Genomic DNA, 57,671 nt, shown 5'->3' on the forward strand with positions numbered 1-57,671 from the left:
TAAAGTCTTACGTTTCCAGAACAAAGACAAGATAATCAAGGGGTCGAAAGCAGCACCGAAACCAGTCCATGCATAAGCCACCAAAGCTAAAACTTTACTGCCCGGGTTGTCAGTAAGTGCATTGGCAAGAACCGCAATTAATGAATCGATTGAATGGCTGACACAAGCCATTTCGAGTTTGGATTACAAAATGTATTCAGGGCATTCAAGCCAATGAGCAGGTGTGTTATGATGCAGTAATGCGAAGTGTAGCTATTGTGACTTTACTCGATCCAATTTTAGGACATGTCAAATGTGATGAAATTGGCAAGCCATGTATTGCGTAAAACAAAATCATTCAACAGATTGTATTGGAGCAGGCATTACTGACCCAAGAACAGTGAGATGAAATTTTACCTTTAGTCATCTGGTTTCAGAAGTGATTGCACAACTTTTATGAAAAATAATGCTGAATATAAAGCAGCGCAGGTTTAAAATAGTTAGGATTTTTAATCATTGTAATGCTTATGTTGAATAAACTCGCTGGACTATTTACAGGTTCAAGACTGTTTAAAAGTTCCAAGCCATCTGCTGAACAACTTTTTCTAGAAGAAAATAATATCCTGTTCCATCCAGAACAGGGCTATATCGTCGATGGTGTTGTGGTTAATGAACTGTCAGAACGGCTGTCGTATTTCTCCAATCGAAAATTAGCCCAGTTTGACGATTTAAAAGCCTTATATTTCGCTGCCATGATTATCAATGAAAAAATTGATCTGGAAATTGCCAGTCAACGCTTCGTGGCGCGTTTAGGCAACACCGAAGAAAACCTGTTGCAGTTAAAGCAAATCATTCAAAAGCTGAATGACTATTACCGCAATTTCTTACGCGAAAAATGATTGGGAAATAGGCATTGAAGACATGCTATCTCAAAGGATTTAGATAGAAAAAGGACTTGCATATAAAAATAACTCAACCGAGAAAAAACCCATGCTAATATACTGCTCATGTCATTTAGACCAAAAGCTATATACATGTTCCAACAAGAAATTTCCCAATTAAATCTGCAGCAATTAAAAGCAGGTGAAAAACGCTGGGTCGGTAATTTACAAGGCTCATCTGCAGCTTTACTGTTTAAAGAAATTGCCGCGCAAAATAAGCAATTGTTCATTATTGTTGCCAAAAATAATCAGCACCTGGGTCAGTTGGAAAGTGAATTAGAGTTTTATGGCATAAAACCGACCATTTTCCCGGATTGGGAAATTTTGCCTTATGACCGTTTATCTCCGCATCAGGATATCGTATCAGAGCGTCTTTCCATTTTATCGAATATGCCAAAGCAGGGCGTATTGCTTCTATCTGCCTCTACGCTTGTACAACGAGTTGCGCCAACCTCTTGGGTGTTGGGTGAGCATTTTGATATTAAAGTGGGTCAAAAGTTTGAACTGGAACAACAAAAACTGCGCTTGATTCAAGCGGGTTATCATCTGGTGGATACCGTTTATGATCATGGGGAATTTGCGGTACGTGGCAGCATTATGGACATTTATGCATCCGGGCAAAATTCGCCGATCCGCATTGATTTGTTTGACGATGAAATTGAAAGCTTAAAGTTCTTTGATCCTGAAACGCAAAGAACTACGCAAAATTTACAACAGTTTTCGGTATTGCCTGCCAAAGAATTTCCCCTTAAAGAAGGGCGTGCGACTTTCCGTGACCGTTATGCAGAAAGTTTTCCGAATGCAAATCCGAAGAAAAATCCAGTTTATCAGGATGTCCTGGAAGGCATTGCTTCTCCAGGCTTGGAATTTTATTTTCCTTTATTCTTTAACAAAGAAGCGATGCAAACCCAAAGCACTCTGATGGCGTACTTACCAAGGAATGGCATTGTCATTACAGACAAGCATATTGATGAAAGTTTAACCAGTTTTTGGAAAGATGTGGTTCGACGCTATGAAGACCGTCGCCATAATGTTGATCATCCTATTTTGCCGCCAGAAGAAATATTCCTGCAACCGAATCAGGTTTTGGAACAACTGAATCACTTTGCCAGAATCATTGCATCTTCAGAAGAGTTTGTAGATAAAACCGGGGTACTTAATCTTAATACCGAATTGCCGCCACGTTTACCGGTCGATCCGAAACAGGAAAAGCCTTTCTCGGCGGTTAAAAAATATATTGATGCTGCCAATCATCCGGTACTTTTAGTTGCTGAAAGTGCAGGTCGCCGTGAAACCTTAAAAGATGCTCTGCGGGCAGCTTTGGGTGATATTCCTAATGTAGAAAATTTTGCAGAGTTTAGAAAATCACTTCATGCTATCGCCATTACCAGTGCGCCACTTGATCGTGGTTTGGTAATTCCTGATCACCTTACCGTGATTTCTGAAAATCAGCTCTATGAACATCGGGTAGTCCAGCGCCGTCGTAAACGCCAGCAAGAAGTTTCGGAAGAGTTTTTAATCCGCAGTTTAACGGAGCTGAGTATTGGTGCACCGGTGGTGCATATCGATTATGGCGTGGGGCGTTATGCGGGTTTGGTCAAGTTAAGTATTGATGAGCAAGATCATGAATTTTTACAGCTGGATTATGCCGATGCTGCCAAAGTATATGTTCCAGTCACTAACTTACATTTAATCAGCCGTTATAGTGGCGGTGATCCCGATTTAGCGCCATTACATAAATTAGGGACCGATGCCTGGAACAAGGCAAAACGTAAGGCTTTGGAACAGATTCATGATGTCGCCGCTGAACTGTTGCATATTCAGGCGCGTCGTCAGGCAAAACCTGGGTTTAGTTTTGAACTTGAGCAAAGCCCGTATATGCAATTTGCCAGTGGCTTTGCTTATGAGGAAACTCTAGATCAAGCCAATGCAATTGAAGCAACCCTGCATGATATGCAACTGGCCAAACCGATGGATCGTCTGGTCTGTGGTGATGTTGGTTTCGGTAAGACCGAAGTCGCGATGCGAGCCGCATTTTTAGCGGTGCAAAACAATAAACAAGTCGCTGTTTTAGTGCCGACGACCTTGTTGGCGCAGCAGCATTATGAATCCTTTAGAGACCGTTTTGCCGATTGGCCGATTCAGATTGAAGTAATGTCCCGTTTTGGTTCTAATAAAACGCATGTTAAAACGGCTGAAGATTTGGCCAATGGTAAAGTAGATATTGTGATTGGAACACATAAAATCTTGCAGGAAAGTATCCAGTTTAAAAACTTGGGCTTGATGATTGTCGATGAAGAGCATCGCTTTGGGGTCCGCGATAAAGAACGCATTAAAGCCATGCGCGCCGATGTCGATATGCTAACCCTGACTGCGACACCAATTCCGCGTACCTTAAATATGGCCTTTAGCGGTATGCGTGATTTATCTATTATTGCCACGCCACCAGCACGCCGTTTAGCAGTCAAAACCTTTGTGCAAGAACACACCACTGAATCGATTAAAGAAGCGATTCTGCGTGAATTACTTCGTGGTGGTCAGGTTTATTTTTTACATAATGAAGTCGATAGCATTGAACGCGCAGCACAAAGTATTCGTGAATTGGTGCCTGAGGCACGAGTGGCGGTTGCGCACGGTCAAATGCGTGAGCGTGAACTGGAGCAGGTGATGCAGCAGTTCTATCATAAAGAATACAATGTCTTGGTGTGCTCAACGATTATTGAAACGGGTATTGATGTTCCAAATGCCAACACCATTTTGATTGAACGTGCAGACAAGTTGGGTCTCGCGCAGTTACATCAATTGCGAGGACGTGTCGGGCGTTCGCACCATCAAGCCTATGCCTATTTATTGGTACCTTCAATTAAAGGCTTGAAAGGTGATGCAGAAAAACGTCTGGATGCCATCCAGCGTGCATCGAATTTAGGTGCAGGTTTTATGCTTGCCACGGAGGACTTAGAAATTCGTGGTGCAGGTGAATTACTCGGTGAACAACAAAGTGGTTCAATGCATGCGATCGGTTATAGCCTGTATATGGAAATGCTGGAAAAGGCGACCAAAGCTATTCAAAAAGGCAAAACCCCCAATTTTGATGCACCGTTATCATTAACGGCTGAAATTAATCTGCATATGCCTGCATTGATTCCAGACGAGTATTTAGGTGATGTACACCAGCGTCTGATGTTTTATAAACGTATCAGTAATACCGATAGTCAGGAAAAACTCGATAATATCCGGATGGAATTGATTGATCGTTTTGGAGTGCCACCCGAACCTGTGAAGCAATTATTTGCCGTGCATCAACTTCGCTTAAAAGCCGAGCAGTTGGGAATTACCAAGGTTGATATCAGTTCAAAAGGCGGTCATATCGAGTTTTCACCCGATACTCCGGTTCAAGCTATGAGCATTATTCAAATGATGCAAAAACATCCGACTTTTTTCCGTATGGATGGTGGTCAACGGTTAAAAATCATGGTGATGCTAGAAGATTATCAAAAAAGAATTCAGTTTATTTCTGATTTGCTGGCAAGTTTGTTAAAAGAAATTCACTGATCAGAAAGTAAGTGTTTAAATAATGTGCATTCACAGCTTCATTTTCTCATGATTTAAGTTTTATCGCAAAGAAACACTTGAATTTTTAAAGAAATTTATTAAATTTATGAGCCTATAAATGTTCTATGCAAATAGTGAGTTATTTGTAATGAAACACATTGCATAGAATATTCACGTCTCATTGGATGTGATAGTATTAGCCATCATTCTAATTTTGCATAATTTATAAAGATATGTTTAGTTTGCATCCACAACTTGCTCAAGACACTTTTTTTGTAGGCGACTTTCCACTGTCAACATGTCGTTTAATGAATGATATGCAATTTCCGTGGCTCATATTAATTCCGCGTGTACCGGGTATTAGCGAATTATATGAATTAAGTCAGGCCGACCAAGAACAATTCCTACGCGAATCTAGCTGGTTATCAAGCCAATTGGCGCGTGTATTCCGTGCAGACAAAATGAATGTTGCTGCTTTAGGAAATATGGTTCCACAATTACATTTTCACCATGTCGTGCGTTACCAAAATGACGTGGCTTGGCCAAAACCAGTTTGGGGCACACCTGCTGTTCCGTATAGCAACGAAGTCCTTGCACATATGCGTCAAACTTTAATGCTTGCACTTCGCGGTCAGGGTGATATGCCATTTGACTGGCGTATGGACTAATTCAAAGCAATTTAAAAAACTAGACAGGGAGTGTTTAGTGGGAATACTGGGACCAGGAGCGATTGAGTGCCATTAGACGACTGGGTTAGAAAAGAGCCGAGACAATTTGAATATTTTCATCGTTTGATGGGATATATCATGTTGGCTTTACTCATCATTGTCTATCATTACACATCTTCTGATACGCAATATCAGATCTATGTTCCTGTATTCTTGATTTTTATCTTGTTGATAACCCCGAAGTTATCCAATGGGTTACTGTACCGTTATAATTCAAAAATAAAACGCAGTCTGTTCTTTCTAATTGATGTTGTTGTTATTTCAGTTATTTTATCTGCCATTCATTTAAACCTTGTACTGACTTTTCTTTCACTTTTTGCACTTCTGTATACTGCAATCAGTAATAAAATTTCATTTCTCATGGTGTCATTGGCGAGCTTGATTGGAGTCGCAATTTTTTATCTGTGCAATATTTTTATTTTTGGTTTTGGTGAGTATTTTGAACAGACTACAGGTGAATTAACTGTTCTGGGTTTCATTTGTCTCATTACTTATTTTGGTGTAGGAAGTTTTTACCAACGTAGTCAAATCCAGCATATTACAGATCGTAAAGCTTATTATTATGAGCAAATGAATCGGTATATGGAGTTTGCCAATCAACTCAGCCGTTATGCACCGGTACAATTGTGGCAATCGATTATGAAAGGTGAGTCGGAAGCCAAAATTGAATATAAACGAAAAAAAATGACCATTTTCTTTTCAGATATTCAAGGTTTTACTGAGCTCTCTGAAACCCTTATCCCGGATGACTTGGCATTCTTGCTAAATGACTATTTAAGTCATATGACAGAAATTGCGAAACAGTATGAAGCCACTGTTGATAAGTTTATGGGGGATGCGATTTTAATTTTCTTTGGTGATCCTATTTCTCAAGGTGTTGAGCAAGATGCAAAAACTTGTTTAGACATGGCAATTGAGATGCGTCAGCAAATGAAACTGTTAAGAGAGCGATGGATTAAAATGGGCTATCCAGCGTTACATATTCGTATGGGGATCAGTACCGGATACTGTCACGTTGGGAATTATGGCGCAGCTCATCGCATGGCATATACCATTGTTGGACGTGATGCAAATTTAGCTGCACGGTTACAAAGTGCGGCAGCAGTGGATGAAATTTTAGTTTCCGATGATACCTATAATTTGATTAAAAATGATTATTTGTGTGCGCCTAAAGCACCGATTGAGCTTAAAGGTATTCAAGGACCAGTGAACACTTGGCAAGTGATGGAAAAATATACGTCGCGTAAATCGGATTATCAGCGCTGGTTTGATTATGAGTATAAGGGCTTTCATTTATTGCTGAATCTGGATGAAGTTCAAAATTATGAATATCCAGAATTACTCAATGTTCTTGAAAAAATGATCAAGCGTATACAAAAACAGCAAAAAATGACCAATTCTCAAGGTATTGTCAAACTGAATCTAGAAGATGAAATCATCGAAGATCAGAAAGATGAACAATATCACTAGACATTATTGCTCTAGAATAAAATATTAAAAAACCACGCTTAGCGTGGTTTTTTAATTCTGCATCAATTAATGATTTTCAGAAGCATGGTTGATTGTGTATTTAGGGATTTCAACTTCCAAATCTTCATCCACAATTTTAACCTGGCATGAAAGACGCGAGTCAGGTTCAAGCCCCCAAGCGCGATCAAGTAAGTCGGCTTCGACATCGGTCATTTCTTCCAGGCTGTCAAAACCTTTGCGAACAACAATATGACAAGTGGTACATGCACAAGACATGTCACATGCATGCTCGATCTTGATGCCATTTTTTAATAGGCTTTCACAAAGATTTGCATTTGGTTCGACTTCAAACTCAGCACCAGTTGGGCAAATTTGCGCATGTGGAAGAACTTTAATACGTGGCATAATTTTTACCTATTTATTCGGGTGAGTTTGACCAGTCATCAAGTTGAGTACCTTTAAGCGCAGCATCGATATGTTGATTCATACGTGCGGCAGCAAAGGCATCGCTATGTATTTTAAGCTGTTCTACAGCCTGTTCAATCGCTTTGATATCAGTCGTCGATAATTGATTTTCAAGTTGAGCTTTGGCTTGCTCTAAAGCAACAAGTTGTTCAGTGTTAAGTAGGTTGGAATCTACTTTTAATGCTTGGGTCAGGGCTTCAAGTTCACGTTGTGCTTCAACTTTGGTTTCTTGCAAATGACGAAGATTTTTATCTTCTTCAGCAAATTTAAAACCTTCAATCAATAAGCGCTCAGTATCGGAATCGGATAAGCCATAAGAAGGCTTAATATCAATCTGCGCATGTACGCCAGAGGTGGTCTCTGTTGCTGAAACGGTCAGCAAGCCATCTGCATCGACTTGGAAAGTGACTTCAATACGTGCCTGACCTGCAGTCATCGGTGGAATGCCATGTAAGACAAAACGACCTAAACTACGGCAGTGTTCAACCAGATCACGTTCGCCTTGTACCACATGGATCAACATTGCAGTTTGACCATCTTGATAAGTGGTGAACTCTTGGCGACGTGCAACTGGGATAGCAGTATTGCGTGAAATCAGGCGTTCAACCAAGCCACCCATGGTCTCTAAACCTAAAGAGAGTGGGGTCACATCCAGCAGTAACGAGCCATCTGTATTGTTACCAATCAACTGATCTGCAGTAATAGCAGCACCAATTGCAACCACTTCATCGGGATTAATTGTACATAACGGTTCTTGATTGAACACATCGCGAACTGCTTTTTGTACTGCATATGAACGGGTTGAACCACCGACAAGAACGACGTTTTGTATATCATCCAGTTCAAGCTTGGCATCACGCATCACGCGTTTACATACGCTAATTGTTTTATCTAAAGCAATTTTGATGATGTCTTCAAAGCTTGCACGATCTAAAGTTAAAACTTGATCTAGCGCTTGGAGCTCAACAGATTCTAACTCTGTTAATGCTTCTTTGGCCTTACGTGCAGCGACAATCAGATGAGCATGTTCTGAATTATTTAAAGCTTCAATATTGAGCTTTTTCTTCACCCACTTGACGATTAAACGGTCTAAATCGTCACCACCGAGGGCAGTATGACCACCCGTCGCTAAAACTTCGAATACACCTTGGCTAAAACGCAAGATTGAAACGTCAAACGTACCGCCACCCAGGTCATAAATCACATAGTTGCGATCAGACGCTAAATTGCTTTCTTGATCTAGACCATAAGCCACCGCAGCAGCAGTCGGTTCATTCAGCAAACGTAGAACATTTAAACCGGCCAATTGGGCTGCATCACGAGTGGCTTGACGTTGAGCTTCATCAAAATAGGCTGGAACAGTAATCACTGCACCATTAATTGGATTTTGTAAGCTAGATTCAGCACGTTCTTTAAGTTGTTTTAAAATTTCAGCTGAAATTTCAACTGGGGTTTTACGCCCTTGGCTGGTTTCAAAAGCTGGCATTTGGTGATCTTCACCCACCAATGTATATGGGTGTTGAAATTTAATGTCCGCTTTTGAGCGACCCATAAAGCGCTTAACAGAAACAATGGTATTTTTAGGATCGCTGGTCATGAAGGCTTTTGCTTCATCACCATATTGGGTTGCGTCATCTGCATAATGCACAATCGACGGAAGTAACACGCGACCTTGTTCATCGTTAAGAACTTTGGCTTTGCCTGATAAAACCGTAGCCACTAAAGAATGCGTTGTACCTAAATCGATACCAATGGCAATACGGTGTTCGTGGGGCGCACTTGATTGACCAGGTTCTGCAATTTGCAAGAGAGCCATTGTGTTACATCCTTTGAACGTCTAAAAGTAAAAATAAATTAAAAATCATCGTCAAGATCGAAAGAATCATCATCTAAAAAGCGATCTTCAGCTTTGTCGATATCCGCCATGACTTTTTGGAAGAAACGTAACTTACGCACTGTATCGCGCGCTTCAGTCCAGTCTTCTTCAGTGTAGTCAATTTTAAATTCACGAACCAAGCTGTCCATCCATTGTTGAACTTCTTGTTTAAGTGAAATCAAATCTTCGGCAGCGTGGGCTTCATCCAGCTGTTCACGAATTTCCAGCGCAGATTGTAAAAAATCAAAATCGCTGATGGACTGATCAAGCAGATGATCTTGTTTTTTTAACGAAAGCAGATATCCCGCACGACTATCAACTTGAGATAAAACTTTAAACGCCTGATTAATTTCACTTGACTTGATCAATGCCTGATCTTTGTCTTCAGCTTTATCGGGGTGATATTGTTGCTGCAATTTTAAAAATTCATTTTTTAAAACTGCTAAATCAATATCGAGTGCTACAGGAAGATTGAACAACTCAAAATGATTCATGGGAGATTTGATCCGCGAAAGTTCTATAAAAATAACTGCAAATATAAATGTAATTAAAACAGTGTATTTTACACTGTTTTAATTTTTAAAAAGAATGGAAAGGGTTGATTAAACCGTGAAAGATTCACCGCAACCACATTCACCTTTTTTATTGGGGTTGTTAAATTCGAAGCCTTCGTTTAAGCCATTTTTCACATAGTCCATTTCCAAACCTTCTAGATAGACACTGCTTTTAGGATCAACGAAAACCTTAACACCAAACTGTTCAAAGGTTTGATCATGTGTATCAATTTCATCAACGAATTCGAGTACATATGCCAAGCCGGAACAGCCTGAAGTTTTCACGCCAACGCGAATGCCTTCACCCTTACCGCGATTTTTTAAGTAATTGCTGATATGAGTTGCAGCATTTTCAGTTAAATGAATCATGAAAACTCCATTATTCCTTATTCAAAACTTAAAGCGATTAAGCTTTAGCTTTTTTGCTGCGGTAGTCTTCAACAGCAGCTTTAATAGCATCTTCAGCAAGTACAGAACAGTGTATTTTTACTGGAGGAAGCGCGAGTTCAGTTGCAATATCAATGTTCTTGATTGCTTGTGCTTGGTCTAAGGTTTTACCTTTAAGCCATTCAGTCACCAGCGAACTTGAAGCAATAGCAGATCCGCAACCATAAGTTTTGAAACGTGCCTGTTCAATTACACCGTTGTCATCCACTTGAATTTGCAGACGCATAACGTCACCACAAGCGGGTGCACCGACCATACCTGTACCCACATTTTCAGCGTCTTTATCTAAAACACCAACATTACGGGGGTTTTCGTAATGATCAATTACTTTTTCACTATAAGCCATGATGCGTCTCCAAACCTCGGGGTCAGCCTTGATAAGAATTAATATGGGGGCATCTTACTGAAATTCTATAAGATGCCAAGAATAAATTAGTGTTCAGCCCATTCGACTGTAGACAGATCCACGCCATCTTTGTACATATCCCAAAGAGGAGAAAGATCACGTAATTTTTGTACAGCAGCTTTGGTGACTTCTAGTACATGGTCGATATCTTCTTCAGTGGTATATTTACCAAAACTGAAACGAATCGAACTGTGAGCAAGCTCATCAGACAGACCTAATGCACGAAGCACATAAGAAGGCTCAAGTGTTGCAGAAGTACATGCAGAACCAGAAGATACCGCAGCATCTTTCAGTGCCATCATCAATGATTCGCCTTCAACAAAGTTAAAGCTGACATTGAGATAGTTTGCAACATTATATTCAGGGTGACCATTTAAGAACACTTGTTCTAAACCTTGTAAGCCGTTCCAAAGTTTGTCACGTAATACACGCAGACGGTTTTGTTCAGCTACTAGATTTTTACCTGCAAGTTCAAAGGCTTCACCCATACCCACGATTTGGTGAGTTGGAAGGGTGCCTGAACGCATACCACGTTCATGACCGCCGCCCTGCATTTGAGCTTTAAGGCGAACACGCGGACTACGACGCACAAATAGCGCGCCCATGCCTTTAGGGCCATAAATTTTATGAGCAGAGAAACTCATCAAATCAATTTTCATGGTTGAAAGGTCAATTTCAACTTTACCGGCAGCTTGAGCAGCATCGACATGGAAAAAGATTTTATGTGCACGGGTGATTTCACCAATTGCAGCAACATCAGTCACGGTACCAATTTCGTTGTTCACCATCATCAGGGAAACAAGAATGGTATCTGGACGAATCGCAGCTTTAACCATATCAGCGGTAATTAAACCGGTTTTTGGTTCTGGCTCAATATAGGTGATTTCAAAACCTTCTTCTTCCAGTTCACGGCAAGGATCTAAAATTGCTTTATGTTCAATTTTGCTGGTAATGATGTGCTTGCCTTTAGAGGCATAGAATTGTGCAACACCTTTTAATGCAAGGTTGTCAGATTCAGTTGCACCAGAAGTCCACACGATTTCACGTGGATCTGCTTTAATTAAATTTGCAACTTGTTCACGTGCATATTCTACTTTTTCTTCCGCCTGCCACCCGTAAGCATGAGAACGAGATGCAGCATTACCGAAAGTACCATCGAATGTTAAGCATTCCATCATACGTTCTGCAACTTGAGGGTCTACAGGAGTAGTTGCTGCATAATCAAGATAAATCGGACGTTTCATGTCAAATACCTGTAACCGATAAAAGGGCTGAATCAAAACTTGGTGAATTTTGGCGAATTGCAACGGTTTGTACGTTGTCACGTGCTACAAGATCAGCAAGCGTAATTTTTGCTAAATAATCGGCGATGTGGTCGGAGAGTTCTTGCCATAAATCATGAGTCAAGCACATTGCACCATTTTGGCAGTTGCCTTTATGGTCACAACGAGTTGCATCGACTGTTTCGTTTACAGCTTCAATAATTTCTAACATGGTGATTTCATCAGCGCGACGAGCAAGATGGTAGCCACCGTTGGCACCACGTACACTAGAAACTAAGCCGTGACGCTTTAATTTCGCAAATAACTGCTCAAGATAAGCAACAGAAATAGTTTGACGAGCTGCAATTTCAGCAAGCGTGATCGTTTGTTCAGTTGGCTGCAAAGCTAAATCAAGTAGAGCAGTCACTGCGTAGCGACCGCGAGTAGTAAGACGCATGATTCGATACACATGTTAAGACTAGATGTATCGATTTTAAGAATCCTGACTAAAATAGTCAAGTATTTTATGAGGCTTTAAAATGTTTCTTTTTATAAGAAAAATTATATGTTTATGCAAGCCATAAATTATACACTAATAACGCAATCAAAAGTACGGTCGTTACCACGAACGAGATATTGATTCTTTTCTGTTTTTGTTTAAGGCGACGGATACGATTTTGGTATTGCTTGGCTTCAACTTCCAAGCTGTTAATTTTTGAGCGCTGTAAGTCAATTTTTTGCAAAAGAGGTACAATACGTTTTTTTGAAGCAATAATATCTTGCTCATCATTCGGTTCATTTAACCACTGTTTCCAATCCGATAAAACTTTTGGCAAGCTGAAAAGTAAAGCTAAATCGCGAAATTCATCTTTTAAAGTGATATCACCATCGATCCGCATTTTTTTGATACTGCGGCGATTGGCAAACACAAAAACTTTAACTAAATCCATGAGAGTGGTGCGGATATCCAGATCAACTGGCTGTTCTGGTGCTTTGGTGTCAAATAAAACGCCATGTTCATTAAATTGGATGTAAAAATCAAAGTAAGGCAAATAACTATTAATTTTAATCGCAACTTTTTGATCTATAAATTTTTTAGCTTGTAAACCAATAACGCGATCATGCTTCAAAATGAGGGTAAAAATTGTTTCAAGAACAATCATAGCCATTGTGAGCAACAAATGCTTTTGTTTTTGATATTGTTGCGATTCACTCATAAAACTCAATCCTTACCTGAAATAGAGCATCCTAGCTCGTAAAATATGCTTCAGGACTTACGCTAAATATATAATAATCTTGCTTTGTAGAACAGTTTAGCAAATCGATCAAGTATTTAATTTGCTATTATCAGTGTATTTTGTGGATAAATATGTTTAACAGTGCATAAAACAATCAGGAGAAGGGATGAATGGATAAGCCGATAGAAGATCAAGACGATGATCAACAAAAACCAGAAACTACTGATAAAACAAAAAATAAATTACGTATGGGACGGAAGTCTGGACTGGATTTTCGTAAATATACGCAACAAATTTGGCTTGCCGGTTTAGGTGCTTTTTCACGTGCAGAAGAAGAGGGAAATAAATTATTTGACTCTTTAGTCAAAGTTGGAGAAGAGCTGGAATCAAAAACCACGGAAATCGCTGATCAAACTGTGGAAAAGGTCTCCGAGAAAGCCAAAGAGTCAGTGACTGATACTAAAGATAAGGTGGAGAAGTTAATTGACCATAGTGTGAATCATTCCTTGAACCGAATTGGTTTGGTCACGGTAAAAGACATTCAGCATTTAGAAAGTCTCATTTTACAGCTACATAGCAAGGTCGATTTATTAGTCGAAGAAAATAAGTTTTTAAAAGCGCAAATTGTAAAAAAATGAAACAATTTTGCTTTTTCTGCATTTTTCAACAATTTTTTTCGCATTTATTTTGCAGAAATCGATATCCAGAGTATTGCGTTTTGCCCTGAACCATTGCTATAAAGGTGCTATGGAATCCTTAGACCTTAAATAAACGATATTAAGAGGACGTAATCTTCATGAATAAATCAGAATTAATCGATGCAATTGCAGAGAAAGGGGGATTGTCTAAGACTGATGCAGGTAAAGCCTTAGATGCGACAATTGCTTCAATTACTGAAGCACTTAAATCTGGTGATACTGTAACACTTGTTGGTTTTGGTACATTCAACGTAAAAGAACGTGCAGCACGTACTGGTCGTAATCCACAGACTGGTGCAGCTTTAGAAATTAAAGCAAGCAAAGTACCGAGCTTTAAAGCTGGTAAAGGTTTAAAAGATTCTGTTGCTTAATCTTTTTTACAGCCAATAAACGCGCCGCTTAGGCGCGTTTTTTATTAATATGCCGATTTCCGGTTTGAACTCATTCATTCATTGTGGGTTTTCGGGTAAAATCCCTCACAAATAAAATATTGGAATACTTATGGAATCTTTTCGTAAAGTTATTAAGGGTTGGTTGGGCAAAGCACTGCTCATTTTGTTTTTAACCCCTTTAGCGCTTGTAGGTATTGAAGGATATTTTAGTGGTGGGAAGTCAGAAGACACAGCAAAATTAGTCAATGGCCAAGAAATTTCTAAAAAAGAACTAGAAACACTGAGCAAAACATTTAAAGAACAGTACTTGGCTTATGCCAATGGTGACGAAACTTTATTGAATCAATCTTTTATTCAAAATAAAGCGATGGATACCTTAGTGGCTCGTACCTTGTTATTGCAACAAGCAGAAGATTTGGGTATTTCCTTAAGTGATGCACAGATTGAGCAAATGGTGGCACAGCAGCCGAGTTTTCAAGAAAACGGTAAATTTTCCGAAAGCCTGTATGCAAATTATTTGCGTTCAGTGGGGATGACCAGTCAAGCTCTAATTGCGAATTTACGTCAAGACCATGCCTTAAAAATGTTGACATCAACCTTTATGGATTATGCGTTGGTGAGTAAGCTTGATATTGAACAAATTGCGAATTTGCAAACTGAACAACGTACATTGCATCTTGCCAGTATTAAACTGGATGAATACAAGAAAAATGTAAAAGTAACAGCTCAAGAAATTGCTGCTTATTACAACAAACATCAAAATTCATTTAAACAAGTTGCAAGTGTAGATGTAGATTATGTTGTGTTGACACCAGCAAATGTTGCGCCGGCGAATACGCAAGTGACAGAGGCTGAATTACAGCAAGCCTATGCAACATATGTAGATGCGCAAAAGAAAGATGCTAAACCACTGGTGAAGCATATTTTAATTGCAGCAGATACGCGTTCAGATGCTGAAGCGAAGAAATTAGCCACTGATGTCGCTGCGAAAATTAAAGCAGGCATGAGCTTTGCTCAAGCTGCAGCTCAATATTCAGATGATACTGAGTCTAAAGCCCAAGGTGGTGTGGTAAAGGCATATACCAAAGGTGTATTTGGCGATGCATTTGACCAGGCGGTGGCTTCGTTAAAGTCAGCTCAGGTATCAGCGCCGATTAAAACCCAATATGGTTATCATTTAATTGAAACAGAAGCGGCAGCCGTTAAGCTTCCATCGTTTGAAACTGAAAAACCACGTTTGCTGGCTGAATTGCAAAAGAACAAATCTACAAATGCCTTCTCAGATACTGTAAATGGCCTGAATGAGATGGTTGTCGGTAGTGATGCACTTGATGTCGTTGCTCAGGAATTGAAAGGGGTTACCGTTCAATCATTCAAAGGGATGACTTTAACGACTCAACATCCGGTGTTGAGTGATGCAAATGTAAAAGTTAAACTATTTAATGATGATGTGAAAAATGGTGACCGTAATGCTTCAAGCAGTATCCAGTTAGCAAATGGTGATACGGTTTGGGTGAAAGTACGTAATTATCATGCTGCCGGTGTACAAACCTTGGCAGAGGCAACACCTCGTGTGAAAGCTAAACTGACTGAACAAAAAGCAGCTGATGCAGCTAAGGCGAAAATTCAAAATGCATTGAATAGCTTTAATTCACAACCTGCTGCAACTGTAGTAGCTAAAAGCAATATCACATTTGAAAGTGCAGGTGTATTTACGCGTTCACAAGGTTTGAAACGTGAGATTGAACGTGCCGCATTCAGTGTTCCAGCACCAAAAGCAGGCATGTGGTCAGTAACTACAGCTTCATTGCCAAACGAGTTGGTGGTGGTTGCCGTGTCGAATGTAAATAAGACTACAGCTAATGCTTTAACCGATGAGCAGTTAAATGAATTGTCTAAGTTGTACCAGCAACTTCGTGGTCAACAAGAACTGGATGATTACACTGAATATCTCAAATCGCATGCAAAAATTAAATAATTTTCTATGAAATAAAAAAAACCTGCGTTAACGCAGGTTTTTTTATTGGCTACATCAAGTTTTATTCAGCGCGTAGCTTGAGTTCATAGCCTGAATATTTGCGAATATTAATCACACCGGTATCCAAAATCAGGTATTGACCTTTAATGCCGAATAATTTGCCACGAATAATCGGGGTTTTATCTAGGTTGTGTGATTTGATTTTCTCCGGATATTCATTCACTGGATAAACAAACTCACGTGGAAGTTCACTTTCCATGATTTCCACAGTTTCATTAAATTCAAGATTCTGACTAAATTCATCACGAATAGTCTGAATTTTTGGCGCAAATTCTTCAATCAACTGTTCACGCACTTCAATCAAGTCCAATGGCTCAGCTTCACCTTTTAGCAGTTTTCGCCAATCAGTTTTATCTGCCACCTGTGTTCCAAACATGATTTCCAGTTGACCGGATAGACGGCGCGAACCAACTTTCATAATCGGGAGAGCTTGTGTTGCACCTTGATCGAGCCACCGAGTCGGCATTTGTCCTTGACGGGTAATTCCCACTTTTAAAGCACTGGAATTGGCCAGATAAACAATATGCGGCTGAAAACAGACTTCATGCGCAAAACTCTCTTGACGACACGTACCCAAATGATAGTGACAAGTTTCAGGCTTCATAATGCACATGTCGCATGAGGCTTGAGTTTTAAAGCATTTGAAACAGTGACCTTGCGCATAGGATTTGGGCGTTTTATTGCCACAGGAAACACAGTAAATATTACCGGTCCATTCAATTTCGACTTCTTGTCCCAAAGTAAATGGAAGATCAATTTCAGCGCGATCCAGTACAAATTTATATTCTACATTTGCCTTGCAGGTCTGCTGATCAGTTACAATAGGGTCCTTTAGACCTGCGTGCATTTTATGGCAAATGCCTTGTAGTTCCATGAAGAATACTCTCTCAAATAATAAGGATGCAGCTATGGCTGAACAAAATGTCATTGCTTCAATGCTAGACGATTTATCTAAACAACAGCCTATTCAAACTGCATTATGTATTGGTCAAAATCTGGCACAATACGACAACAATCAATCAATTCAATGGCACTATTTTAACGTAACTGAGTTTTTAAATCTGCCTTTTACCCAGCGATATGATTTGGGATTGGTATTACTTGATTCACCAGAGTTACTTGAAATTTCTGATATTCAAAAATCGCAATTGCTGGTCAAGCTGCGCGATTTAATGGCGAAACGTATTGTGGTGGTGAGTCAGTTGCAAGATGAGAAATTATTACGTTCGTTAGGGTTTACCCAGCTGATTGATAAAACCCGGCATGACAGTAATTTTGCTTTATGGCAATTTAATATCCTGACTTATAAACATGTACCGGACTGGTTTAATTCCAAGTTTTGGGCAAATCCTGAAAACTGGAATAAATTCCGCTGGTAAGACCAAGTTGTTTATATCTTTGCTAAATCTTGCAAAACTTAACAATTTGCCTTCATTGCCGGTTTTGAAAGCATCGTATGCTTTTATAGAGCTTCTATAAGGATAATATGATGACAAACCTGAGTAATATTGTGGAAATATTGGCGAAACAAGCTTTGGGTAATAATCAGCAAAGTCAATCACAGAACCAATCGCAACAAGGTGGTTTAGGTGGGATTTTGGGGGCTGTGCTCGGACAAATCAGTGGTAACAGTACGCAACAGCAATCTCAACCCAACCAGCAATCCCAACAGCATCAACAAAGCGGTTTAGGTGGTATTTTGGGATCGGTTTTGGGACATTTAGGCGGTACACAACAAAATCAGTCAAGAACGCAAACTGGCGGTTTAGGCGGTGGTAGTACAAAAACTTTATTAATTGCAGTTTTGCCTCTGGTTTTAGCATGGATTCAAAAGCAAGGGGGAATACAAGGCGCTCTGGATAAATTAAAAGGTTTAGGCTTAAATAAGCAGGTAGATGATTGGGTATCTACAGGTCCGGGTGAGAATGCAAGTGTAGATCAGCAACAGGTTCAAGAACTGTTTGATGAGCAAGATGTAGAACAAGTGGCACAGGAAGCACAAGTACCAAAACAGGATATTTATGCTGCAATTTCAAAAGTTTTACCGCAAATTATTGATTCTTTGACACCTCAAGGTGAGCAAACCAATAAACAGGAAGCCAATAATGATATTCAGCAAGTGATGAACTTGGTTTCTGGCTTTCTTAAACGTTAATATTTTCTTTCCAAGACCAGTTACGTGGCTAACTTAACTGGTTTTTTATGTTTTAAAATTAAATTTTATGACTTGCTACCTGAATGTTAATGCTGGTTGTCCATGCTAAAGAGGGAATTGGACTTAGATATTTTTTTAGCAATATAGTGTGATTTTTTTAATCGAATCAAAATAATCTGCGATTGAAATTCAAGTTCGCCAAATTCCGGTTGCACTTGAACATAATGCAGTTGACCAAAACTATCTCTAACGCGGGCTTGTGCAGAAAATCCAGGACGGGCATTGCCACTTGATATCGTTGCCAAACGGCCAAGCAAACTCACTTGTTGCCTGGTAAATGTCGGTTTGATGACTTGATCAAGACAATGAATCATAAATACCGTAAAGAAAATAGCAATGATGAGTGCAGGGATGATTAAGTAAAAAGCAGGCAGAAATTTCTGTTGCTGGGTATAGACACAAAGTTGAAGAAAATAGCCAGAAAAACTGAAGTTCATCAGCAAGAACACAACAATTAGTGTTTTGGAAAAATTAACATTCAGTAAGGGCGATTCAGAGAGCTTCTTTGGCGACAGTTTCTTTAGATATTGAGTAGGACGAATATTAAAATAATAACCAATGGTTTCTGCCATGCTGAGTAAAACTAAAGCAAATAAACTTAAATGAAACGGGATTAAGTCAGGGTTCTGTAAAAACTCAAGCATGGCAAGATTCCAATAGGCTGTATGCTATTTACTCTTCGTTCAGGTAAATTCCACCGTCAGAATGCACATTGATTGCTACTTTTTCAAGTGACTGTCCTTGGCAGGGTCCAGAAATACATTCACCCGTTTCCACCAAAAACAGTGCTCCGTGTGTAGAGCATTCAATCAATTCCTGATCGCGATCCAAGAACTGGTTTTCTAAAAACTCCAGCTCAACCTGTAAGTGCGGGCAGAGATTCTGATAAGCATAAAACGACCCATCACGCTGTGTAATGAAAATGGTATCACCATTCGGCGTTTCATAAGATCTCGCTTCACGTTCAGGAATTTCTTCCGTCATCGCAATTTTAATCATTATGCACATTCCTTTTGGAAGTTATTTAATAATTCTTTGTAATTTTCTACACTTAGGCGCGGCCCAAATTGTGAAACGACTTCACTTGAAATCAGGATGGCCAATTCAGCAGCAACTTTAAGACTTAAACCTGCATTTAATGCATAAAGGAAAGCACCTGCAAAGGCATCTCCGGCACCATTGGTATCGACCGCGGTTACAGCACGACCTGGAACTTTAAGGGTTTGCTCTGAATCAGAAATTAACGCCCCTTCTGCAGATAATGTAATGACAGTGTATTTGCTCTTTTGCTGTAGTTTAGCTAATGCAGCTTCAATAGAATCAGTTTCCGTATACATTAAGGCTTCATGGTAATTGCAAAGCAATAAATCTACGCCATCATCAATCAATTCATCCAAACCTTGACGTGCATATTGCACCATCGCTGGATCAGATAAAGTTAAAGCAATTTTTACCCCATGCGCTTTGGCAATTTCACGTGCGTGTTTAACCGCTTGGCGTGCAGTATCGCTGGTCGACAAATAACCTTCAATATACAGCCATTTTGCAGTTTTCAAGGGTTCAAAATTGATTTGTTCTACGCTAAGTTCTGCTGTAATACCCAGGAAAGTGTGCATGGTACGTTCTGAATCCGGGCTGACAAGAACCATACAAGTTCCTGTCACGCCTTCACTCACTGACTTTTCAGTGGTTTGAATACCGGCTTCATTTAAACCTTTTAAGTAGGTGCGACCGAGTTCATCATTACCGACACGGCAGCCATAAAATGCTTTACTTCCTAAAGCGCTAAACGCAACGGTGGTATTTGCAGCAGATCCGCCTGATGCTTGACCTTTATATACTTGCGTTTCTTTTAAATTATTATATAAATTTGCTTGTGTTTCACCATCAGTCAACTGCATAGTGCCTTTTTGCAAATTTTGTTGAATCAGGAAATCGTCAGAGACTTTAAATTCTTGGTCGATTAATGCATTACCAATTGCAAAAAGATCAACAGTTGTCATGTCTTTCATTCACATTTCAAAATAAAACGCTAAGTTTACACCAATGCTTATGATTGCTGTAGATTGATGAATAAAATTCAATATATGACTGATGCTCGTACAAAATGCACTATAGGAAAGGATTAGGAAGTTTCGATGAATATCACGATAGCTAAAGCTGAACAATTACCTGCACAAATCACAGAATTAGCCAAGCAAGCTCAGAAAGAAGGATTTCAGCTTATTGATCAATTGATTGAAGAGTATGAAAGTGGCAAAAACAGGTTTGATCAACCCGGGGAATTTCTTCTTTGTGTTTATGATGATGAGAAACTGATCGCCTGTGGTGGTTTAAACCAGCAATGGAATGAAAACGAAATTGATGCCCGTATTGGGCGAGTACGTCGTTTTTATGTATTGCCGAAATACCGTAAGCATGGTGTGGGCAAACAGCTTTTACAGCATTTGGAAAAAAATGCCCGTGCAAATTTTTCTGCACTTTGCCTAAATACAGACACAAAATCTGCCGCAAATTTTTATCAGAAACAAAATTATGTATTTGTTGAAAATCATCCGAATTATAGTTATTTCAAATATTTGCTCTAGTCTTGATTAGACTTGATCATGATGCTGCTGGGTTTGAATAGGCTCATCAGCCTTATGATATAGGCTTGCGCTTAAATTTTATGGATAAGTGTTTAATTGTTTTAAGTCGATTCCATAAAATCAAAAAACAGCTTTAAATTTTAATGCTGGGTTAAGTGTATCAGTTTAAAATATCAGCAAAGACTTTTTGAGTCAGACTGATGAATCAACAACAAAATATTGCAGCTCATATTTCTAAAGTTCCGCAAATCACTGCACTTTTCTGGGTCACTAAAATTTTTGCCACTACTTTTGGTGAAACAGGTGGCGATGCAGTATCCATGTCCCTCAATTTGGGATACCTGATTAGTACCTTTATTTTCGCGGCAGTCTTTATCACTTTACTGTTTTTTCAAATCAGTGCTAAAACTTACCGACCTTATTTGTACTGGCTGACCATTATTGCCAGTACGACCGTGGGTACGACTCTGGCAGATTTTGTCGATCGCTCATTGGGAATTGGCTATGTCGGTGGAAGTAGCATATTGCTGGGTTTGGTCTGCTTGTCTTTATTGAGCTGGTATAAAGTTGAAGGCAGTATTTCACCGCATACGGTGAATTATCCACGGGCAGAAATTTTCTATTGGATCACTATTACCTTTTCCCAAACTCTGGGTACGGCTTTAGGGGATTGGTCGGCAGATACCATGGGGCTGGGTTATAGCGGTGGTATTGTCCTTTTTGTTGGTCTTATCTTGTTAATTTTGGTGCTTTACCTCTATACCCATGTGTCACGGACCTTATTGTTTTGGAGCGCATTTGTTTTAACTCGTCCGCTAGGTGCAGTAGTGGGAGATTTTCTGGATAAACCGATCGCTTCGGGTGGTCTGGACTTAAGCCGCTTCACAGCTTCAGCGGTAATCTTTATAGCCATTTTATTGTGTATTTATTTGAGCAATAGAATCACTTCGAAACCGGTTTTAAAAAAATAGCAACCAGTTGCTATTTTTTGCATTGAAAATAGCGCTGATTTTGATTAAAAAAGAAGGACGTTGAAACTGGACTGAAATGCTAGGAAATTCGTAACTGTACGAATCCATATAGTTGAAGATTCAGGTATAATCACAACATCTTATAAATATGTATACATGAGGAGATCACATGACTGTAGATGTCACTGAAACCATTACTCAAACTGTTCATCCTGCGTTTCAGTTGATACGTCAACACCATGTTGAGGCCTTAGACGTTTTTGTGTCTGAATATAAACATAAAGTGACCGGTGCAACGCATTATCACCTTGCCAGTGATCTGGACGAAAATGTCTTTCTGGTGGCGTTCCGTACTCAACCGATGGATTCAAAGGGTGAGGCACACATTTTGGAACATACCGTATTATGCGGTTCTGAAAAATTCCCTGTTCGTGACCCGTTCTTCCTGATGATTCGCCGTTCATTAAATACCTTTATGAATGCGTTTACCTCAGCCGACTGGACAGCCTATCCATTTGCAACGCAAAACAAAAAAGACTTTCAAAACTTATTGGAAGTGTATTTGGATGCTGCTTTTGCTGCAAATTTAAACGAACTGGATTTTGCTCAAGAAGGTATTCGTATTGAGTTGGAAGATGGTCAGCCGGTATATAAAGGCGTGGTTTTTAATGAAATGAAAGGAGCCATGAGTTCTCCTTCAGATCAGCTGTATCATCAATTGGCACATCATTTATTTCCGAAAACCACCTATCATTACAATTCAGGTGGTGATCCTAAAGATATTCCGGATTTAACTTACCCAGAGTTAGTCAATTTCTACAAATCACATTACCATCCAAGTAATGCGGTGTTTATGACCTTTGGCAATGAATCTGCCTATCACTTGCAAGAACAATTTGAAACTTTGGCCTTATCTAAATTTGAGAAAGGTCAAACGCTACATTCAACCCCTGAAACACGTTTAACTGCACCGGTTGAAGTCACAGAAACTTATGCAGTCGATGCTGAAGATTTAAAAGATAAGACCTATCACGTGATTTCATGGTTATTACCTGAAGCCAGTGATATTAAACTGCGCTTAGGCATGCGTCTGGTTGAAGGAATTTTACTGGAAGATTCCGCTTCGCCCTTACTTCATTACCTTGAAACCTGTGATTACGCACAATCTACCGGTCCACTTATGGGCGTAGATGATTCTAACTTTGAGATGACCTTCTTCTGTGGCGTGCAAGGTTCAAATCCTGAATATGCGCAAGAATTTAAAGACGGAGTCTTTAAAATTTTGCAAGATGTGGCCTCTAAGCCGGTTGATTCTGCAATGGTCGATGCCATTTTGCATCAGATTGAATTGCATCAGCGTGAAATCAATGGCGATGGTATGCCATATGGTTTAAGCCTGATTCTAAATGGTTTAGGCAGTGTGATTCATCACAGTGATCCGATTGATGTTTGGGATGTAGACACTGCAATTGAGCAAGTCAAAGAAGAGCTCAAAGACCCAATGTGGTTGTCGAATCTGATTCAACAATATTTGCTTGATAATACCCATCGTGTGCAAATGACTTTGGTACCTGATGCAACTAAATCTGCAAAAGAGGCAGAAGCAGAGAAAGCACGTTTAGCTGAAATTGGTGCCAAACTGACTGATGAGCAAAAAGCTGAAATTATCAAACAAACTGAAGCATTAAAAGTTCGTCAAGATACACCCGATGATATGAACTTGTTGCCAAAAGTCGGGCTGGAAGATGTGCCTGCTGATCTGCATATTGTACAGGGTCAATTGCGTGAAATTATCAGTAATAATCACGATATGCCATTGAATTTGTACCATGCCGGTACCAATGGTATTTACTATCAGCAAGTAACAGTTAAAATCCCGGATGAAGTGGTACAGTCACCATATTTTAGCTTATTGTCTGTTTTGCTGGGTGAAGTTGGTGCGGGCGAATACGATTATCTTGAGCTGCAGCAACTGCAAACTGCAGTCAGCGGTGGTGTAGGGATGGGTGCATCTTTACGTTCAAAAGTCGATGATAAAAATAAAATCAGCGCATGGTTAACCTTAACCACTAAATCGTTGGTGAATAATTTTGAAGCGATCCGCATATTGAAGTTGGCATTTGAACAACTGCGTTTCGATGAAAAAGACCGCATTATTGAATTGTTGCAACAACGTAAAACCCGTTGGCAATCACGTGTTTCAGGTTCAGGCCATAGCTATGCAATGCAAATTGCATCGCGTAATTGCAGTGCTTTGGCACAGCGCGATTATCAAAATACCGGCTTGGGTGCGCTGAACTGGTTGACTGAACTGGTGGCTAAAATTGAAAATGATGAAACTGCATATGATGCCTTGATTGCGGAATTAAAAGCCATTCATCGTCTACTTTTACAAGCACCAAAACAGTTCTTGCTGGTATGTGAAGAGCATCAGTCAGATCGTTTGATTGAAGAAATTCAGGATGTTTGGGACAAGCTAGCCGTTGATCAAACTCCGGTAGAATTAACGACAGTTTTCACGGAAAATAGCAATAAAGATGAAGCCTGGTTAATTCAGGCCAATGTACAATTCTGTGCTTCAGCTTATCCTGCGGTGGAAGTCTCCCATCCGGATGCAGCACCTTTAATGGTGTTGGCCGCATATTTGCGTAATGGCTTCTTGCATAGTGCGATTCGTGAAAAAGGTGGAGCTTATGGTGGTGGTGCGAGTTATGACGGCAATGCCTGTTCGTTCCGTTTTTATAGCTATCGTGATCCGCGCTTAGCAGAAACATTTAAAGACTTTGAAGCAAGTATTGACTGGCTATTGAATACCGAGCATCTATCGCATCAGCTTGAAGAAGCAATTTTAGGCTTGGTTGCGAGCATGGATAAACCCGGTTCTCCTGCAGGTGAAGCCATTAGTGCGTGCTACGCTTTATTGCATGCACGTACGCCGGCAGTTCGAAAACAATTGCGTGCACGTTTGCTTGCAGTGACTTTGGATGATTTAAAACGCGTTGCAGAAGAATATCTCGTTCAGCAAAAACCAGTAAAAGCTGTGGTTGCACCCGTTGCGAAACGTGATACTTTGATTGAACTCGGTTTTGAGATCAAACAAGTAACCTAAAAGAATAAACTGAGGTAACACCCTATGGCGTTCAAAAAACTTGAACGCACTACTTTGCAACTGAGCATGATCATGCTCAGTTCATTGTATGTGACGAATGTAAATGCAGTAAGTCCCGAATCTACAATTACACCAGCAAGCCCTGAAGCCTGTTCGGCATTGGAATCTAATGCCGATCGCTTAGCTTGTTACGATACTTTGTTTAAAATCCCCGAGGATGAGAAAACACCGCTGCTTTCTGAACGCCAAGCGGCAAATGAAATTGCACCTAAACCGACTGAACCTGAAACAGTTAAAGAAAAAATCAGTCACGGGGTCAATAGCATATTTTCTGTTGAAGGTCCTAAAATAGATCCAAATCGATCTTTGCTGGATAAGCGTTGGGAGTTGTCTCCCGATAGTAAACTCGGTACGTGGAATATTCGTGCACATCAGCCGGTTTATCTCATGCCAGGCTTTTGGACTTCTAATAAAAATGAACGTCCTTCCAGTCCGAATGAAAATAATACGGTACAAGTGGGGAATGACCAAATTCTGAAATCCCTAGAAGCAAAATTCCAGTTGTCTTTAAAAACTAAAGCAGTTGAAAATCTGTTTGGTGATAATGGTGATATTTGGGTAGGGTATACGCAATCATCGCGCTGGCAGGTCTATAATGCCGAAGAATCTCGTCCTTTTCGTGAAAGCAACTATGAACCTGAAGCCAGCCTGATTTTCCGCACCAATTATGAAATATTAGGATTAAATGCACGTTTACTGGGTTTAACTTTTAATCACCAGTCTAATGGTCGTGCAGATCCTTTATCACGGAGCTGGAACAGGGTGATGCTCAACCTTGGTTTTGAGCGCGAAAACTTTGCCGTGATGGTACGTCCTTGGTATCGTATTGAAGAAGATGCCAAAGACGATAACAATCCTGACATTAAAAACTACATGGGACGTGGTGATTTAACTGCCTTCTATCGCAAAAATGATCATGAGTTTTCACTCATGCTGCGTCACTCGCTTAAAGGTGGTGATGATTCCCATGGTGCTGCGCAATTTGATTGGGCATTCCCGATTAAAGGCAAGTTACGTGGCTATTTCCAGTTGTTTGATGGCTATGGTGAAAGTCTGATTGATTATAACCACCGTGCGACTTATGTCGGTTTAGGTGTGTCATTGATGAACTGGTACTAAAACCTATCCAAGCCTCATAAAAAGACCACTCGATCGAGTGGTTTTTTTATATCGAAAATTAAGAGCCATTAACCAATTTGAATATCTGCCGGAGGATGTTTTAAACGACTCTTCTTTGGGGTAGCAATTAGGTAGGCTAAAGTCAGCGGTCCTAAACGCCATGCAAACATGAGTAAGATTAAAGAAAGCAAACTGGCAGGTTGAAGCTCACTGGTGATACCGCGCGATAAACCGACTGTACAGGCGGCTGAAACGGCTTCAAAGAGTAAATCCAGAAAATCCTTGCTCGGCTCCAAAATAAGCAGTGTAAATAATCCTAAAAATATCAAAATTGCCGTAATAGACAAGACTGCAAAAGCCTTAAATGAAGTCACTTTTGAAACAGAATGATTAAATACCCTTAATTCTTCCGAACGGCGTAAGAAGGTAATCACACTTAACACTACAATAATAAAGGTACCGACTTTAATGCCCCCTGCGGTACTTAAGGAACCTCCACCAATAAACATCAAGACCATGGTGACCAATGTGGAAGCATCGGTCATGCTGGACATATCCATGCTATTAAACCCTGATGAGCGCGGTACAGTGGCATGAAACCACGCATTCAAGGCCTGATCACCGAGGCTCATGCTGGACAGTGTCAGCGGATTGCTGGCTTCTAATACCCAAATGATAATAAAAGCCACCAAGTTTAATCCTGCAATAGTGGAGAGGATAAGTTTGCTGTTGGTACTTAATTTTTTCCAGCGGTGGGCACGTTTAATATCCATAAGTACCACAAAGCCAATCCCCCCAATAATGTAAAGCATGCTGATGGTAAAGGTAATGAGGTAATGGTCTGCAAAACTCATCAAACTATTCGGAAAAAGCGAAAAACCGCCATTATTAAACGCAGAAACACTATAAAAAGCCGCATAAAAAAAGGCACGTGGAAAGTCATATTCCTGCATCCACGCAATGGTAAGAATAACTGTACCGACGGCTTCAAAAAATAAGGAATATAAAAATACGCCTTTAATGGTGAAAGAGACTTTGGCCAGACTGGTTTGCCCAATCGTTTCCTGTGCCATTACTTGCTGTTTTAACCGGATATTGGAAGACAGGCTGAGTGCGGCAAGGATGGCAAACGTCATAAAACCCAAGCCACCAATCTGTAGTAAAAGCATGATCACGACTTGGCCAAAAGTGGTATAAGCCTCTCCGACATTGACCACAGAAAGTCCGGTAATGGTCACCGCAGAGGTGGAAGTAAACAGGGCGTTGATCCAACTTAATTCCCCATGATGTGAAATGGGAAGTTTAAGCAATAAGGTACCTGCACATATAAAACTTAAGAACCCCAAGGCCAATAAGCTGGGAGGACTCAGATTGACGGTATTATGGTTTATATTTTGCGGCTGATTCATATTTTATTTAAACCGGGCAGACAGTTTTCGTAGGGGTTCAAGTTCACCTTCAACCACCAAGATATCACCTTCTTGCAGAATTAAATCAGGATCAATGTTATATAAAATTTCCGTGCCGCGTTTAAATAAAAGCGTTTTAATTTCCGAAGCGTGACCCATTAAATGGTTAAATGATTCACCTTGGAGACTGGCTTTAATTTCAATTTTAACAATAAAGTGATTGTCTTCTAAACCCATATAACGACTGACCATAGGGTAGCTTAAAGACTGGGCAATCCGGGTTCCCATATCTTCTTCTGGATGAATGATTTTATTCACGCCCAGATGGGTCAGAATCATGTGATGGGCTTTGGATTTCGCTTTGGCCCAAATCTTGTTCATTCCCAGGTTTTTTAGATGTAAGACACATAAAATGCTGGCCTCAATGTCCTCGCCAATTGCAACCACAACGGCTTCACAGCTTTGAATATTCAGTTCCCTAAGAACATGTTCATCGGTTGCATCGGCAATAACAGCATGGGTGAGCTGATCAGAAATATTTTCAACATATTTTTTATTGCTGTCGATCCCAATCACATCGTGATTTAAGCTCACCAATTGGGTTGCAACGGTGGCTCCAAAACTGCCTAAGCCAATGACTGCAAATAATGCCATTCGAAGTATTCCTTAACCCATTTTCTGTGGATTTCATTCATGACGGGTATGTAATTCTGTACTCATTTTATAATGTTATTATTCATTCAGCTATCAGGCTTACAAAACTATATCTAACAAAGGTTTATTTCTAAGAGGGCATAATCGGTTGCAGTCAATATCAATATGCAGAATTTTATAAATTATTGAATTTTTTACTGCTTAATCATTTGAGGAGCTAAAGAACATTTGTGATTATTACATCACGTCACAAAACCTTCAAAAGCCCTATATATAATTTACTCAGATAATTTTCTATTTTTATAGTGAATTAAAATGAATGATAAAAAGATCTTTCAGATATGACAGGGATGGTTTTTGCTGGTGCAACATTGGAAAATTCCAAAGAAGCAGACAGACATATTTAGTGCTGTTGAGTTTAAAAAATTTTATAGCAATGAGTAGGTCGATGAGAATAAATGCCTTTTTAAAGCACATTCATATAAACAAAAAAATGCCATTCACTTTTTTACTCTTGAATGGCTTTTTTTAGATGTTTGAGTCTTATTTTAAGAAACGCTGATAACCCAGATTATTGGTAATTTCAGCATATGGATAAGTGATACTTTCCAATGTTTCAATTAAACCATCCGGATTCTGTTTCGCGTCACTTGCTTCCATGCCAACCAGTACACGTCCTTCTGCTGCGCCGTGGTTACGGTAGTGGAACAGGGTAATGTTATGCGTTGGACCCAAGCGTTCCAAGAAAGTCAGTAATGCACCTGGACGTTCCGGGAACTCGACACGGAAGAGGCGTTCATTTTCAATATCTGCATGACCACCGACCAAATAACGGATATGCAGTTTTGCCACTTCATCATCAGACAAGTCATCCACATCATATTGTGTGGTTAGGAGGTCATAAATATCGTGACGTTCCTTTTCACCGCCTTTTAAGCTGATGCCGACAAACACTTGAGCAGCACTAGAACTACTGGCGCGATAGTTGAATTCAGTAATGTTACGGCCTTGCAGAGCGCGGCAGAAATTCAGGAACGAACCTTTTTCTTCTGGAATGGTCACTGCAAAAATGGCTTCTTTACATTCACCGAGTTCGGTACGTTCAGCAATATAACGTAACCGGTCAAAGTTCATGTTGGCGCCACATACAATCGACACCATATTTTTATTTTCTAAACCATGTTCAGCCACATATTTTTTGATTCCGGCAAGTGCCATTGCGCCAGAAGGTTCAACAATACTACGGCATTCATCATAGGTATCTTTAATGGCTGCACAGATCTCGTCCGTGTTGACCAAGACCACGTCACGCTCAACAATTGGACCTGAGTTGTCTGATTTTTGCAGGCGAATCACGTCAAAGGGTTTTGCTCCAATTTGCGCAACCGCCGTACCATCGGCAAATAAACCGACAGAGGGCAGAATCACACGTTCATTGGCTTCAAAGGCCGCTTTTAGGCAGGCAGATTCATCATATTCCACAGGAATGACTTTGACATGCGGCGCAACATCGCCCAAGTATGCAGCAACACCGGCGATTAAGCCGCCCCCGCCTACAGCAACGAATACATATTCTACATCACGCCATTGACGTAAAATTTCATTGGCGATAGTCCCTTGACCCGCAATCACCAGTTCATCGTCATAAGGCGGAATAAAGGTCATGCCTTGTTCTTCGGCACACTGAATTGCATATTTATTGGCAACGTCAAATGAGTCGCCATATAAAACCACTTCACCACCCAAACGTTTAACTGCTTGAACTTTAATATCCGGTGTGGTTTTCGGCATTACGATAATCGCACGAATTCCCAGTTTTTGACCAGATAGAGCCACACCTTGCGCATGGTTACCTGCTGAAGCCGTAATAACGCCACGTTGCAACTGAGATTTCGGTAATTGACTAATACGGTTATACGCACCGCGTAGTTTAAAGGAAAAGACAGGTTGTAAATCTTCGCGTTTAAAGCGAATGTTGTTGTTTAGCTTTTCACTAATTCGTGGCGCTGCTTCGAGTGGAGTTTCGATTGCAACGTCATACACCGTTGCTTGTAATATTTGTCGAACCAAACGAGACAGCATGTTAATTTTCCATCTAACAGTTTAAAATAGGCCTTTATTGTAACAAACCCCTGTACATTTGGGCTGTTTAATCAGCAACAAATGTCAAAAAATAGTTGAGCCAAGTTATGAGTCTGTATGCGACCCAAGATGAAAAGAAACAAGCTGTTGCGAAAGCTGCTTTAAAGCACTTGCCTAAAGGGGGAATTTTGGGTGTAGGTACAGGAAGTACTGTGAACTTCCTTATTGAATTGTTGCCTGAACTGCAATTGGAAGCTGCGGTAGCCAGTTCTGAAGCGACAGCACAACGTCTTAAAAAATTAGGCATTGAAGTGGTCGACATGAACTCTGTGGGCGGTTTAGATGCCTATGTTGATGGTGCCGATGAAATTGACCGTCATATGCATATGATTAAAGGTGGCGGTGCCGCATTAACCCGTGAAAAAATTGTCGCTTCGATTGCGAAAAAATTCGTGTGTATTGTGGATGATTCCAAATGGGTGGAGCAATTGGGTCATGACTTCCCGCTTCCAGTTGAAGTGATTCCGATGGCACGTTCTGCGGTAGCACGCAAAATTGTTTCTCTTGGTGGTGATCCGGTTTACCGTGAAGGTGTAGTGACCGATAACGGTAACGTGATTTTAGATGTGCATAACCTCAATATTTTGAATGCGCTGGAACTTGAAAAAACTCTCAATAACATTCCGGGTGTGGTGTGTAACGGTATTTTTGCGATAAATAAAGCAGATATTGCTGTTGTTGCAACCGATAATGGTATTGAAGAGCGTACTGCTCTTTAGTTAATTCTCCCTGAGGCTGCTTTTCAAATAAGGCTCAGGGAAATTTAAATCACTATGAGATAAAATATAAAACAACAATGACTCTAAACGAATTGCCAGAAATAAGAATTGTCCGTCATGCGCGAGCGAAAAACTTACGCTTACGTGTTGAGCCGACTCAGATCCGTTTAACTGCACCTGTATTGTGCTCGAAACGACAAATTCAAAATTTTATAGATCAGTCCGAGCAATGGCTCATTCAAACCTGGCAGCAACAACAAGAAAAAATTATTCAGATAGACAAAACATTACCCAACGAATTAAAGCTATTTAATTTAGATCAACCTGTACGGATCATTTATCAAAGCCAAAAGCATTGTTTTATTTTTGATGATGAAAAGTTAAAACTTTTGATTAGTGACCGTCAGCCTGAACATTATTTAAAAGCGTTTGTGATTGAGTATGCCAAGCAGCATCTGCCTGTTTGTTTAGATCAAACCAGCCAAGAATGTAGTTTGAGTTTTGTTAAATGTGCGATTCGTCAACCTAAAACACGATGGGGGAGTTGTACATCCAAACATGACATTATGTTGAATAGTGCTTTGGTGTTATTTCCCAAGCATGTCACGCGTTATGTCTGTGTACATGAGTTGGCACATACCAAGCACTTTGATCATAGTCCGCATTTTTGGGCTGAGGTCCACAAGCATGATGTGGATTTTCAACAGCATCGGAAATTATTAAAAACGATGCCGATGCCGTATTGGTGGTATTCATCATAGAAGAATATTTTAATTATTAAATTTAATGAGGTGTTAGGGATATAAATATAAAGTTAAATCTTAACTTTTAAAATACTGTCTGCACGTTACCGCAACAGAAGTAAAAAATCAGGATTAAAATTTAATTTGTTTGCTGGGATTTATAATGTGGAACTGAATGAAAAATGATTTATAAAAGGGTCTATTCTTTTTAGTTATCGGCCCAGTACAATGCAGTGATCATAATTATGTGAACTGGCAGCTTGCCAAAGTCGCTGTGGAGATTGAATTGGAAATTTGTATTGAAACACCAGACAAAGAGAGTTGGGATAAAGCTCAACAGGCATGCTTTAAGCATGGATGGGACTGGGAGAGAGAAGAATGGCCTGAGTGGGATGAAGAAACGGGCAAGGATGTATGGAAAGAAGATCCTGAATTTACATTAAATCATGATAGCTGGGATGAAACAGTGACTCATCTTTGTGTGGTAGAAGGAATCTTGTGCACCAATAATATTGAAGACGGTGATCCTACGGAAGATGGCTATAAATTAATGAGTATTAAAGATTTAGAAAATCTAGCTGCTAAATAATATCCCAAAAGCTCAACTCATCATATTTAAGACAAGCCCTATTCATTAATGAACTGGGCTTTTTTAAGGTCTGGGAAAAGTTATGAAAGTGATCTGATTTTAAAATTACAACAGATAGAAAGATTTTAGTGGGTGAGAGTAAACTTGATTTACTTCCTTTTTGGGAGGGGTATAAAAAATCCGAAGCGATTTATAAATGAGCTATATCAATTGCTGTAATGTATCTTCATGAGTACGAGATGAATACGTATCTTAGGTTTTAAAAGTTAAAAACTTTAATCAACTATCCAAAACAGTTTAGAAAAGCAAAACTTCCTGTCATACTACGCTGTTACGAAATGAACACTTTAATTTGAGGTAGGGATCGTGATTACTGTTGGTATTGTCGGTGGTACAGGTTATACAGGCGTTGAATTGTTACGTCTTTTACTACGACACCCAAATGTGCAAGTCAATGTACTGACATCACGTACCGAAAAAGGTCGCCGTGTCGATGACATGTTCCCAAGCCTGCGCGGTCATACCGATCTTGAATATTCAGATTTAAGCATTGATGAACTCAAAAAATGCGATGTGGTGTTCTTTGCGACCCCTCATGGTGTGGCCATGAAACATGCAGCAGAATTAGTTGCAGCGAATACTAAAGTCATCGACTTGGCAGCAGATTTCCGTTTGCAAAACTTAGAACAGTTTGAAAAGTGGTATGGTCTTGAACATGCCTGCCCAGATATTTTAAAAGATTCCGTTTACGGTCTATCAGAACTGAATCGTGACAAAATTAAACAAGCCAAGGTGATTGGTAACCCGGGTTGCTACCCAACCACGGTACAGCTTGGTCTTGCACCATTATTTAAACAGCCTGAAGCTTTGGTAAAACCTGAAAGCATTATTATTGATGCAAAATCAGGTGTTTCTGGTGCAGGTCGTAAAGCAAGCCTTGGTATGATTTACTCAGAAAATGCCGACAACTTTAAGGCTTATGGCGTTGCAGGTCACCGTCACCACCCTGAAATTGTGGAAGCATTGGAAAATATATCAGGGCTTAAAGATGTGTTTAATCACATTTTATTTGTACCGCATTTGGTTCCGATGATTCGGGGCATGCTCAGCACCATCTATGTCGATTTAACGGATGCTGGTGATGCAGCAGACTTACAAAGTTTATATGAACAGTTCTATGCCAGTGAACAATTTGTGGATGTGATGCCCGCGAACAGTTCACCTGAAACACGTTCTGTGCGTGGTGCAAACCAGCTTCGTATTGCACTGTATAAACCACAGCCGAAAAAACTGGTGGTTTTATCGGTACAAGATAATTTGGTCAAAGGTGCTGCGGGTCAGGCTGTGCAAAATATGAACCTGATGTTCGATTTTGCTGAAAATGCAGGTCTGACAGGTATTGGTTTATTACCATAAAAAACGTTTTTCAGCTTCACACACATTTGGATTTAGCTTTAAATGTGTGTTTTGAATGAATCAAAATAAGAGATGACGATGTTGAACACTGAATCAAATACTTCCTCACAACAGGCTCCACTGAGTAAAAGGCTTTTTGCTAAGGGGAATTTACCTTTAGCAATTGGCGCTGCAATTCTGGTTGTAGGGAGTGGCGTGCTGGGCTATTCAGTTGGGCATCGGCAAGGTTTGACAGTTGTCGGCTATGAAGCGGATGCTGAACAGCTGGTTGAAGTTGTGCAAAAGCAAAAGAATAGTCTGGAAACGCTGAATAAAAATTTGAATCTGGCTGTGCAAGAGCGTGATGTTGCGGTGAGTAATTCAAATGACTTATTTGCTGCTCTGAATCAGGCGCGTGCAGATAAAGCTCAGGCTGAGGGTTTGAGTTCTATTTACCGTGAAGTATTGGGGCAACGGGGTGGGCTAAGCTTGACGATTCAGAATATCGGGGTTAAACCTTTACCGGATAATGCTTATGAATATGAGCTGGATTTGGTACAAGTCAGCCCGAATAAACGTAGTATTTCTGGAATGGTGGAACTACGCTTAATTCAGGACACAGAAGTTCTGGTTGTTCCCATGGAAGACAAGAACTTTAATTTTCAAGATTACGAGCGTTTAACAGGCCGCTGGACCATGCCTAAAGGCTTTGCTCCGCAATTCATTGAAGTGCGTTTAACCGGTGGAACAAGTACGCCGGTGATTAAACGTTTTAGTTGGGGCCGTGGTAAACCGATTGAGAGTCAATCTGCATTTATTTCTGAAATTCCTCAAGCAGAATCAAATGCACAATAAATGTGAATTTTAAAACCTATGCGAATCAATAAGCGTCAAAATTGTTTAAATGCCATCAAAAGTTCTTTTCATCAATCAGGATATGTCGATTGGCATATTAGTCCACGCTTAAGCAATGACTCGCAAGACGAATCTGAGGGTGAAATCGCGGTACAGACTGCGCCACCTGAATTAAAACGTCCACCCATGTATGCAGTTGTTTTGATGAATGACGATTACACCCCAATGGACTTTGTAATTGAAATTTTACAACAATACTTTGCTTTGAATCTTGACCAAGCCACTCAAGTAATGCTAACTGTACATTATGAAGGGAAAGGTGTTGCAGGGGTTTATCCACGAGACATTGCGGAAACCAAAGCGAACCAAGTCAATAATTACGCTCGGTCACAAGGCCATCCATTGCTTTGTCAGATTGAGCCAAAAGATTAAGGGGATTACATGCTCAGTCGTCAATTAGAAGTATCTTTACGTTTGGCTGTAAGCATGGCTCGTCAAAAGAGACATGAGTTTCTCACGGTTGAACATTTATTGTTGGCTTTACTGGATAATGATTCTGCTGTCAATGCGCTTAAAGCGTGTGGGGCGGACATTATCGTTCTGCGTAAAGAACTTGAAGAATACGTTGAACAACATACCCCTAAATTAGGTGAACATAGCGATCAGGCGCCACATCCGACAGAAAGTTTCGATCGTATTCTGCAACGGGCAATTTTCCATGTGCAATCCAGCGGCGGTGATCGAACTGTTGAAGGTGCAGATATTCTTGTTGCGATGTACTCTGAACGTGATTCTTTTGCAGTCTACTTGCTTAAACGCCATCAAATTAACCGTTTAACTTTAACTCAGTATTTATCTCACGGTACGCGTAAAGAAGAAGTGCAAGCCGAAGAAGAAGTTGAGGAGCTGGATGGTGAAACCTCGAGTTCTTCAAATGCAGGCCCACTCGATTTATATACCACTAATTTGAACATCGAAGCTCAAAAAGGGAAAACAGATCCTTTAATTGGGCGTGAAAAAGAAATTGAACGTGCCGCACAGATTTTATGTCGCCGTCGTAAAAATAATCCTTTGCTTGTAGGTGACCCGGGTGTAGGTAAAACCTCGATTGCTGAAGGTTTGGCTTGGTTGATTGTGAATGGTAAAGCGCCTAAACCACTTGCTCATGCAGAAGTATATAGCTTGGATATTGGTGCACTGGTGGCAGGCACCAAATACCGTGGTGACTTTGAAAAACGCTTGAAACAATTGTTGAATGCGCTGAAAAAGAAACCGGAAGCCATTTTGTTTATTGATGAAATTCACATGATTATTGGTGCAGGTTCCAGTATGGGTAGCACCATGGATGCATCAAATTTAATCAAGCCGGCCTTGTCGAATGGTTCATTACGTTGCATCGGTTCAACGACTTTTCAAGAATATCGCCAGGTTTTTGAAAAGGATCATGCTTTATCACGTCGCTTCCAAAAGATTGATGTCAATGAGCCCTCTATTTCTGAAACGATTGATATTTTACGTGGCTTAAAATCTAAATTTGAAGATTTTCATCATGTTGAATATGACGATAAATCTTTGGTCGCAGCCGTAGAGTTATCAGCGAAATTTATTAATGATCGCTTCTTGCCGGATAAAGCCATTGATGTGATTGATGAGGCCGGTGCACAGCGCCGTTTGAAAGCAGAGCAAGATGATACTCTGATTACAGTTGAAAATATCGAAGATATCATCTCTAAAATTGCACGTATTCCACCGAAAACCGTATCGAAAGATGACAAGACAGTATTAAGTAATCTGGAACGTGATCTTAAACGTGTGGTATTCGGTCAGGATGATGCAATTTCAGCGCTTGGTTCTGCCATTAAATTATCGCGTGCCGGCTTGAAATCACCTGATAAACCGGTAGGTAGCTTTGTGTTTGCAGGTCCTACTGGGGTAGGTAAGACTGAAGTCACTAAACAGTTGGCTAAACTGTTAGGGGTGGAACTGGTTCGTTTTGATATGTCTGAATATATGGAACGTCATGCGGTTTCACGTTTAATTGGCGCACCTCCAGGCTATGTTGGTTTTGATCAGGGTGGCTTGTTGACTGATGCGATTCACAAAAGTCCGCATTGCGTATTGCTACTGGATGAAATAGAAAAAGCGCATCCAGATGTGTTTAATTTGTTATTGCAAATTATGGATCATGGCGCATTGACCGACAACAATGGTCGCAAGTCAGATTTCCGTAATGTGATTCTTGTTTTGACCACCAATATTGGTGCGGAAAGTATTTCTCGCGCGAGTATCGGATTCATGGAACAAGACAACAGTAATGATAATAAAGATGCAATGAAAAAAGCATTCTCACCTGAATTCCGCAACCGTTTAGATGGCGTGATTCAGTTCAATGCATTACCAACTACCGTGATTGAAAATGTTGTGGATAAATTCCTGACTGAGCTTCAAGCTCAACTCGATGACAAGAAAGTGATTCTTGAAGTCGATCAGAGTGCGCGTGAATGGATGGCTGAACATGGCTATGACCGTTTAATGGGTGCGCGTCCAATGCAACGACTGATTCAAGAGCATTTGAAAAAACCGCTCGCTGAAATGATTCTATTTGGTGAGCTGGCTGAACACGGTGGTAATGTCGCTGTTTCTGTGAAGAAAGAAGATGGTAAAGCGGTCGGCTTGAAGCTAGAAGTATTTGAAGATCAAACTGCTGAACCTGCATAATTATCTGAACTGTTGAAATAACCCGTGTCCGCACGGGTTATTTTTTTCTATTTAGTCTCATCTTGACCTTTTTTAGAGAAAGAAGATGCGAATCAAACGATATAAGAGTTGATGGATATTCAAATTACCAAAGTGATAACCACTTTTTGCCTGTTTTTTATCACTGCAATCGCAGAAATTTTGGGTTGTTATTTTCCTTATCTCATTTTAAACCAAGGGAAATCACACTGGTTATGGCTTCCCACAGTTTTAAGTTTGGCTGTATTCGTTTGGTTGCTGACTTTGCATCCCGCAGCCTCAGGTCGAATTTACGCAGCTTATGGCGGAATTTATATTTTTACCGCATTGATGTGGCTACGCTATGTCGATCAGGAGATCTTAACGCGTTGGGATCTGTTCGGTGGGTTGGTTGTCCTGCTAGGGGCAATGATGATTATTTTGCAACCGCAGGGTTTGATACGTTAGTCAGCCTAACGTATCAGATAGACCAGTTAAAACTGGCACTCGGTATTTTTAATTTTCAGCTGATAATTCTTATCATTTGAACTGAGCTTGATTGCCACATGGTATGGATTTATACGTTGGAATTCATGCTCAAATAATAAATGACAATTTTGAATTAAATTTTGTTTAATCAGGTATTTTACTTTTTTATCCCCTATATCTTCAGCAAATTGACCAAAGTCAGGTGTCGTAATAATGCCTTGAAGATCTATATGATCGGCATAGAAACGCAATTGTTCAATCAGTATGTTTTGATCGACTTGATAGGGCATGGTGCGCGAGTCTTCATCACTGATGACATCTAAAATTTCATTCAATGCTTTGGTGTCTTTAATTTTATAAGTTTGGTCGATTATCTGTTTTTTGACTAGATATTGGTCGAGTTCTGTGGCTTTGGCTTGTGCTGTATCGATTAAAAGTAAACTGCTTAGGCATAAAACGATTTTTTTAAAAGACATGGTTATAATTACTTATAAAATTTATGGATTTATTATACTTATTTGAGTGTAAAAAAAGCACCCGAAGGTGCTTAGTTTTATAAGGTTTTTCTAATCAATTAGTCTTTCTTTAAATTTTCATTGAGTAAAAATTCAACCAAAGCTTTTTGAGCATGTAAGCGGTTTTCTGCTTCATCCCACACTACGGCATTTTTATGGTCAAGCATATTTTCAGAAATTTCTTCACCACGGTGAGCAGGCAAGCAGTGCATGAATAGGCAATCTGGATGCGCTAAATCCATGAGTTTTTCATTTATCTGAAAATCAGCAAATGCTTTTTCACGAATTTTCTGCTCTTCTTCCTGGCCCATACTAGCCCAAACGTCAGTCACGATCAGGTTAGCATTAACAGCTGCATCTTCAGCTGAGTCAACCAGTTCTACGCAATGAGCAAATTCAGACAAGAATTTCTCTTGGGGTTCATAGCCTTTAGGTGACGCGACTTTTAATTTAAAGCCCCACATATGGGCTGCTTCAATATAAGAGTTGCACATATTGTTGCCATCACCAATCCATGCCACTGTTTTTCCTTCAATAGAACCACGCTGTTCTAGATAAGTTTGCATGTCGGCAAGCAGCTGGCAAGGGTGATGATCATCAGTCAAGGCATTGATGATGGGTACTTTTGAATAAGAAGCAAAGCGTTCTACGATGTCATGACCAAAAGTACGGATCATAATAATATCAAGCATGCTTGAAATCACGCGTGCAGAATCTTCGATCGGCTCACCACGACCCAATTGAGTATCGCGAGAAGAGAGGAAAATTGCACTACCACCGAATTGACTCATACCTGCTTCAAACGAAACACGTGTGCGGGTACTCGATTTTTCAAAAATCATGCCCATAACTTTACCGACAAAAGGTTGGAACACCTCATTGCTGTGTTGCTTGCGTTTAAGTTCAATCGCGCGCTGCAAAATTTGGTTAAGTTCTAAAGTCGATAAATCGCGTAAGGTCAGAAAGTGACGTAGAGCCATGGTTACTCCACAATAATTGCTGAATAGAAAACAAAACAACAATTAGTTGTTGGTTGGTTAAGTGAAAAGGGAATCGATTAATATACTATAAGCAGACCGAATTGCAAAAAAACTAGACTTTTTGATGGCCTTCCAAGAAGCGATCGACGCAATATTGAATGTATTTGAGCGTTTCCTGATCATTTTCTTGGATTGGAATACCCATTAACACTCGCCATTCTAGATTTCGTAAAATACCAAAATAGAATTGGGCAGAGTAAATAGGATTTTCGCATTTTAATAGACCAGTGTTATGCGCCTTTTCTAAAGCACAAGCAATAGCAGTTTGAATATGTTTCGGCCCTTGTTCATGAATATACTCGGCAAGTTCTGAACTATGCTGGGTACGTTCTAAAACCAGTCGCATAAATGCTGCATTTTCTGGTTGTAATAAATGATGGTGAAAATTAAGCAGGGTATTAATCAGGTAGTATCTTAAATTGTCTTTATCTTGTTCAAATGGCAGGCAGATGTCCTTAAAAAATTGCTCACGGCGATAATCACAAATAGCAGTAAACAAGCCGTCTTTATTGCCAAAAAACTTATAGATCGATGCCTTGGAGCCGCCAGCATGATTGACGATGTCATCTAAAGATACCGCATCATAACCCCTCTCTAGAAATAGCGCATTTGCACTAAGCAAAAGCGCTAGACATCGTTCATGACCACGTTTGGTTTGTGGCATGTCGCGACCTAGGGGTTCTAACTGAGCGAGTTCGTGCATATGGCTTATAGCATCAATAGTCAAACAAATGAAAACATTTGCAATGATAGCAAAAATATGCGCACATTTCTTAAAATAAAGGTTTTGTCTTGTTGAACTACAATTATGAAAAATGGAAATAATACTATGTGTTTGGTGAATACTTGACTAAAGTTTTAGAGTATAAGTTCTAAATAGTCATAGATATGAAGATGTTTATGGATATACTCGGATTTCGATAAGTAAAGTGAAAACTGTGGAAAGGAATATGACAGAACAAATGTCTGCAGGCTTAAGATTTAGACAAGCACTGGAAGTGGAAAAACCATTACAAATTATCGGCACAGTAAATGCCTATGCAGCCATGATGGCGAAGGAAGTAGGTTATAAAGCCATTTATGTCTCTGGTGCAGGTGTTGCCAATTATTCTTATGGTTTACCTGATTTAGGGATGACCAGTTTAGACAATGTTCTTGAAGATGTTCGTCGTATTACTGAACGTGTAGATACCCCATTGTTGGTGGATATTGATACAGGTTGGGGCGGTGCATTTAATATCGCTCGTACAGTTAAACAAATGATTGCTGCAGGTGCCGCCGCAGTTCATATTGAAGACCAGGTTGCACAAAAACGTTGTGGTCACCGTCCGAATAAGGAAATCGTCACCCAGCAAGAAATGGTTGATCGTATTAAAGCTGCGGTAGATGCTAAAACTGACTCAAACTTTGTGGTGATGGCACGTACAGATGCCTTGCAAAAAGAAGGTTTGCAGGCGGTTATTGACCGTGCCTGTGCCTGTGTTGAAGCCGGGGCAGATGCTATTTTTGCTGAAGCAATGACGGACATTACCATGTATCGCACAGTCTGTGATGCAGTGGGTGTTCCGGTATTGGCAAACATTACTGAATTTGGCGATACACCTTATTACACGGTAGATGAATTGGGTGAACAAGGCATCAGCATGGTGCTCTATCCACTGTCTGCAACACGTGCAATGCAAAAAGCAGCATTGGAAGTGATGCGCTCAATTCGTGAAAATGGCACGCAAGTTAATGTATTGGACAAGATGCAACAACGTAAAGAACTTTACGAATTCCTTGATTATCATACCTTTGAAAATACATTAGATAAATTGTTCAAATAAATAATTGATTGAAGATGGAGAATTAAAAAAATGGCTGAAGGAAAAGTACTCACAGGCGCGGGATTGCGTGGACAAGTAGCAGGTAAAACAGCACTATCAACAGTGGGTAAGAGCGGAGCAGGCTTAACTTATCGTGGATATGACGTGCAAGATCTGGCTGAAAACTGTCAATTTGAAGAAGTCGCTTACCTGATTTTCTTTGGTGAATTGCCAACAGCAGAACAGCTTGCAGCTTATAAAACCAAATTAAAATCTTTACGTGCGATTCCACCCGCATTGAAAGAAGTTTTAGAACGTATTCCAGCTGATTCACATCCCATGGATGTGATGCGTACCGGTGTTTCGATGCTCGGTAACTTGGAAACAGAAAAATCTTTTGATGAACAGCAAGATGTTGCAGACCGTATTTTAGCGACTTTGCCTGCAATTATTTGCTATTGGTATCGTTTTAGCCATGATGGTGTGCGTATTGAAGAAAATACGGATGATGACTCAATCGGTGCGCAATTCCTGCATTTACTTCGTGGTGAAAAGCCAAATGAGTTGCATGAACAAGTGATGAATGTATCGCTTATTCTGTATGCGGAGCATGAATTTAACGCTTCAACATTTACTGCACGTGTATGCGCTTCAACATTATCTGATATGCATTCATGTATCACCGGTGCAATCGGTTCATTGCGTGGTCCATTGCATGGTGGTGCAAATGAAGCAGCCATGGAAATGATTGAGAACTGGACATCAGCTGACGAAGCTGAGCGTGAAATGCTTGGCAAGCTTGAGCGTAAAGAAAAAATCATGGGCTTTGGTCATGCAATCTACAAAGACAATGACCCACGTAATGACATCATTAAAATCTGGTCTGAGCGTTTAGCAAAAGACGTAGGTGATACGGTACTTTATCCGGTATCTGTACGCTGTGAAGAAGTGATGTGGCGTGAGAAGAAATTATTCTGTAATGCGGACTTCTTCCATGCATCTGCATATCATTTTATGGACATTCCAACCAAACTGTTCACGCCAATCTTTGTGATGAGTCGGGTAACAGGTTGGGCTGCACATGTGATGGAGCAGCGTGCGGACAACCGTATTATTCGCCCAAGTGCAGATTATACCGGTCCTGAATTACGCAAAGTGGTGCCGATTGCAGATCGTACTGCAGCATAAATTTACCAAAAATGTCATAAAGCCTCTTCGGAGGCTTTATTTTTGAGATCTTTTTAGATTTTTATTTTTTAAGTGTCAGTAAAACTGGATCTTCAATGGTGTAGCCGGTTTCAAAAGGAATCCCAAGGTATTTAACCGCAACAACGATTTTATTATGTTGCGGAATTTTGAATGCTTGGGAAATATTCAAGTTGGGTTTATAGGCTTTAGCTATATGTTGCAGACTACTTAATTGCGGTGTAACGACTTTATAACGATACTGATATTCGGTGATAAAACCATCCAACCCAGAGTTTACCGATTTTTGTACACGTGTTTTCTTCAAGATTTGAACGTTAGCAGAAGCTTTATTTACAGCAATTAAGGGTGTTAATCTTTTTTTAATTTTTAAAATATCTTTATTGAATTGAGTGCTCTCTTGATCGTAATCAATCTTCTTGGTTTTAGGATGGATATAAAGTGAATTGACCTGAATGAGTTTCTCAGGCTGCTTATTATTTTTAAATTGATAATAATAAAGTTGTGGCAGACGACCACGACCATCTTCATAGTGTTTGAGTAGATAGACTTTTTGGTCTTTGGCATCGTAACCTAAAAATTCTACATTTTGAGGTCCTCCAACAGTGGCAAAACTGGTGCAGGGGAGCATGATTAAACTAAATATAAAAGTTTTCAATTTCCACATAACTAAGCTACCTCAATGAGTTTGATGATTTCTGCTGCAATATGCTGGATTAAGACAGAAAGCTTATGTACAGGCGTTCCATCAATAAAATAATAAAAGTTATGCATTTTATTTAAGTATGAAATTGAGGCGAAAAATGCACCTTCAGGTTTTGTTTTTGTTAAGCTACCACCAAGTTTGGGTAGGCCGGTACAAGCGATAATATTATTTTGCGTGATTAAATCGCTTGTTTCCATGGATTGCCATGGCCTCTATGACTTCGGTAGATTCGGTCAATTATTTTTCTATAAGCTCAGTATTAATCTTTAGGCGATCAATTTTAATAGTTTGATCATAACTGACCAGTCCACCCAGCAAAATTTCTGCACCGCTATTTTTATAAATAGAAAATTGACTGGAAAGGTAGCCAGAGCTGGCGCTTTCAATAAAAGCAATCTTTAATTGATGTTGTTCAAGTAGGTCACAACATTTTTTTAACATTATTAAAAACCCTAAAAGTTATCTGTATTTTAACTCAAATACCACTAGGCTCTGGTGTTGCAGTAGAGTAAGAGGTATTAAGTTTTAAATTTTTTAATTCATTTTTTCATTTCAAATGAATAGCGTGGTTTCTATTTTTAGCAGTATTATTTTTTTGGGATTAAAATTAAATTGTCATCCAGAGTGATCCAATATGCATGAATCATCCAATAAAAAAACCCAGTAAAATCACTGGGTTTTTTGCATGTAAACTAAAATTTAACTTAGTTTTCAAGCGCAGGCGTTGCAGCAGCAATTGCAGCAGCAACCGCATCATCTTCAGACTGATTAGCAGAATTTGATTTTGATGGTGTTGCTTGAGTTGGTTTTTCTTCAGCTTTAGGTGCTTCAGGCTTTGGTGCTGCAGCTTTAGGCGCTTCCGGTTTTGGAGTTGCATCAGCGGCAGTTTGTTGAAGAGTTTCACGTACTTCGCGGCGAATAACAGTTGTCGTATTCGCAGTTTCTTGGCGTTCAATTTGAACCTGTTCAGGAGTTTCAGTTTGTGTGTTTTCAGCTGAATCTAATGGTTGTAACTGAACAGGTTCATTCACTTGTTCAGTTTGTTGAGTTGTCTCAACTTTTTCTTGCTCATCTTCTTTCGGTGCTTCTTTTTTTACACACGCTGTCAATAATAAACTTGCTGCAATAGCGCCACAAATCAAAATTTTTTTATTCATAATTGCACAAAACAAAGCATTAATAGGATGCCAGCATTATAACAGCAAATGCGAATATAAAAATCCTCTCTAGTACCTCTAATTTTTTATCGGAAATGCTGATAGAATAGCCAATTGTTTATTGTTCTTTGAATTGATGCGGAATGACTTTGCTTTATAGGTACAGAGTAAAGTAAAATTGCGCAACATTGCAGGCCGATTTAGGCTCGATTGTACGAGAAACCCAATGACCCATTTTATTTTCGTGACTGGTGGTGTAGTTTCATCACTAGGTAAAGGTATTTCAGCTGCTTCAGTTGCTGCACTTTTAGAAGCCCGTGGTTTAAAAGTAACCATGGTCAAAATGGATCCATACATTAATGTCGATCCAGGGACAATGAGTCCTTTCCAACATGGTGAAGTTTTTGTCACAGAGGATGGTGCTGAAACTGACCTAGATTTGGGTTATTACGAACGTTTCTTGCGTCGTGCGAAAATGACCAAACTGAATAATTTCACCTCAGGTCGTGTTTATCAAGACGTACTCAATAAAGAACGTCGTGGTGATTACCTGGGTGGTACTGTTCAGGTTATTCCACATATTACGGATAATATTAAAGAACGTGTTCTTCGCGCAGGTGAAGGCTATGACGTTGCGATTGTTGAAATTGGCGGCACAGTAGGTGACATTGAATCTCTCCCATTCATGGAATCTGTTCGTCAGTTAATGGTTGAGCTTGGTCATAACCGTACTATGCTGATGCATTTGACATTGTTGCCATATATTAAATCTGCTGCTGAACTTAAAACCAAACCAACGCAGCACTCTGTAAAAGAACTTTTGTCGATTGGTATTCAGCCAGATATTTTGATCTGTCGTACAGAATATGATGTTGATGCAGACACAATCCGTAAAATTGCCTTGTTCACTAACGTTCAGGCGCGTGCTGTAGTTGTTTGCAAAGATGCGCGTTCAATTTATCAAATTCCACGTACTTTCTATGAACAAAATGTTGATGATTTAATTTGTGAACGTTTTGGTTATAACGATTTGCCAGAAGCTGATCTTTCAGACTGGGATAATGTCGTTGAAGCATTATTTAATCCTGAATATACAGTTCGTGTAGCGATGGTCGGTAAATACGTTGAACTTCCAGATGCCTATAAATCTGTAAATGAAGCACTTTTACATGCTGGGGTTAAAAACCGCGTTAAAGTTCAAATTGATTATGTCAATGCTGAAGAACTTGAAAGCCAAGATGTGAATGAAGTGTTGAAAGATGCTGATGCAATTTTGGTTCCAGGTGGTTTCGGTGAACGTGGTACTGAAGGCAAAATGAAAGCGATTCAGTTTGCCCGGGAAAACCAAGTACCATTCTTGGGTATTTGTCTGGGTATGCAACTTGCAGTGATTGAATATGCACGTAACGTTGCCGGTATTGCTGATGCAACCTCTACCGAATTTAACCGTTCAACTAAATCGCCACTCATTGGTTTGATTACTGAATGGTTAGATGAGCGCGGCGAAGTTCAACAACGCAGTGTTGAATCTGATCTTGGTGGCACCATGCGTTTGGGTGCTCAAAAATCAGAACTGGTTGAAGGGACAAAAACACGTGAAGTGTATGGTAGCGCGGACATTATTGAACGTCACCGTCACCGCTACGAAATGAACAACCGTTATATTCCTGTGCTTGAAGAAAATGGCATGAAAATTTCAGGTTATTCACCCGTGCAACATCTAGTAGAAACAGTTGAAATTCCTCAACATCCTTGGTTTATTGCTGTACAATTCCACCCGGAATTTACAAGTTCTCCACGTGATGGACATCCATTATTTGCTAGCTTTATTGACGCTGCTAAAAAACAGTATCAAAAAAACTAAATAATATTGGTCTAGGAATAAACTAGGAAAGTTTAAATAATGTCGCAATTAAAACCACAAGAAATTGTACGTTTAGGCGATATACAAATGGCAAACCACTTGCCATTTGTATTATTCGGCGGAATGAATGTACTTGAATCTAAAGACTTAGCTTTTGAAATTGCTGAAACTTATGTTGATATCTGCACACGTTTAGATATCCCGTATGTATTTAAGGCAAGTTTTGATAAGGCCAATCGCTCTAGCTTGAACTCTTTCCGTGGCCCCGGTCTGGAAAAAGGTCTTGAGTGGTTAGCGGACATTAAAAAACATTTCAATGTACCGATCATTACTGATGTACATGAGCCTTACCAAGCTGCACCTGTTGCTGAAGTGGCTGATATTATTCAGCTTCCTGCATTTTTGAGTCGTCAGACTGATCTGGTGGAAGCCATAGCAAAAACTGATGCCATTATTAACATCAAAAAAGCACAATTCCTTGCTCCACATGAAATGCGTCATATTTTGCATAAGTGTCTGGAAGCTGGAAACGACAAGCTGATTATTTGTGAACGCGGTTCTGCTTTTGGCTATAACAACTTGGTTGTAGACATGCTGGGCTTCGATATCATGAAAGAAATGGATGTCCCTGTGTTCTTTGATGTCACCCATGCGCTGCAAACTCCAGGCGGCCGTGCAGATTCTGCAGGGGGACGCCGTGCGCAAATCACTACGCTTGCGCGTGCGGGTATGGCAACTGGTTTGGCGGGTTTATTCCTGGAAGCACATCCAGATCCAGAACATGCCAAATGTGACGGTCCATGCGCACTGCGTATGTCACAGCTTGAGCCGTTCTTGGCGCAATTAAAAGAATTGGATACTTTGGTTAAAGGATTCAAAAAGTTAGATACTCATTGATGCTTTAGATAGCATCTAGTTATTCAATCAACTGAGGAATTGTTCATGAGTCAAATCGTTGACATTCGTGCACGTGAAATTTTGGACTCTCGTGGTAACCCAACCATCGAAGCAGACGTAATCTTAGAATCTGGCGTGGTTGGCCGTGCATGTGCACCATCTGGTGCTTCAACTGGTTCTCGTGAAGCTTTAGAACTTCGTGATGGCGACAAAGCGCGTTATTTAGGTAAGGGTGTTAAAACTGCGGTTAACAACGTAAACACTTTAATCCGTGATGCTCTCGTTGGTAAATCAGTATTCGAACAAAAAGACATCGACAACACGATGATCGCTTTAGACGGTACTGAAAACAAAGAAAAATTAGGTGCAAATGCAACTTTAGCGGTGTCTTTGGCTGCTGCTCGCGCTGCTGCTGATGAAAAGAAAATTCCTCTTTTTCAATATATCGCAGATCTTCGTGGTCAAACCATTTTAACGATGCCTGTACCAATGATGAACATCATCAATGGTGGTTCACATGCAGACAATAATGTAGATATTCAAGAGTTTATGATTGAGCCTGTGGGCTTCACTTCATTCTCTGAAGCATTGCGTGCCGGTGCTGAAATCTTCCATTCTTTAAAATCAGTATTAAAGAAACAGGGTTTAAATACAGCAGTTGGTGATGAAGGCGGTTTTGCACCAAACCTTCGTTCTAACGAAGAAGCAATTACTGTAATTCTTGAAGCGATTGGTCAAACTGGCTACAAAGCAGGTTCTGACATCATGCTTGCACTGGACTGTGCCTCTTCAGAATTCTACAAAAATGGTCAATACATTCTTGCAGGCGAAGGCAACAAAGCATTTACCAGCAACCAGTTCTCTGACTATTTAGCGGGTCTGGTTAAGCAATACCCAATTATCTCAATTGAAGATGGTTTGGACGAGTCGGATTGGGAAGGCTGGTCTTACCTGACTTCAATTCTGGGCGATAAAATCCAGTTGGTTGGTGATGATTTGTTTGTTACAAATCCTAAGATTTTACAACGTGGTATTAATGAGAAAGTCGGTAACTCGATTTTAATCAAATATAACCAAATCGGTACCTTGAGCGAAACTTTAGATGCAATCTATCTTGCGAAAGCAAATGGTTACTCTACTGTGATTTCACACCGTTCAGGTGAAACTGAAGATTCTACAATTGCTGACTTGGCCGTAGGTACGGCAGCGGGTCAAATCAAGACCGGTTCACTTTGCCGTTCTGACCGTGTTGCTAAATATAACCAATTGCTTCGTATTGAAGAATTGACTCATGCTGCATATCGCGGTAAAGCTGAATTCAAAGGTTTGAACTAAGCGACTAATGCAATTTATGCTAAGTATATTTAACTCCGCTGTGAGTAAAGTATTATTGGGCCTTGCGATCATTTTGATCGCAGGGTTTCAGTACTTATTCTGGTTTGGTGAAGGTGGTTATCATGACCATCAAAAATTAGCCCAAAAAATTCAACAACAAACAGCCACAAATACGGAATTAAAAGAACGTAATCGTGTGTTGGCTGCCGAAGTCTATGATTTAAAAAATGGGATTGAAGCCATTGAAGAACATGCACGTTTAGATCTGGGTTTGATCAAGCCGCGTGAAACTTTTGTGCAAATGAGTACAATTGGTACCCACTATAAACCGATTTATATCGATCCAAATGCCAAAGTTGACTTAAGAACAAATGAAGATGCTACCGGAGCTTCAACAGCAAATGCGCCATAAAATTTGGGCGGTTATTCCTGCTGCAGGTTCTGGAAGTCGTTTTTCTAAAACTGAACTTAAACAGTATCAAATGATTCAAGGTGAAACTGTGTTAGAGCATACGGTAAGCCGGTTGAATGATTTGCCTTTGTCGGGTTATGTGTTGGCGATCAGTGAAGATGACTCGGTGGCGAAAACATTAAATTTTACTCAGCCGGATAAAGCTCATTTTTGTGTTGGTGGGGCAGAGCGGGTTCATTCTGTTCTAAATGCTTTGACTTATTTAAGTCAGATTGCATCAAAGGATGACTTGGTCTTTGTGCATGATGCTGCACGTCCTTGTGTCACCCAAGATTGCTTAAATCGTTTAGTGAAGACTGCAATACAAGAAAACTGTAGTGCGATTTTAGCTATTCCTGTACGTGATACTTTAAAATTTGTTGAAAAATCTAATAATATTAATAAAACCGTAAGCCGTGATAATTTATGGCAAGCCCAGACCCCGCAAATTTCAAAGTTGGGTATTTTAAAACATGCTATTGAACAAGCATTGCAAGATGGTGTCACCATTACTGATGAATCCAGTGCCTTGGAGTATGTAGGTGAGTCGGTAAAAGTGGTGCAAGGTCGGTCAGACAATATCAAAATAACCTATTCAGATGATTTGGAACTCGCAAAATTGATTTTAACAGTACAAAAATAAAATAAAATTGATGTCAGATGTATTATCTGGCTGGCTTTAAATTTATACTTTGCCATCGCATTTAAACACTCAAATATTTCAAATGATACCATCATCCCAGTATCGTTTTTTACGTCACTCTTTACGTGATGGTAGAAGCATTAAGCATGATTCCTCCAGATGGGCTAGATTACATTTAGATCCTTGGCTACTTTGTTTTCTTTTATTGAATTCAGCATTGGGGTTGATGGTCGTTTATAGTGCAACCATGCAAGACAGCAGCATGGTCATTCGTCAAGCTACAAGCTTTGGTGTCGGCTTTATTATCATGTTTTTATGTGCCCAGATTCCACCAAAAGTCTATCAGGCAGCAAGTCCCTATTTTTATATATTGGGCATTGTGCTGCTGGTGCTGGTACTGATTATTGGTGATACCCGCTTGGGTGCCAAGCGTTGGCTTACCCTCCCGGGTATAGGCAGTATGCAGCCCAGCGAGATTATGAAATTTGCCATGCCGTTAATGATGGCTTGGTTTTTTTCTCGTCGTGCTTTTCCTCCCACATTTGTTCAGATTGTCATTGGACTGATGTTAATGATGTTTCCTTTTGTGTTGGTGGCTTTGCAACCTGACTTGAATATTGGACTCATTATTCCTGGTATTTTTGCTTTATTTCTTTGCGGGATGTCATGGCGTTTAATTTTAGGTGCATTGACGGCGTTGGCAGTTGCCGCACCATTAATCTGGATGTTTTTATTACAAACCTATCAAAAGAAACGGATTCTAACTTTATTTGATCCAGAGTCTGATGCATTGGGGGCAGGTTGGAATATTATTCAGTCGAAAATTGCCATTGGTTCGGGCGGTTTAACCGGTAAAGGATATTTGACAGGGACGCAGTCGCATCTTGGCTACTTACCAGAGCATCATACTGACTTTATTATGTCAGCCTATGCTGAAGAATATGGCTTTATTGGGGTGTTTTTATTATTTAGTCTTTTTTCCGCCATTATTATCCGTTGCTTGATGATTGGCTTGAATAGCTTCCATAATTTTGGTCGTTTATTTGCCGGAACCATTGGATTGACGTTCTTTTTCTTTGTATTTTTAAACTCGGGAATGGCGAGCGGTATTTTACCTGTCACCGGTGATCCATTGCCGCTGATGAGTTATGGTGGTTCGGCTGTAATTTCAATGTTGGCGAGTATGGGTATTGTGATGTCGATTCATACCCATCGATAATAGAATAGGGTCGTACCTGTTACAAAAGCCAGAGCATTACTCTGGTTTTTTAATTTTTAATTAGGGATGTTTTATCTTACGCTTTTCACGTGCAATACTGATGTTGGCTAAGACTGGGCATTTTTGTTCTAAAGCTTTATTAATCATCATCTTATGTGGTAAGCAGGAATGTGGCGGTTTCGGTAAAAGTTGATGAATTTTATTAATGACATTGCCAACTTGCTTTTCATTCATTGGTTTATTTTTTTATGAGTATATCTTCGGCAATGTGGAGTAAGCCATCGACCATGAAGCTTTCAATTTTGTTGTCATGTTGCTTCCATAATCCTGAGCGAATATTCTAAATTTATTCTTTGGCTTTATTCAGTAGCGGATTAAATATATTTAAGTATATTAAGCATATTAAGCATATTAAGCATATTAAGCATATTAAGCATATTAAGCATATTAAGCATATTAAGCATATTAAGCATATTAAGCATATTAAAATAATAACTTAAAGGTTATTACATGATTCTGATTTTCTAAGTGATATTTTTTTTAACGATCTGTCCAAAACGAATGTTGTTTGTTATAGGTCATAAAAAAGCCCTCAATTGAGGGCTTTTTTACAGTCAATGTTTAGGCGAGTAACCAGGTGTAGTAACCCCAAAGCATCAGCGGCCATGCCAGAAATGGGCTAAATAACCATTTCCATAACCAGAACTTTGGTATAAAACCCACACCATGAATAAAACCACCTGAAATACCGATCATGATATACATCATGCTACGGTGACTGTATTCACCATTTACATCTAGCATCATTGCTGGATGAATCAATAAAACGGCTGCAAGTGGCAATGCCAACAAAAATGAAATGGCCATTGCAAACTTGTTCGGCTTTTTAGTCTCTGTTGTTATTGCAACTTCAGTCATTTTCTATTCCTTATCCAAATCTTGATTGTGTTCAATGTAAAGTGCGCTAAGTACACCTGCAAAACACGCCATTAAAATTCCAAGAATCCAAGCGAAATACCACATATCTATTCTCCTTGCACACAAGCTTAGTAAAGGCTGTGTGAATTATCCTGAACGTGTTTATTGGTGATCACACCCCACATTTTGTAGTAACACCAAGTGGTGTATATCAAAATGAGTGGGACAAAAATACCAGCCGCTACAGTCATTACAGTGAGCGTATTTTTACTCGAAACTGCATCCCACATGGTAAGACTAATTGCAGGATTAAGACTAGATGGCATTAAGAATGGGAACAGTGCAAAACCGGCAGTCAGGATTGAACCGATAACTGCAAGACTCGAACCGAGGAAGCTGAAACCTGCCTTGTTTTTACCCGCAGCAAGCACCACGATAATCCCGCCAAGAATACCTGTGATTGGTGCAAGCATCGTAATTGGGTAAGTCGAGTAGTTGTTCATCCAGCCATGGTTGCTATTGGTAAGCACTTCTTTGGCTAAAGGATTGGCAACCCCATTGGTATCAAATGGTTCTACCAAGGTATAACCTTCAATCCCACCGAAGTATAACCATGCACCTGCACCTAGGAAGCAAATGAGGTAAACCAACCCCATGATTTGCGTCGCTTTAGCAGAACGGTTTCGTAACGCACCATCGGTACGTAGCATCAACCAAGCACCACCATGTGAACATAGCATTGATAAGCTGACTAAACCGCAAATCACTGCAAATGGATTAAGCAGTGCAAAGAAGCTACCTGTGTAGGTTGATCGCACAGTTTCATCTAGGGTAAATGGAACGCCCAGAAACATGTTGCCGAACGCCACACCAAAGACCAAGGCTGGGACAGCACCACCGATAGCTAAACCCCAATCCCAAGACGTACGCCATTTGGTATTTTCTAGTTTAGAGCGATAGTCAAAACCCACAGGTCGTAAGAATAAGGCGAACAAAACCAGAAGCAGTGCCCAATACATGCCAGAAAAGGCTGTGGCATAAACCATAGGCCATGCAGCGAAGAGTGCACCACCGGCAGTAATGAACCAGACCTGGTTGCCGTCCCAGTGTGGGGCAATGGTATTGATAGCCGCACGACGTTCGTCATCATTTTTACCTACGAACGGCATGATTGCCATGGAGCCCATGTCGAAACCATCGGTGAGGGCAAAGCCAATCAGCAATACACCAACCAATACCCACCAGATAATTTTGAGAAGTTCATATTCGATCATGATTGAGTCTCCGCAGCAGTCTGGTTTTGAGCATCATCTTTTTCAAAATGGTATTTACCAGTATGTAAAGAACTTGGACCTAAGCGAGCAAATTTGATCATCAAGTACATTTCGATAATCAGAAGTACGGTATAGAACGCTGCAAGCGCAATGATTGAACCCCAAATGTCACCAGTGCTTAAGCTAGAAGTAGACAGGTGGGTAGGTAAAATCTCACCAATTGTCCATGGCTGACGACCACCTTCAGCCACGTACCAGCCTGTTTGTGTAGCGATCCAAGGCAATGGAAGTCCGTAAAGTGCAAATTTAAGTAGCCAAGGTTTATTCTCTGCATTGCGTTTAGCCACTGCATAAGTTGCAAGGATAAATAAAAGCAGCATTAAGAAACCTGAAGCCACCATGGCGCGGAATGAGAAGAACAGGGCAGTTACGTTAGGAATAGTATCCTTGGTTGCTGCCTTAATTTGCTCTTCAGAAGCATCAACGACATTCGACGTGTATTTTTTAAGAAGCAAGCCATAACCCAGATCTTTTTGGTTTTCTTGGAAAGAAGCCATAAGCGCTGGTGAGCGATCGCCTGCACGAAGTTTTTCAAGTTCGGCATAGGCATTCATGCCATTGCGAATACGAAGCTCATGTTGAACCATCAGATCTTTTAACCCAGTCACTTCTTTATCAAGAGAACGAGTCGCAATGATACCCATCACATATGGAATGCGAATAGCGTAGTCAGTACGTTGTTCTTGTTGATTTGGAATACCAAACAAGGTGAAGGGTGCTGGAGCAGGGTGAGTTTCCCATTCTGCTTCAATTGCAGCTAATTTGGTTTTTTGTACATCACCCAGTTCATAACCTGATTCATCGCCCAGTAAAATAACGGAGAATGTTGAGGCTAAACCAAAGATGGCAGCAATGGCGAAAGAGCGACGTGCAAAAGGCAGGTCACGTTTTTTGAGCATGTAGAAGCTGGAAATTGCCAGAACGAAAACTGCCCCAGTCACATAACCTGAAGATACCGTATGGACAAATTTAACCTGAGCCACCGGGTTGAAAATCAGTGCGCCGAAATCAACCAACTCCATACGCATGGTTTCAAAGTTAAATGCTGCACCGACAGGGTTTTGCATCCAGCCATTGGCAACTAAAATCCAAAGTGCGGACATGTTTGAACCAAGTGCAACCAGCCAAGTCACGCCTAAATGCTGAACTTTGGAAAGTCGATCCCAGCCGAAGAAGAATAAACCAATAAAAGTTGATTCGAGGAAGAATGCCATCAGACCTTCAATAGCAAGTGGCGCACCAAAAATGTCACCTACATAGTGAGAATAATAGGCCCAGTTTGTGCCAAACTGGAATTCCATGGTTAAACCAGTAGTCACTCCTAAAGCGAAGTTAATACCGAAGAGTTTGCCCCAGAATTTGGTCATGTCTCTATAAATTTCTTTACCGGAAATCACATAGGTGGTTTCCATAATGGCAAGAATAAAAGCCAGACCGAGAGTAAGAGGTACAAATATAAAGTGATACAACGCGGTCATTGCAAATTGGAACCGCGAAAGATCGACCACGCTTTCAGAAATCATCAACGTGTCTCCTGGATTTGGGAAGGACTGCCGGCAATATGCTCGGCAACTTGAGAATCAAAATTTTTGGGAATAGTAGGGGTGTCAAACCAGATATGTTTAATCGTTAACAAGAGAACAATCTTAATTATTAATATGATTGTTATCTCGCGAACTAATTTTTGGTTGAAATCTTTGGGTATTAAGCTCATGCAAATAAGCCTATTTTCAAAACATAATGGATATTATTAAACAAAAAGTAACTAAAAATAAATAGATTAAACAGTTAAAGTAAAAATATATTATTAAATTCAATAAAAACAATAGTTTGTATTGTTGATATGTTAAAAAATAAACTAAATTTTTATTGTTTTAAAGTTGACTAAAATGCTTTGTTATAATATTTTTAATCCCGATCAAAATGATAAGATATTATATTTAAAGTTGACTAAAACAGTAGTGTTGAATATTTATAATCTGACTAAAAAGATATTTATTAAATGAGATTGATTTGTATTTTAATTAAAATACAGATTTTAAAAAGAGAAGAATACTGAGGGCGAGGGAACAAGGATAAATAAAATATTGGATATTTTATTTATGAAAGCGATTATGAGAATATGATTTAAATAAAAAGACCGCCCCGAGGCAGTCTCATGTTAAGGATTTTAAATTTTAGAGACCGAATTTTAGAATTTGATTTCCATGCCTAGACCGTAAACACTTTCATCAGCATTACCTTTTTTAGGTGAGTTATCCCATTCACGTTGAATTGCGTTAGCAAATAATTTGGTTTGGCTGTTTAATTTATAATCTGCACCAATACCCCATTGGTCTACAGAACTATCGCCCGACGCACCACCCAGTACTGCATAGTCAGTATCTGCTTGTTGATATTGAGCTTTAAACGTCCACGGTGTATTTGCAAGTTTGTAAGTTGCAGAGATTAACCATGCATTTTCTTCTACTTTATTATAGTCACCTGCATAAGCGGGTGTAACCGAAAAGGCTTGAAGATTGGTGTAATCTGAAATTTCAGCAGTTTGCCACATTGCGCCTAGATATAAGCCAGTCGCACCAATTTTACCCAGGTCGAAAGAACCACCAACACGGATGGCATCAGCTGGAGCATTTGAGATACCAACAGCAGCGAAGTCACCTATAGATTTGAAGTTGCCTGCAATAACACCTTCGAAGCCTAGATCTTTATTGGCATAGGAAAGTGAAGTAGAGATACCATCACCAAGGCTGTCACGTGCTCCATCAGTATATTTAGTTGTTTTGCTTGTCGACTCGCCTTGTTGAGCTTGAAGCGCAAATACTAAACCACCCATCAGTTTAGGATCGGTTTCAATACCAATCACATTTTCTACACGTTCTTCGCCGTACATCATTTCTTTAATATCAGCGTGTGCATAGTCATTAAATACATCACGATATCCACCAGCAGCATCTTTAAATGGGGTGTCCATAATACCGGCTTTTAAGGTACCTACATCAGCCCATTTTAAACCGGCGAATATATTACGTTTTTTAAAGACATCATCACCACCATCGACATCTACTTCCCATTCGGCTTGGTAAAGAGCAGAGAGTTTATCCGTCAGTTTCTCTTCCCCTTTAACACCAATACGGGAAGCATTTGAGTTTAGTTCGGTTACTGAATCTTTGCCGTTATCATAGCTGTCAACACTTACGTTCAATTTACCATATACAGTTGGTGCTGCTTGTGCTGCACTCATCCCCATAGCCGCTACAACAGCAGCGAGAAGCAATTTTTTCATTGAGATTTCTCCAAAACACGGTTCTAAATGGCATTTGCCTGACTTGACACTTTTTTTAGTTTGCCTAAGTACAAAAAGTTACAGAAGCTCACCAACTTGCTATGCAGTATCTGTAATCTTTGTGACAAAAAAGTGAATGACAAATGACAGTTTGATGACGTGTTTAGATGGGTCTTTAAACTAAATATTTCTTTTTTATTCTATATTTATAAAAAAATGGAGCCGAAGCTCCATTTTTTTTTGAATTCATTTTAAATTACAGTGCAGCTTTAATTTTTTCAGCCAAGGCTTGGATTTTTTCTTGATCACCCATGTCTAAAGCATGTTTGCCCAACTCATGAACCGAACTTGGAATAAGGTGAAAATGTACATGCGGAACAGTTTGACCCGCAGATGCGCCTGAAAGTTGCATTAGTACAATACCTTTGACTTCGAGGGCTTTTTCCATTGCTTGCGCAATTTTTTGCACAATCTGAATGGTATACGCAGCAGCTTCAGGAGGTAGATCGAGTAATGTGATCGCAGGGGTTTTAGGGATAACCAGCGTGTGACCTTCAGCTTGTGGCATGATGTCCATAAAAGCAAGGACTTGATCATCTTCATAGACTTTAATTGCAGGAATTTCGTTGCGAATAATTCGTGCAAAAATATTTTGATCATCGTAAAGCATGGCTAATCCTTAAAAGTGAATTGAACTGTAATTATTTACAGTTCAATTCTTTCTGACGATCTTTGATGGCGTCAAGTCGTTGTTGCTCTTTTTCTGAAAATTTTGGTTTAGTTGTATAGCAATTATCATTGCCAAACTTCGCCTTGGCATCAGGATCTTTAAAGCAAAAACCTTTAGATGCGTAAATGACATCATGGTCATTCTTCAATTTTTGACATTCTTGCTCTGGCGTTGCTGCAAAAGCACTTGCCCCAATAAAAGTTGCAACACTGGCAAAAATTGCAACACTTAACTTAGTCATGAGAGTTTCCTCTGTAAGAACATTGTGTATAACACATAAACACAATATTAGGTTTCGTTATCATTATTCAATGGCGATTTATTACTCAAGGGTAATTTTACTCCATGATTCATACATTTTTACAGCGCTAGAAAAGTCACTGTCTTTTTCTGCTAAATCACTGGAAGCCTGAATTAAACTTTGAGTAAGCGCAATCACTGGCGCAGAAAGTCTGGCTTCACGAACTAGGTCTAAAGCAATCCCGGTATCTTTGGCCAATAACGGCAGGGCAAAGGTCAGAGGGAAGCTTCGATTTAAAATACGCTGCGGCAACACAGTTTCCGTTACACCACTTTTGCCACTTGAAGCATTAATACAATCCAAGGCTTCATTCAGGTTGACGCCATGTGCTTTAAGGGCAGTAAAACCTTCGGCCACTGAACAAAGATTTACAGCCAATAACATATTGTTTACAGCTTTAACTGCAAATCCTGCGCCCGGGCCACCGACATGTTTGATCAGCTTGC

General features: G+C 39.9%; 60 protein-coding genes and 3 pseudogenes (2 of these 63 cut by a window edge). 31 read left to right on the top strand and 32 right to left on the bottom strand.

What is annotated here, in order from left to right; genetic code table 11:
- A protein-coding gene (locus tag AY606_RS05045; RefSeq protein ID WP_067865682.1) for a sodium:solute symporter family transporter crosses the window boundary here: on the bottom strand, window positions 1-171 show its start. Its footprint begins 222 nt before the window's first position; only the first 171 of its 393 coding nucleotides appear in the window; it begins with the start codon at window positions 169-171; the stop codon falls past the left edge of the window.
- Between AY606_RS05045 and aspA the strand changes: the two are divergent.
- The 5 genes and pseudogenes from aspA to AY606_RS05065 form a co-directional block, all read left to right on the top strand.
- A pseudogene (gene aspA / locus AY606_RS16565) lies at window positions 134-323 on the top strand (aspartate ammonia-lyase); the annotation flags it as partial. The gene AY606_RS05045 and the pseudogene aspA sit on opposite strands and share 38 nt — an antisense overlap.
- Window positions 324-506: 183 nt before the next feature.
- Complete coding sequence (locus AY606_RS05050; protein WP_067865685.1) at window positions 507-878, top strand: hypothetical protein; 372 nt, start codon at window positions 507-509, stop codon at window positions 876-878.
- Between the two features lie 135 nt (window positions 879-1,013).
- Window positions 1,014-4,472 (top strand): transcription-repair coupling factor, encoded by a 3,459-nt coding sequence (mfd, locus tag AY606_RS05055; protein ID WP_067865688.1) that lies wholly within the window; start codon window positions 1,014-1,016, stop codon window positions 4,470-4,472.
- A gap of 233 nt (window positions 4,473-4,705) precedes the next feature.
- Complete coding sequence (locus AY606_RS05060; protein WP_067865690.1) at window positions 4,706-5,140, top strand: HIT domain-containing protein; 435 nt, start codon at window positions 4,706-4,708, stop codon at window positions 5,138-5,140.
- Window positions 5,141-5,206: 66 nt separating this feature from the next.
- Window positions 5,207-6,670 (top strand): adenylate/guanylate cyclase domain-containing protein, encoded by a 1,464-nt coding sequence (locus tag AY606_RS05065; protein ID WP_067865693.1) that lies wholly within the window; start codon window positions 5,207-5,209, stop codon window positions 6,668-6,670.
- A gap of 66 nt (window positions 6,671-6,736) precedes the next feature.
- Here AY606_RS05065 and fdx read toward each other — a convergent pair whose 3' ends face one another.
- The 8 genes from fdx to AY606_RS05105 all read right to left on the bottom strand — a co-directional run bounded on the left by fdx (window position 6,737) and on the right by AY606_RS05105 (window position 12,897).
- Window positions 6,737-7,075, bottom strand: coding sequence for an ISC system 2Fe-2S type ferredoxin (fdx, locus tag AY606_RS05070; protein ID WP_067865695.1), 339 nt, complete (start codon window positions 7,073-7,075; stop codon window positions 6,737-6,739).
- A gap of 13 nt (window positions 7,076-7,088) precedes the next feature.
- Complete coding sequence (hscA, locus tag AY606_RS05075; protein ID WP_067865698.1) at window positions 7,089-8,951, bottom strand: Fe-S protein assembly chaperone HscA; 1,863 nt, start codon at window positions 8,949-8,951, stop codon at window positions 7,089-7,091.
- A 38-nt stretch (window positions 8,952-8,989) separates the two neighbouring features.
- Window positions 8,990-9,505, bottom strand: a complete 516-nt coding sequence (hscB, locus tag AY606_RS05080) for a Fe-S protein assembly co-chaperone HscB (protein WP_067865701.1) — start codon at window positions 9,503-9,505, stop codon at window positions 8,990-8,992.
- A 108-nt stretch (window positions 9,506-9,613) separates the two neighbouring features.
- Entirely contained in the window at window positions 9,614-9,934 is a 321-nt protein-coding gene (gene iscA, locus AY606_RS05085; protein WP_067865704.1) for an iron-sulfur cluster assembly protein IscA, read from the bottom strand.
- 37 nt (window positions 9,935-9,971) lie between these two features.
- On the bottom strand, window positions 9,972-10,358 hold the full coding sequence (gene iscU, locus AY606_RS05090) for a Fe-S cluster assembly scaffold IscU (protein ID WP_067865709.1): 387 nt from the start codon (window positions 10,356-10,358) through the stop codon (window positions 9,972-9,974).
- Window positions 10,359-10,444: 86 nt separating this feature from the next.
- Window positions 10,445-11,662, bottom strand: a complete 1,218-nt coding sequence (locus tag AY606_RS05095; RefSeq protein WP_067865712.1) for an IscS subfamily cysteine desulfurase — start codon at window positions 11,660-11,662, stop codon at window positions 10,445-10,447.
- A 1-nt stretch (window position 11,663) separates the two neighbouring features.
- Window positions 11,664-12,137 carry an Rrf2 family transcriptional regulator gene (locus AY606_RS05100; protein WP_067865715.1) on the bottom strand — a complete coding sequence of 158 codons (474 nt, stop codon included), beginning with the start codon at window positions 12,135-12,137 and terminating at the stop codon, window positions 11,664-11,666.
- Between the two features lie 112 nt (window positions 12,138-12,249).
- Window positions 12,250-12,897: a hypothetical protein gene (locus AY606_RS05105; RefSeq protein ID WP_067865718.1), complete on the bottom strand. Its 648-nt coding sequence runs from the start codon at window positions 12,895-12,897 to the stop codon at window positions 12,250-12,252.
- 191 nt (window positions 12,898-13,088) lie between these two features.
- Between AY606_RS05105 and AY606_RS05110 the strand changes: the two genes are divergently transcribed.
- The 3 genes from AY606_RS05110 (at window position 13,089) to AY606_RS05120 (ending at window position 15,986) form a co-directional block, all read left to right on the top strand.
- Window positions 13,089-13,556, top strand: a complete 468-nt coding sequence (locus tag AY606_RS05110) for a phasin family protein (protein WP_067865721.1) — start codon at window positions 13,089-13,091, stop codon at window positions 13,554-13,556.
- 158 nt (window positions 13,557-13,714) lie between these two features.
- Window positions 13,715-13,987 (top strand): non-specific DNA-binding protein Hbs, encoded by a 273-nt coding sequence (gene hbs, locus AY606_RS05115; RefSeq protein WP_004651791.1) that lies wholly within the window; start codon window positions 13,715-13,717, stop codon window positions 13,985-13,987.
- Window positions 13,988-14,117: 130 nt separating this feature from the next.
- Entirely contained in the window at window positions 14,118-15,986 is a 1,869-nt protein-coding gene (locus AY606_RS05120; protein WP_067865725.1) for a SurA N-terminal domain-containing protein, read from the top strand.
- 61 nt (window positions 15,987-16,047) lie between these two features.
- On the opposite strand, the gene AY606_RS05125 is transcribed toward AY606_RS05120, so the two are convergent.
- Window positions 16,048-16,920: a DUF2797 domain-containing protein gene (locus AY606_RS05125; protein WP_067865728.1), complete on the bottom strand. Its 873-nt coding sequence runs from the start codon at window positions 16,918-16,920 to the stop codon at window positions 16,048-16,050.
- Between the two features lie 34 nt (window positions 16,921-16,954).
- Here AY606_RS05125 and AY606_RS05130 point away from each other — a divergent pair, with 34 nt between their 5' ends.
- Both AY606_RS05130 and AY606_RS05135 read left to right on the top strand, forming a co-directional pair.
- On the top strand, window positions 16,955-17,425 hold the full coding sequence (locus AY606_RS05130; protein ID WP_067865731.1) for a DUF6231 family protein: 471 nt from the start codon (window positions 16,955-16,957) through the stop codon (window positions 17,423-17,425).
- A 110-nt stretch (window positions 17,426-17,535) separates the two neighbouring features.
- A complete protein-coding gene (locus AY606_RS05135; protein WP_067865733.1) occupies window positions 17,536-18,201 on the top strand; it encodes a YidB family protein in 666 nt (221 codons plus the stop codon).
- A gap of 86 nt (window positions 18,202-18,287) precedes the next feature.
- On the opposite strand, the gene AY606_RS05140 is transcribed toward AY606_RS05135, so the two are convergent.
- From AY606_RS05140 to AY606_RS05150, 3 genes are read right to left on the bottom strand one after another with little or no spacing between them, the layout of a single operon-like run.
- A complete protein-coding gene (locus AY606_RS05140; RefSeq protein WP_067865736.1) occupies window positions 18,288-18,905 on the bottom strand; it encodes an OB-fold-containig protein in 618 nt (205 codons plus the stop codon).
- Between the two features lie 28 nt (window positions 18,906-18,933).
- Entirely contained in the window at window positions 18,934-19,245 is a 312-nt protein-coding gene (locus tag AY606_RS05145) for a Rieske (2Fe-2S) protein (RefSeq protein ID WP_171255367.1), read from the bottom strand.
- A 14-nt stretch (window positions 19,246-19,259) separates the two neighbouring features.
- Window positions 19,260-20,264, bottom strand: a complete 1,005-nt coding sequence (locus AY606_RS05150; protein ID WP_067866600.1) for an adenosine kinase — start codon at window positions 20,262-20,264, stop codon at window positions 19,260-19,262.
- Between the two features lie 135 nt (window positions 20,265-20,399).
- On the opposite strand from AY606_RS05150, the gene AY606_RS05155 reads away from it, so the two are divergent.
- The 4 genes from AY606_RS05155 to AY606_RS05170 all read left to right on the top strand — a co-directional run bounded on the left by AY606_RS05155 (window position 20,400) and on the right by AY606_RS05170 (window position 26,108).
- On the top strand, window positions 20,400-20,849 hold the full coding sequence (locus AY606_RS05155) for a GNAT family N-acetyltransferase (RefSeq protein ID WP_067865742.1): 450 nt from the start codon (window positions 20,400-20,402) through the stop codon (window positions 20,847-20,849).
- Window positions 20,850-21,049: 200 nt separating this feature from the next.
- Entirely contained in the window at window positions 21,050-21,820 is a 771-nt protein-coding gene (locus AY606_RS05160; RefSeq protein ID WP_067865748.1) for a COG4705 family protein, read from the top strand.
- Between the two features lie 169 nt (window positions 21,821-21,989).
- Window positions 21,990-24,929 (top strand): insulinase family protein, encoded by a 2,940-nt coding sequence (locus tag AY606_RS05165; protein WP_067865751.1) that lies wholly within the window; start codon window positions 21,990-21,992, stop codon window positions 24,927-24,929.
- A gap of 24 nt (window positions 24,930-24,953) precedes the next feature.
- Window positions 24,954-26,108, top strand: a complete 1,155-nt coding sequence (locus AY606_RS05170; protein WP_067865753.1) for a phospholipase A — start codon at window positions 24,954-24,956, stop codon at window positions 26,106-26,108.
- 68 nt (window positions 26,109-26,176) lie between these two features.
- Here the strand turns inward: AY606_RS05170 and AY606_RS05175 are convergent, their stop codons facing one another.
- The 3 genes from AY606_RS05175 to ilvA all read right to left on the bottom strand — a co-directional run bounded on the left by AY606_RS05175 (window position 26,177) and on the right by ilvA (window position 30,253).
- Complete coding sequence (locus AY606_RS05175; protein ID WP_067865756.1) at window positions 26,177-27,517, bottom strand: TrkH family potassium uptake protein; 1,341 nt, start codon at window positions 27,515-27,517, stop codon at window positions 26,177-26,179.
- A gap of 3 nt (window positions 27,518-27,520) precedes the next feature.
- Window positions 27,521-28,171, bottom strand: a complete 651-nt coding sequence (locus tag AY606_RS05180; protein ID WP_067865759.1) for a potassium channel family protein — start codon at window positions 28,169-28,171, stop codon at window positions 27,521-27,523.
- A gap of 543 nt (window positions 28,172-28,714) precedes the next feature.
- Entirely contained in the window at window positions 28,715-30,253 is a 1,539-nt protein-coding gene (gene ilvA / locus AY606_RS05185; RefSeq protein WP_067865762.1) for a threonine ammonia-lyase, biosynthetic, read from the bottom strand.
- A 107-nt stretch (window positions 30,254-30,360) separates the two neighbouring features.
- Between ilvA and rpiA the strand changes: the two genes are divergently transcribed.
- The 9 genes and pseudogenes from rpiA to AY606_RS05225 all read left to right on the top strand — a co-directional run bounded on the left by rpiA (window position 30,361) and on the right by AY606_RS05225 (window position 37,797).
- Window positions 30,361-31,032, top strand: a complete 672-nt coding sequence (gene rpiA / locus AY606_RS05190) for a ribose-5-phosphate isomerase RpiA (RefSeq protein ID WP_067865765.1) — start codon at window positions 30,361-30,363, stop codon at window positions 31,030-31,032.
- A 77-nt stretch (window positions 31,033-31,109) separates the two neighbouring features.
- A complete protein-coding gene (locus AY606_RS05195; protein ID WP_067865767.1) occupies window positions 31,110-31,793 on the top strand; it encodes a M48 family metallopeptidase in 684 nt (227 codons plus the stop codon).
- A gap of 66 nt (window positions 31,794-31,859) precedes the next feature.
- A pseudogene (locus tag AY606_RS16060) lies at window positions 31,860-31,961 on the top strand (IS5/IS1182 family transposase); the annotation flags it as partial.
- 61 nt (window positions 31,962-32,022) lie between these two features.
- On the top strand, window positions 32,023-32,364 hold the full coding sequence (locus tag AY606_RS05200; protein ID WP_067865769.1) for a hypothetical protein: 342 nt from the start codon (window positions 32,023-32,025) through the stop codon (window positions 32,362-32,364).
- Window positions 32,365-32,730: 366 nt separating this feature from the next.
- Entirely contained in the window at window positions 32,731-33,780 is a 1,050-nt protein-coding gene (gene argC, locus AY606_RS05205; protein ID WP_067865771.1) for an N-acetyl-gamma-glutamyl-phosphate reductase, read from the top strand.
- Window positions 33,781-33,852: 72 nt separating this feature from the next.
- Window positions 33,853-34,614, top strand: a complete 762-nt coding sequence (locus AY606_RS05210; protein WP_502692110.1) for a DUF6776 family protein — start codon at window positions 33,853-33,855, stop codon at window positions 34,612-34,614.
- 18 nt (window positions 34,615-34,632) lie between these two features.
- A complete protein-coding gene (gene clpS, locus AY606_RS05215; RefSeq protein ID WP_067865775.1) occupies window positions 34,633-35,046 on the top strand; it encodes an ATP-dependent Clp protease adapter ClpS in 414 nt (137 codons plus the stop codon).
- A 9-nt stretch (window positions 35,047-35,055) separates the two neighbouring features.
- Window positions 35,056-37,332 carry an ATP-dependent Clp protease ATP-binding subunit ClpA gene (gene clpA / locus AY606_RS05220; RefSeq protein WP_067865779.1) on the top strand — a complete coding sequence of 759 codons (2,277 nt, stop codon included), beginning with the start codon at window positions 35,056-35,058 and terminating at the stop codon, window positions 37,330-37,332.
- A 111-nt stretch (window positions 37,333-37,443) separates the two neighbouring features.
- Window positions 37,444-37,797, top strand: a complete 354-nt coding sequence (locus tag AY606_RS05225) for a YnfA family protein (RefSeq protein ID WP_067865782.1) — start codon at window positions 37,444-37,446, stop codon at window positions 37,795-37,797.
- Window positions 37,798-37,823: 26 nt separating this feature from the next.
- Here AY606_RS05225 and AY606_RS05230 read toward each other — a convergent pair whose 3' ends face one another.
- The 3 genes from AY606_RS05230 to AY606_RS05240 form a co-directional block, all read right to left on the bottom strand.
- On the bottom strand, window positions 37,824-38,294 hold the full coding sequence (locus AY606_RS05230; protein ID WP_067865785.1) for a hypothetical protein: 471 nt from the start codon (window positions 38,292-38,294) through the stop codon (window positions 37,824-37,826).
- A 98-nt stretch (window positions 38,295-38,392) separates the two neighbouring features.
- The gene (argF, locus tag AY606_RS05235; RefSeq protein ID WP_067865788.1) at window positions 38,393-39,313 is read right to left on the bottom strand and encodes an ornithine carbamoyltransferase; all 921 of its coding nucleotides are present in this window, start codon (window positions 39,311-39,313) and stop codon (window positions 38,393-38,395) included.
- Window positions 39,314-39,425: 112 nt separating this feature from the next.
- Complete coding sequence (locus AY606_RS05240; protein WP_067865792.1) at window positions 39,426-40,076, bottom strand: TetR/AcrR family transcriptional regulator; 651 nt, start codon at window positions 40,074-40,076, stop codon at window positions 39,426-39,428.
- Between the two features lie 247 nt (window positions 40,077-40,323).
- On the opposite strand from AY606_RS05240, the gene prpB reads away from it, so the two are divergent.
- Together prpB and prpC are read left to right on the top strand one after the other, a co-directional pair.
- Window positions 40,324-41,199 carry a methylisocitrate lyase gene (gene prpB, locus AY606_RS05245; protein WP_067865795.1) on the top strand — a complete coding sequence of 292 codons (876 nt, stop codon included), beginning with the start codon at window positions 40,324-40,326 and terminating at the stop codon, window positions 41,197-41,199.
- Between the two features lie 30 nt (window positions 41,200-41,229).
- A complete protein-coding gene (gene prpC / locus AY606_RS05250) occupies window positions 41,230-42,366 on the top strand; it encodes a bifunctional 2-methylcitrate synthase/citrate synthase (RefSeq protein ID WP_067865798.1) in 1,137 nt (378 codons plus the stop codon).
- Window positions 42,367-42,427: 61 nt separating this feature from the next.
- On the opposite strand, the gene AY606_RS05255 is transcribed toward prpC, so the two are convergent.
- The 3 genes and pseudogenes from AY606_RS05255 to AY606_RS05265 all read right to left on the bottom strand — a co-directional run bounded on the left by AY606_RS05255 (window position 42,428) and on the right by AY606_RS05265 (window position 44,247).
- A complete protein-coding gene (locus AY606_RS05255) occupies window positions 42,428-43,051 on the bottom strand; it encodes an aminotransferase (RefSeq protein WP_067865801.1) in 624 nt (207 codons plus the stop codon).
- A gap of 2 nt (window positions 43,052-43,053) precedes the next feature.
- Window positions 43,054-43,531 (bottom strand): annotated as a pseudogene (locus AY606_RS05260) (CinA family protein).
- Between the two features lie 263 nt (window positions 43,532-43,794).
- On the bottom strand, window positions 43,795-44,247 hold the full coding sequence (locus tag AY606_RS05265) for an internalin (RefSeq protein ID WP_067865804.1): 453 nt from the start codon (window positions 44,245-44,247) through the stop codon (window positions 43,795-43,797).
- 226 nt (window positions 44,248-44,473) lie between these two features.
- On the opposite strand from AY606_RS05265, the gene pyrG reads away from it, so the two are divergent.
- The 6 genes from pyrG (at window position 44,474) to rodA (ending at window position 50,656) form a co-directional block, all read left to right on the top strand.
- Window positions 44,474-46,111, top strand: a complete 1,638-nt coding sequence (gene pyrG, locus AY606_RS05270; protein WP_067865807.1) for a CTP synthase — start codon at window positions 44,474-44,476, stop codon at window positions 46,109-46,111.
- A gap of 39 nt (window positions 46,112-46,150) precedes the next feature.
- Complete coding sequence (gene kdsA / locus AY606_RS05275; RefSeq protein ID WP_067865810.1) at window positions 46,151-47,008, top strand: 3-deoxy-8-phosphooctulonate synthase; 858 nt, start codon at window positions 46,151-46,153, stop codon at window positions 47,006-47,008.
- 45 nt (window positions 47,009-47,053) lie between these two features.
- Window positions 47,054-48,343 (top strand): phosphopyruvate hydratase, encoded by a 1,290-nt coding sequence (gene eno, locus AY606_RS05280; protein ID WP_067865813.1) that lies wholly within the window; start codon window positions 47,054-47,056, stop codon window positions 48,341-48,343.
- 16 nt (window positions 48,344-48,359) lie between these two features.
- On the top strand, window positions 48,360-48,755 hold the full coding sequence (gene ftsB, locus AY606_RS05285) for a cell division protein FtsB (protein WP_067866602.1): 396 nt from the start codon (window positions 48,360-48,362) through the stop codon (window positions 48,753-48,755).
- Entirely contained in the window at window positions 48,745-49,437 is a 693-nt protein-coding gene (ispD, locus tag AY606_RS05290) for a 2-C-methyl-D-erythritol 4-phosphate cytidylyltransferase (protein WP_502692111.1), read from the top strand. The genes ftsB and ispD overlap by 11 nt, the downstream gene beginning before the upstream one ends.
- 82 nt (window positions 49,438-49,519) lie before the next feature.
- The gene (gene rodA / locus AY606_RS05295; RefSeq protein ID WP_067865817.1) at window positions 49,520-50,656 is read left to right on the top strand and encodes a rod shape-determining protein RodA; all 1,137 of its coding nucleotides are present in this window, start codon (window positions 49,520-49,522) and stop codon (window positions 50,654-50,656) included.
- Between the two features lie 60 nt (window positions 50,657-50,716).
- Here rodA and AY606_RS16065 read toward each other — a convergent pair whose 3' ends face one another.
- From AY606_RS16065 to AY606_RS05340, 10 genes are all read right to left on the bottom strand, one after another.
- Window positions 50,717-50,890: a hypothetical protein gene (locus AY606_RS16065; RefSeq protein ID WP_155858125.1), complete on the bottom strand. Its 174-nt coding sequence runs from the start codon at window positions 50,888-50,890 to the stop codon at window positions 50,717-50,719.
- A gap of 387 nt (window positions 50,891-51,277) precedes the next feature.
- On the bottom strand, window positions 51,278-51,574 hold the full coding sequence (locus AY606_RS05300) for a cyd operon YbgE family protein (protein WP_067865820.1): 297 nt from the start codon (window positions 51,572-51,574) through the stop codon (window positions 51,278-51,280).
- Between the two features lie 3 nt (window positions 51,575-51,577).
- Entirely contained in the window at window positions 51,578-51,679 is a 102-nt protein-coding gene (gene cydX / locus AY606_RS05305) for a cytochrome bd-I oxidase subunit CydX (RefSeq protein WP_067865823.1), read from the bottom strand.
- A gap of 23 nt (window positions 51,680-51,702) precedes the next feature.
- Window positions 51,703-52,848: a cytochrome d ubiquinol oxidase subunit II gene (cydB, locus tag AY606_RS05310; RefSeq protein ID WP_067865826.1), complete on the bottom strand. Its 1,146-nt coding sequence runs from the start codon at window positions 52,846-52,848 to the stop codon at window positions 51,703-51,705.
- Window positions 52,845-54,431, bottom strand: a complete 1,587-nt coding sequence (locus tag AY606_RS05315; protein WP_067865829.1) for a cytochrome ubiquinol oxidase subunit I — start codon at window positions 54,429-54,431, stop codon at window positions 52,845-52,847. The genes cydB and AY606_RS05315 overlap by 4 nt, the downstream gene beginning before the upstream one ends.
- Window positions 54,431-54,622 carry a cytochrome oxidase putative small subunit CydP gene (gene cydP / locus AY606_RS05320; RefSeq protein WP_067865832.1) on the bottom strand — a complete coding sequence of 64 codons (192 nt, stop codon included), beginning with the start codon at window positions 54,620-54,622 and terminating at the stop codon, window positions 54,431-54,433. The genes AY606_RS05315 and cydP overlap by 1 nt, the downstream gene beginning before the upstream one ends.
- Before the next feature lie 477 nt (window positions 54,623-55,099).
- Window positions 55,100-56,194 carry a porin gene (locus tag AY606_RS05325; protein ID WP_067865835.1) on the bottom strand — a complete coding sequence of 365 codons (1,095 nt, stop codon included), beginning with the start codon at window positions 56,192-56,194 and terminating at the stop codon, window positions 55,100-55,102.
- A 256-nt stretch (window positions 56,195-56,450) separates the two neighbouring features.
- The gene (locus tag AY606_RS05330) at window positions 56,451-56,864 is read right to left on the bottom strand and encodes an HIT family protein (RefSeq protein ID WP_067865839.1); all 414 of its coding nucleotides are present in this window, start codon (window positions 56,862-56,864) and stop codon (window positions 56,451-56,453) included.
- A gap of 31 nt (window positions 56,865-56,895) precedes the next feature.
- Complete coding sequence (locus AY606_RS05335; protein WP_067724748.1) at window positions 56,896-57,165, bottom strand: YARHG domain-containing protein; 270 nt, start codon at window positions 57,163-57,165, stop codon at window positions 56,896-56,898.
- Between the two features lie 81 nt (window positions 57,166-57,246).
- Window positions 57,247-57,671, bottom strand: the 3' portion of a protein-coding gene (locus AY606_RS05340; RefSeq protein ID WP_067865842.1) for an NAD(P)-dependent oxidoreductase. It continues 448 nt past the right edge of the window; the window shows 425 of its 873 coding nt (coding positions 449-873); the start codon falls outside the window, past its right edge; the stop codon is at window positions 57,247-57,249.

It is taken from the genome of Acinetobacter sp. SFB, from assembly GCF_001647545.1.
Lineage (GTDB): Bacteria > Pseudomonadota > Gammaproteobacteria > Pseudomonadales > Moraxellaceae > Acinetobacter.

Bases quoted from the DNA above. Each gene is read 5' to 3' on its own strand.
- AY606_RS05050 (WP_067865685.1), top strand. From the start codon at position 507: ATGTTGAATAAACTCGCTGGACTATTTACAGGTTCAAGACTGTTTAAA.
- mfd (WP_067865688.1), top strand. From the start codon at position 1,014: ATGTTCCAACAAGAAATTTCCCAATTAAATCTGCAGCAATTAAAAGCA.
- AY606_RS05060 (WP_067865690.1), top strand. From the start codon at position 4,706: ATGTTTAGTTTGCATCCACAACTTGCTCAAGACACTTTTTTTGTAGGC.
- fdx (WP_067865695.1), bottom strand. From the start codon at position 7,075: ATGCCACGTATTAAAGTTCTTCCACATGCGCAAATTTGCCCAACTGGT.
- hscA (WP_067865698.1), bottom strand. From the start codon at position 8,951: ATGGCTCTCTTGCAAATTGCAGAACCTGGTCAATCAAGTGCGCCCCAC.
- hscB (WP_067865701.1), bottom strand. From the start codon at position 9,505: ATGAATCATTTTGAGTTGTTCAATCTTCCTGTAGCACTCGATATTGAT.
- iscA (WP_067865704.1), bottom strand. From the start codon at position 9,934: ATGATTCATTTAACTGAAAATGCTGCAACTCATATCAGCAATTACTTA.
- iscU (WP_067865709.1), bottom strand. From the start codon at position 10,358: ATGGCTTATAGTGAAAAAGTAATTGATCATTACGAAAACCCCCGTAAT.
- AY606_RS05095 (WP_067865712.1), bottom strand. From the start codon at position 11,662: ATGAAACGTCCGATTTATCTTGATTATGCAGCAACTACTCCTGTAGAC.
- AY606_RS05100 (WP_067865715.1), bottom strand. From the start codon at position 12,137: ATGCGTCTTACTACTCGCGGTCGCTACGCAGTGACTGCTCTACTTGAT.
- AY606_RS05105 (WP_067865718.1), bottom strand. From the start codon at position 12,897: ATGAGTGAATCGCAACAATATCAAAAACAAAAGCATTTGTTGCTCACA.
- AY606_RS05110 (WP_067865721.1), top strand. From the start codon at position 13,089: ATGGATAAGCCGATAGAAGATCAAGACGATGATCAACAAAAACCAGAA.
- hbs (WP_004651791.1), top strand. From the start codon at position 13,715: ATGAATAAATCAGAATTAATCGATGCAATTGCAGAGAAAGGGGGATTG.
- AY606_RS05120 (WP_067865725.1), top strand. From the start codon at position 14,118: ATGGAATCTTTTCGTAAAGTTATTAAGGGTTGGTTGGGCAAAGCACTG.
- AY606_RS05125 (WP_067865728.1), bottom strand. From the start codon at position 16,920: ATGGAACTACAAGGCATTTGCCATAAAATGCACGCAGGTCTAAAGGAC.
- AY606_RS05130 (WP_067865731.1), top strand. From the start codon at position 16,955: ATGGCTGAACAAAATGTCATTGCTTCAATGCTAGACGATTTATCTAAA.
- AY606_RS05135 (WP_067865733.1), top strand. From the start codon at position 17,536: ATGACAAACCTGAGTAATATTGTGGAAATATTGGCGAAACAAGCTTTG.
- AY606_RS05140 (WP_067865736.1), bottom strand. From the start codon at position 18,905: ATGCTTGAGTTTTTACAGAACCCTGACTTAATCCCGTTTCATTTAAGT.
- AY606_RS05145 (WP_171255367.1), bottom strand. From the start codon at position 19,245: ATGACGGAAGAAATTCCTGAACGTGAAGCGAGATCTTATGAAACGCCG.
- AY606_RS05150 (WP_067866600.1), bottom strand. From the start codon at position 20,264: ATGACAACTGTTGATCTTTTTGCAATTGGTAATGCATTAATCGACCAA.
- AY606_RS05155 (WP_067865742.1), top strand. From the start codon at position 20,400: ATGAATATCACGATAGCTAAAGCTGAACAATTACCTGCACAAATCACA.
- AY606_RS05160 (WP_067865748.1), top strand. From the start codon at position 21,050: ATGAATCAACAACAAAATATTGCAGCTCATATTTCTAAAGTTCCGCAA.
- AY606_RS05165 (WP_067865751.1), top strand. From the start codon at position 21,990: ATGACTGTAGATGTCACTGAAACCATTACTCAAACTGTTCATCCTGCG.
- AY606_RS05170 (WP_067865753.1), top strand. From the start codon at position 24,954: ATGGCGTTCAAAAAACTTGAACGCACTACTTTGCAACTGAGCATGATC.
- AY606_RS05175 (WP_067865756.1), bottom strand. From the start codon at position 27,517: ATGAATCAGCCGCAAAATATAAACCATAATACCGTCAATCTGAGTCCT.
- AY606_RS05180 (WP_067865759.1), bottom strand. From the start codon at position 28,171: ATGGCATTATTTGCAGTCATTGGCTTAGGCAGTTTTGGAGCCACCGTT.
- ilvA (WP_067865762.1), bottom strand. From the start codon at position 30,253: ATGCTGTCTCGTTTGGTTCGACAAATATTACAAGCAACGGTGTATGAC.
- rpiA (WP_067865765.1), top strand. From the start codon at position 30,361: ATGAGTCTGTATGCGACCCAAGATGAAAAGAAACAAGCTGTTGCGAAA.
- AY606_RS05195 (WP_067865767.1), top strand. From the start codon at position 31,110: ATGACTCTAAACGAATTGCCAGAAATAAGAATTGTCCGTCATGCGCGA.
- AY606_RS05210 (WP_502692110.1), top strand. From the start codon at position 33,853: ATGACGATGTTGAACACTGAATCAAATACTTCCTCACAACAGGCTCCA.
- clpS (WP_067865775.1), top strand. From the start codon at position 34,633: ATGCGAATCAATAAGCGTCAAAATTGTTTAAATGCCATCAAAAGTTCT.
- clpA (WP_067865779.1), top strand. From the start codon at position 35,056: ATGCTCAGTCGTCAATTAGAAGTATCTTTACGTTTGGCTGTAAGCATG.
- AY606_RS05225 (WP_067865782.1), top strand. From the start codon at position 37,444: ATGGATATTCAAATTACCAAAGTGATAACCACTTTTTGCCTGTTTTTT.
- AY606_RS05230 (WP_067865785.1), bottom strand. From the start codon at position 38,294: ATGTCTTTTAAAAAAATCGTTTTATGCCTAAGCAGTTTACTTTTAATC.
- argF (WP_067865788.1), bottom strand. From the start codon at position 39,313: ATGGCTCTACGTCACTTTCTGACCTTACGCGATTTATCGACTTTAGAA.
- AY606_RS05240 (WP_067865792.1), bottom strand. From the start codon at position 40,076: ATGCACGAACTCGCTCAGTTAGAACCCCTAGGTCGCGACATGCCACAA.
- prpB (WP_067865795.1), top strand. From the start codon at position 40,324: ATGACAGAACAAATGTCTGCAGGCTTAAGATTTAGACAAGCACTGGAA.
- prpC (WP_067865798.1), top strand. From the start codon at position 41,230: ATGGCTGAAGGAAAAGTACTCACAGGCGCGGGATTGCGTGGACAAGTA.
- AY606_RS05255 (WP_067865801.1), bottom strand. From the start codon at position 43,051: ATGTGGAAATTGAAAACTTTTATATTTAGTTTAATCATGCTCCCCTGC.
- AY606_RS05265 (WP_067865804.1), bottom strand. From the start codon at position 44,247: ATGAATAAAAAAATTTTGATTTGTGGCGCTATTGCAGCAAGTTTATTA.
- pyrG (WP_067865807.1), top strand. From the start codon at position 44,474: ATGACCCATTTTATTTTCGTGACTGGTGGTGTAGTTTCATCACTAGGT.
- kdsA (WP_067865810.1), top strand. From the start codon at position 46,151: ATGTCGCAATTAAAACCACAAGAAATTGTACGTTTAGGCGATATACAA.
- eno (WP_067865813.1), top strand. From the start codon at position 47,054: ATGAGTCAAATCGTTGACATTCGTGCACGTGAAATTTTGGACTCTCGT.
- ftsB (WP_067866602.1), top strand. From the start codon at position 48,360: ATGCTAAGTATATTTAACTCCGCTGTGAGTAAAGTATTATTGGGCCTT.
- ispD (WP_502692111.1), top strand. From the start codon at position 48,745: ATGCGCCATAAAATTTGGGCGGTTATTCCTGCTGCAGGTTCTGGAAGT.
- rodA (WP_067865817.1), top strand. From the start codon at position 49,520: ATGATACCATCATCCCAGTATCGTTTTTTACGTCACTCTTTACGTGAT.
- AY606_RS16065 (WP_155858125.1), bottom strand. From the start codon at position 50,890: ATGAATGAAAAGCAAGTTGGCAATGTCATTAATAAAATTCATCAACTT.
- AY606_RS05300 (WP_067865820.1), bottom strand. From the start codon at position 51,574: ATGACTGAAGTTGCAATAACAACAGAGACTAAAAAGCCGAACAAGTTT.
- cydX (WP_067865823.1), bottom strand. From the start codon at position 51,679: ATGTGGTATTTCGCTTGGATTCTTGGAATTTTAATGGCGTGTTTTGCA.
- cydB (WP_067865826.1), bottom strand. From the start codon at position 52,848: ATGATCGAATATGAACTTCTCAAAATTATCTGGTGGGTATTGGTTGGT.
- AY606_RS05315 (WP_067865829.1), bottom strand. From the start codon at position 54,431: ATGATTTCTGAAAGCGTGGTCGATCTTTCGCGGTTCCAATTTGCAATG.
- cydP (WP_067865832.1), bottom strand. From the start codon at position 54,622: ATGAGCTTAATACCCAAAGATTTCAACCAAAAATTAGTTCGCGAGATA.
- AY606_RS05325 (WP_067865835.1), bottom strand. From the start codon at position 56,194: ATGAAAAAATTGCTTCTCGCTGCTGTTGTAGCGGCTATGGGGATGAGT.
- AY606_RS05330 (WP_067865839.1), bottom strand. From the start codon at position 56,864: ATGCTTTACGATGATCAAAATATTTTTGCACGAATTATTCGCAACGAA.
- AY606_RS05335 (WP_067724748.1), bottom strand. From the start codon at position 57,165: ATGACTAAGTTAAGTGTTGCAATTTTTGCCAGTGTTGCAACTTTTATT.